Below are 57671 nucleotides of genomic sequence, written 5' to 3'. Positions count from 1 at the left end.
AAGTAGCAATGAGATTTGACGATAAGCAACAGCTTGCTTAGATAAATCATCATATACGATTAAGGCATCTTCACCGCGGTCACGGAAATATTCACCCATAGTACAACCAGCAAATGGTGCTAGGAATTGAAGTGCAGCAGACTCAGATGCAGAAGCAACCACTACGATAGTGTTTTCTAATGCGCCGTGCTCTTCTAATTTACGTACTACGTTTGCAATCGTAGATGCTTTTTGACCAACCGCTACGTACACACATTTAACGCCTGTACCTTTTTGGTTAATGATCGCATCGATTGCTAATGCTGTTTTACCAGTTTGACGGTCACCGATTACTAGCTCACGCTGACCACGACCAACTGGAATCATCGCATCAATAGATTTATAACCAGTTTGCACTGGCTCATCTACAGATTGACGCTCGATTACACCTGGTGCAATTTTTTCTACTGGTTCAAAACCGTCGTTATCTAACGCGCCTTTACCATCGATAGGAGCACCAAGTGTGTTAACAACACGACCTAGTAAGCCACGACCGACTGGCACTTCTAAGATACGACCAGTTGATAATACTTTTTGGCCTTCAGTTAGATCCGCATAAGGACCCATAACTACCGCACCTACTGAGTCGCGCTCAAGGTTTAATGCGATAGCAAAACGGTTGCCTGGAAGCTCAATCATCTCACCTTGCATACAGTCAGCTAGACCGTGAATGCGGATGATACCATCTGTAACAGATACAATTGTACCTTCGTTACGGGCTTCACTTACAACTTCGAACTGTTCAATACGTTGTTTGATCAGATCAGAAATTTCAGTGGAATTAAGTTGCATGCTCTTTCTTCCCAATTACGATTGAAGTGTTACGGCTAGGCGGTTTAATTTACCGCGAATAGAGCCATCAATGACAGTGTCGCCAGCCTTAATAATAAGACCTCCAACAACTGCAGCGTCTACACTACAATTCAGCTTAACTTTGCGTGCGAAACGTTTTTCAAGTGCCGCTACCAATGATTCCTGCTTGCTAGCAGTCAATTCCGTTGCAGAAACGACATTCACGTCAATTTCTTTATCAAAATCTGCTTTAAATTCAGCAAATAATGTAGCAACTTCAGGTAAGGCGACTAAACGTTTGTTCTCAGCCATTACTTTAACAAGGTTTTGGCCATATTCGTTGAGTTGCTCTGCACAAATCTTGATGAATACATCAGCTTGTTCAGAAGCAGTAGGTAAGCCAGCTAGAACAGCAGCTGCTTGCTCATTGCTGGCAACTTGGCCAGCAAAAAACAACATCTCGTTCCAGCTTTCTACAGCACCTTTTTCAACGGCAAGTTCAAAAGCCGCTTTAGCGTATGGGCGAGCGATAGTAGTCAATTCAGACATGCTCAGACCCTCCTAATTAAAGCTCAGCAACAAGTTTTTCAACGATGTCACTGTGAGCGGCTTCATTAATCTCGCGCTCAAGAATTCTTTCAGCGCCTAAAATAGCCAATGTAGAAACTTGCTTACGCAAATCTTCTCTTACACGGTTACGTTCAGCTTCAACTTCAGAATGACCTTGAGCAATGATACTTTCGCGCTCTTCGTGACCACGAGCAGTCTCTTCGTCAACAATTTGCGTCGCACGCTTTTTAGCTTGTTCAATGATATCAGCCGCTTGAGCTTTTGCTTCTTTAAGCTGTTCTGCAGCTTTCTTTTGCGCAAGTTCTAAGTCTTTTTCGGCTCTATCAGAGGCAGCTAAACCATCTTCGATTTTCTTCTGGCGAGCTTCAATTGCACCGTTTAATGGTGGCCATACGTACTTCATACAGAATAATACGAAGACCGTAAACGCAATTAATTCACCGATAAGAGTGGCGTTTAAATTCACAACCGCTCCTCCTTAAATAGTAAGCTGTTCAAAAAATAAAATTAAAGTACGAACAACAATACCATTGCGATACCAACACCAATCATTGCAACAGCATCGATTAGACCAGCAAGGATGAACATCTTAACCTGTAGTGAAGGAGCTAATTCAGGTTGACGAGCACATGCTTCTAGGAATTTACCACCCATGTTACCGAAGCCGATTGCAGTACCGATAGCACCAAAACCGATAAGTAGAGCAACTGCGATAAACTTAATTGCTTCAGGCATTGATAATACTTGTTCCATTTTTTTCTCCAAAGTTTCAATTGTAAATTAAAGTTAAATATTAAAAGTAAAAATTAGTGATTGTCTGAACTAGCCATACTTAGGTAAACAACCGTCAGCATCATAAATACAAATGCTTGAAGAACGATTACTAAGATGTGGAACACAGCCCAAATAAAGTGTAACGGTAGCTGGTATAAACCAACTGCGCCGATTAAGATGAAAATCAACTCACCAGCATATAAGTTACCGAACAAACGCAGCGCTAACGAGAAAGGCTTAGCCACTAGTGCAATTGTTTCTAGTAATAAGTTACAAGGGATTAAGAAAATCATTGCTAATTTATTGTTCGAGCTGAACGGGTGCAATGTAAGTTCTTTAACGAAGCCCATGATTCCTTTGATCTTGATTGAATAACCAATCATCAATAAGAACACACCTAACGCAAGTGCAGCTGTTAAGTTGATATCAGTTGTCGGTACGATTTTCATGTACACGTCATGTGAATCCATACCAAATGCAGTTTCACCAACGAAACCAGCAAATGCAGGTAAGAAATCAACTGGTATCAAGTCCATTAAATTCATTAAGAATACCCAAACGAAAATCGTTAAGGCTAATGGCGCAATCAGACTGCTTTTACCATGGTATGTATCGCGAACGTTGTCACCAACGAACTCTACGATCATTTCAATAAAACACTGAAATTTTCCAGGTACACCTGTTGTTGATTTTGTAGCGGCACTTCGGAAGATCCATAAAAATAAAAGACCTAAACCGATAGACCATGCGAGGGTATCTACATGCCATGTCCAGAATCCACTATCCGCACATGCTTTATTGAAGGCTAGACCGGCGTCGGTCGAGCACATCTTTGCATTCGTCAAGTGGTGCTGAATATGGCTAGATAGAGTAACTTCTTCTGCAGCCATGTTATATCCCAAAAGTTAATGATTAAAAAAAACGGGCGCGAACAATCCGATAAATAACACCAATACATAAGCACTGAAAAAAGGTAATAACATCACCGAGTAAAACTTAAGTACGAATGCAAACATTATGATTGTCAGCAAAAATTTTAATCCGTTGCCTCGTTTCAACGAGGCATACACTTGATTTGCGCGACTTGCACCCACATAACGGAATGCATAGAGCGCAAATACAAAATTAGGGAGTACTGCAACGAGGCCACCTGCACCTGCAGACAGTCCGGCAAGAACTCCCCAACCTAAAAAAACAAATACTGCACAAATTATTGCAACACTACTCTGAAAGGCAATTAATCTTAATGCTGCCATTCTAAATCGGTTTGTTAAATGATTGACCAATTACTAAACCCTGTTTGAATGACAATTAATCGTCAGAGTACAAAAAAACTGGCAAAATTATACCGATTTCTAGCAGTTTTGCAACTTGAGTGATACATAATTGCTGTAAATAAAAATAACTTAAACAGCCGATAAAGCCTGATATTTATTCACTTATCAGTTCAGAATTAATCCGCTCAATAATGCCATCGAGTTCTTCCAAACTGGTGTAACTGATCACCATTTTCCCTTTGCCTTTTTTGTTGTAACTAATCGCTACATTGGCACCTAAGTTGTCAGATAGTTGACGTTCTAGCTGTTCAACATCAGGGTCTTTAACCACTTCAGGTTTTTCTGGCACAGGCTCTAGAGTATTTTTGACCAGTTTTTCAGTTTCACGAACTGTTAACACTTTAGCAACGACAATTCGTGCCGTTTCAGATTGAATATCACCCGAAAGCGCAAGTAAACAACGGGCATGACCCATTTCAATATCGCCATATTCGAGTAATTTTTTGACATCGTCGTTAAGATTATTCAAACGAAGTAAGTTTGTCACTGTGGTACGTGATTTCCCAACAGCATCTGCAACTTGTTGATGTGTTAGTTCAAATTCAGTTAATAAGCGCTCTAATGCGACAGCTTCTTCCATTGCATTGAGATCTTCACGTTGAATATTTTCAATTAATGCAATAGCAACAGCCGCTTCATCAGGCACATCTTTAATCAAACAAGGAACAACTTCTAGCCCAGCTAATTGGGCGGCACGCCAACGTCGTTCACCAGCGATAATTTCAAAATTATTATCGGCAACTGTACGTACAACAATAGGTTGAATAATCCCTTGTGAACGAATAGAAGCAGCGAGTTCTTCAAGCGCTTCTTCCGACATATCTCGGCGAGGTTGATATTTACCAGATTTCAAAAATTCAATGGGTAATTTTTGCAGCTCACTGGTGGGTTGTTCAACAGCAGTATGCGATTGAGCTTGTTCTGACGCGGTTAATTCTTGCTCTGCAGCTGCGGCAGAAGGCGGCTTGGATGACATAAGCAAAGCATCAAGGCCTCTTCCTAGTCCACGTTTTTTTGCTGACATATTAGCATTACCTCTAATTTTTTATGCGACTGCTGATTTTATTTTTTCTTTGCGACGTAACATTTCACCGGCTAACGCTAAATAGGCTTTTGCACCTGAAGAAGAGCGATCATAATACATAGCGGGCGTACCAAAGCTCGGCGCTTCGGCTAAGCGAACATTACGGGGGATCACAGTGCGGTACACTTTCTCGCCAAAATGTTGTTTCAGTTGTTCAGATACATCATTAGCCAAACGATTTCGAGGATCGTACATGGTTCTTAGAATCCCTTCAATTTGTAACTTGGGGTTCACCAGTTTAGCTAATTGAGTAATGGTATCCATTAAGGCTGTGAGACCTTCGAGAGCATAATATTCACACTGCATAGGCACTAATACTGAATCAGCAGCGGCCATCGCATTAACAGTGAGCATGTTTAGTGAAGGAGGGCAATCGATAAAAATAAACTCATAGCGATCTCGAATGAGTTCAAGTGCATTTCTAAGGCGAACTTCTCGAGCAAATAATTCCATCAATTTAACTTCAGCGGCGGTGACGTCACCATTGGCTGCAATTAAATGATATTCACCCGAAGTGTCAGTTTGAATCACTTCATCAAACGGTTTTTCATCAACCAATAAATCATAAACGGTTGCAACATCAGAATATTTATCGACGCCACTCCCCATGGTTGCATTACCTTGAGGATCTAAGTCAATTAATAAGACTTTTCGTTTTGTTGCCGCCATTGAAGCAGCCAAATTAACCGCGGTTGTAGTTTTACCTACACCACCTTTTTGGTTAGCTATTGCGATGACTTTTGCCACAGTATCCCCTGACGCTTAGTCTTTTTTTAGTATTATTAGATGCCTTTCTGCATGTAACTCAGGCACATTGAGTGAGATGTCTTTTTCAAATTTAATTTGATTTGGTAAAGACGCTATCTCATCACTTGGATATTGCCCTTTTAAAGCAATAAACCGTCCTGAATGATCAATCAAGTGTCCACACCAGTCAACCATATCTTGAAGCGATGCAAAAGCTCGACTTAAAACACCATCTAGTTTAACAGGTGCTTGAAACTCTTCCACTCTAGATTGAACAGGAGAAATATTATTCAATCCAAGTTCATGTTTTACTTGAGTAAGAAAACGAACTCGCTTACCTAAACTATCAAGTAAGATAAACTGAGTGTCTGGTAGAGCAATTGCTAAAATCACACCAGGCAAACCAGGCCCAGTGCCAACATCGATATAATGTTTGCCTGATAAATGCGGTGCGACAACTAAACTATCGAGAATGTGTTTCACCATCATTTCATTTGGATCACGAACAGAAGTGAGGTTATATGCTTTGTTCCATTTATTGAGTAACTCAACGTATTTCACTAGCTGCTGTTTTTGCAGTTCTGTTAGCTCAATATCAGTTTGAGCTAACAGTTTATTTAATTTTTCGAGTAACACACTAAGCCTTAACTATTTATGTTATGCAAGTTTGCGGATCAAGCCTTGTTTCTTGAGATACACCAATAATAACGAAATAGCGGCTGGTGTGATACCAGAAATACGCGACGCTTGTCCGATGGTTTGCGGACGAACATCAGTTAATTTAGCGACAACCTCATTAGAAAGACCTGACACTGTTGAGTAATCGTAATCGGCAGGTAAAATCGTTTGTTCATGACGAAGCTGTTTTTCAATCTCTTCTTGCTGGCGACTGATGTAACCAGCATATTTAATTTGAATTTCAACTTGCTCAAGTGCTTGTTGATTATCACTTTGTGAGCTTAAACCTTCGATCTTAGTCAGTTCAGCATAACTTACTTCAGGACGACGGATCAGATCTTCTAAACTCGCTTCGCGGGATAATGGCGATTTTAATAAATTATTAACGGCGTCAATTTGTGGATGATCTTTATGGATCCACACTTCCTTTAAGCGTTGAGATTCTTTTTCTATCTCTTCTAATTTTTCGTTAAACGCAGCCCAGCGCTCATCATTGACTAAGCCCAATTCTCGGCCCTTAGCAGTTAGACGAAGATCGGCGTTATCTTCACGAAGTAATAAACGATATTCAGCACGGCTAGTAAACATTCGGTATGGTTCTTTTGTGCCTAAAGTTGCAAGGTCATCAATTAACACTCCAACGTATGCTTCATCTCTTCGTGGAGTCCATGCTTCTTTTTCTTGCACTTTTAACGCTGCGTTCATACCAGCGATCAAGCCTTGTGCACCGGCTTCTTCATAACCGGTTGTGCCATTTATTTGGCCTGCAAAGAATAACCCTTCAATAAACTTGGTTTCCAATGACTGTTTTAAGTCTCTTGGATCAAAGAAGTCATATTCAATAGCATAACCAGGGCGACAAATATGAGCATTTTCAAAACCTTCAATTGATTGCACTATTTGCAATTGCACATCAAAAGGCAAGCTAGTTGAAATACCATTTGGATATAACTCATGAGTGGTGAGTCCTTCTGGCTCAACAAAAATTTGGTGGCGATCTTTATCTGCAAAACGCATGATCTTATCTTCGATAGACGGGCAGTAGCGTGGGCCAATCCCTTCAATCACACCAGCATACATAGGAGAACGATCTAAATTTTTGCGAATAACATCATGTGTTTTTTCATTGGTATAGGTGATGTAACACGGGATCTGAGTTGGGTGATCACTTTGTTTACCCATAAATGAAAATACTGGCGTGGGTGTATCACCAGGCTGAGTTTGCATTTTAGTAAAATCAACCGTACGAGCATCGATACGTGGAGGAGTGCCTGTTTTTAAACGATCAACTCTAAACGGTAACTCGCGTAAACGATGAGCAAGTGCGATCGATGGTGGATCGCCTGCACGACCGCCACTGAAATTCTCCATGCCAATATGTATTTGACCACCTAAGAAAGTACCAACGGTTAGGACCACTGAACCTGATGAGAAACGCAATCCCATTTGTGTCACGACACCAATAACACGATCGTTTTCGACAACGAGATCATCACATGATTGTTGGAAGATCTTTAAGTTTTCTTGGTTTTGTAAGGTTTGCTGTATCGCTTCTTTGTAAAGTTTGCGATCTGCTTGAGCACGAGTTGCACGAACTGCAGGTCCTTTAGAAGAGTTTAATGTTCTAAATTGGATCCCACCTTTGTCTATTGCTTGGGCCATTGCGCCGCCTAAGGCGTCAATTTCTTTAACTAAATGGCCTTTACCGATCCCACCGATCGCTGGATTACATGACATTTGGCCAAGTGTATCCATGTTGTGAGTAAGCAACAGAGTATTCATTCCCATTCGAGCGGAGGCTAATGCGGCTTCTGTGCCTGCATGTCCACCACCTACTACGATTACATCGAAATGTTCATGAAAAATCATCTATCAGATCCTATTACAAAGTGTCAGCAAATTACGAAAGGGAGCGTATTCTACCTATAAATTTACAGAAGGGAAATGGTTAAATTTTACGCAGGATCTAAAGAAAAGATCTTATATAAAATAAAGGATCTTTTAGAGAGATCTTATTAGATCTTACTACTAGTGATCGCCATTTCTGTAGATAAGTTCTAATTCCTATATTAGATCATAGGTTTAAGTTAGATCTTATCTTGTTAATATGATCGGATCATCCGCTACATAAGCTCTGTTTAAATAGCTGTTTTATGCACAGGCCGATCGAGTGATTTTTTTATCCAGTGGATAGTGCATGTTAAAAATGCAGGATAATCAGTGTTTATACACAATCAGATCTAAAAATCGAATATATTGTGGATAAGCTATATAAAACGATCGTTTTGTTTTTTACCGTTAGAACGCTTCTAACCAAGTAGGTAACCATGCTAAAGCTGCATCTTCAGGTAATAACTCATCAAGTACATTGATTTCTAGCCTTTGGCCAATTCGTTTAGCACCTTGAAGCTGTAATAATTCATCTAGCTTTATAGCTGCATGGTTAAAGGTATCGTAACTACGATCACCTAAACCTATGACTCCATATTGCAAGCCTTCTAAAGATCCTCTTTCACTTAAACTAGTTGCAAATGCTTGGATATTATCAGGTAAGTCACCGGCACCATGTGTAGATGTACAGATTAACCAAATCGCATTTTCTGTAGGGATCGCTTCTGGCTCAGGAAATTCATGTATTTGGCTAGTTAAATTTGCTGCACTAAGGGCTTGGTGGATCTGATCGGCTGTGTACTCTGCCGATCCCATTTGACTACCAACTATGATGTGGATCGTTTTCATTATTATCTAACTTGTTTGCTAATAAGCTGATCATAAACAATTTAGCTTTTAAACAGAAGGTCTTCTGTGAGTATTAATAACTTTGTTTTGTGTATTATATGTACTACTTATAGCTATTTATATTTAAGTTTATGATTATATAGGTTTTATTATTATATTTTTTGATTTCTGATATTGATCAACTTGTGTATAAAGATGGGGAAAGATCTGATTAAAGTGTCATTAATTTGAGTGTAACTCAATAGAGAATGTTATTTAGCTTAGGTTTTACTGTGATTATAGAGCTTTCTATTGATAAAAAAGCCCATATAACAGCGCGCTATTATTCTTGTGGATAGATCCGATCATTACCTGTCATTAGGATCGGCTAATCTGCCTTATTTTTAGATCTAATAAGTAGTGGTTTAGATCTAAATGATATAGATAAAAGATAAATAATCATGATATTGAGGTTTAAAGCAGTGGGGTTGTGCTGTTTTAAGTGGTTTATCCCCGAATCTAATCGTAAAAAATCATTTATTATTTTTATCAATACTACATAATGAGCAAATGTCGTGTTTATTTTGAGTTTTTGTATGAGTGTGATCTTTCATCGGATCAAGGAAGGGGAGTTTATTCGGCTGGTTGAAGCACGTGGTATTGATGATCTTTTCATTCAAGAGTCGCAATTAACGCCCGATAAGTATCACTTACTAGGCATTAATACGCAAACAAAAATTGGCTATGTTGTTCGCCATGGTCGCACCGATACCATGAGAGAGTGGCGATTAGATATCTTAGCAGCTCTAATTAAGCGCTTAGGATTCACCCGTTTTAATGTCAAAATGAATCCATAAGCATTGGGTTTTTGTTTATATTGTTTTATTAAATTAGCTGTAAACTCATTTCTGGATGATCAAATAATGCAGTAAGATCGTTTTCCTTATACATTAAATTGGCTATTTGATGAATAAATGAGATGGTAGCATCAGATAATCCATTACCGATAGAAAGCCTATTTATGCCTAACAATGCAGCTTTTTGATAATTAATTAATGACTTTTGGGCCATTAAGTTGACAGGAATTGAGATAGATTGAATGACTTTTTCTATCACTTTTTCATCGTTCAGACCTGGAAGAAAGATCCCATCAGCTCCTGATAATTGATAGGTTGTGATACGACTTAAAGCATCATCAATACAATAATCATCAACTAAAAACACATCAGATCGAGCGTTAATGAAGAATTCAGAGTAGCCTTCATTTCTTAATACATGTTTTAATTTAGATAAAATTTCCGCTTGATCTTTCATTGAACGCAAAGAGTTACTGCATTTAGAAGAGTCTTCAATATTGATCCCAACAGCTCCTAAGCGCGCTATTTGTAATACATGCTCACAGATTTGTGCATGATCATCGCTGTATCCTGATTCTATATCAACAGTCACTGGTAGCTTTACCGCACTAATAATGCGTCGAGTTTGTTCTAAAAAGGTCTCAAAATCACACTGTTCTGAATCGTTTTGACCTCGTGCATTGGCCATTCCCCAGCTAGTCGTCCCTAATGCTTTAAATCCGACTTGTTCAAGTATAATAGCTGAAAGAGGATCCCAAGCATTGGGTAAAATAAACGGTTTTTCACCTAAGTGTAGATTTTTAAAGAATGTATAGTGATTCATCTGCATATCCAGTTTTAAAAAGAATCACTATACTGAGTTGGGTTTTATTCGGCTGGCCATTAACGGTAGTGAAGGGAAGTGTTTGAGGATGAAGAAACAGGCGCTTAACGCGCCTTGATAGAGATGGTTATTACTTGCCGATACAATAAGTAAAAATTACAATAAAAACAGTAGGTTTATCTTTTGTTAGTGGGTCTGTGGTGGCCCACTTTCGCATTAGAAAATATCTTGCAAGTAAACTAAAGGAAAGTAAGCCCGATCACCAAGTTTAATCATCGATAGTTTATAGATGCTTTCCTGTTAAGAGCTTTTGCTGAATGCTTGATGAAATCACTCAGATCATCACTACTTTCAACCTTATTACTAAACAGCCAGTCATCTAGTTCTAATCGATTAAAAATGATTCTTCTCCCATTGGGTTTTGAATGAGGAATGATCCCTGCGTGAGTAAGTTTATAAATGTAGCTTTTAGCTAACCCCGTATAGATCACGCATTCATCTACGGTAAGGTTAGATACATTACTTAGATAGCTTTTTATCTGTACTTTTTCTAGTAAAGTCATCTTTTCAACATTACTTGGTCTGTCATTATTGCTCACGTTCATGGTCTACTCTCTAAAATTTCTTGGGAAAACGGGAATATTGGGAAAATCAAATTAATTCATCACTTTAAGTTGGGAAATAAACTTGGGAAAGTGTCTCATCTAAAGCTAAATCAGCCACAATTTGTTGTGGTAGCACCTTAAAGTAGCGACCTCCAGGTGGCCCACCTGCGATTACTTTCTTGAATGTTCCTCGACCTTCACGACTTTCCAACCAATGATTTTTACACATTAGTTTAATCGTATGAGAAATATCAGCTTTATAACTAACCTTTAATCCTTTCATAAATGCATCACGAGTTATGAACCAAGCAATCTGGCCATCTTTTTCTATCGCGTAGCCGAAGTTATCACCCAAAAACTTACCTTCAGGTAATAATTTTCGTCGCCAAAGTTTTAATGCAGCTGGTAATTGTTTTATCAACTTGTCATCTTCTGAATCACTAGAAGAGCCACGTATTTCGAGCCAAGCATCAAAAGCTTCTTTTGCGCTTTTTTCAGCAAGGCCTTTAGGCCAAGGCATAAGCCCAGCTGAAGCAGCCAATTCACCACTCACACCATGTAACGCAAATCTTTTTGCTGCTTCAATAACCTGATTGCCATTATTTTCTTTTGTTATTTCCCAATGGGTTAACATCGCTTTGATATTGCGATTTAAAAGAGTAGGGAGATCATCAATAGTGCTTAAGTACTCAACCCATTGTGGCATAACAGTGCCGTGATTTTCGTTAACGGCTTTCCAAATAGATTCAGAAAAGTCATTCATGTTGTTATGACCATAAAGATCGTCATAAGCACCGTGTTGTCTTTGGGCTGGTACTTCTAAAAAGCGGATTTCTTGACCTGCTTTTACGCCTTTATGTATTGATGAAAGTTTTTCTTCAAGTCCCATCTCACCGGTACTTAAAAAGATAAGTCGCCACTTTTTTCGCTGGCTTTGGGAGCCATCTTTATTACTGCGTGATTTTGACATTCCATTAGCTATTGTATAAATGGACTGATCGACGACCTCAGGGTCTACCTGATGCAGTTCATCTAAGCAAAGCAGTAAGTTATTGTGTTCTACCGCTATTGCTTCTAACCCATTAGCAGTGCTTCTCCATGCATAATAGAAGTCAGTACCTGAGTACAAGCTTGCTGCCATGATTAAGATCGTTGTTTTAGATACTTTGGACTTACCAAATAAGTGAACACCACAACTGGGCCAATTTAACCAGTGAAGTAGTGGGGCACATAAGCCTGTGCAAACAGTAAATGCAAGCAATAGATTATTTATACAGAGACTACCAACCTCTTTTTGCCAACTAGATAATGTACCTGCGGAACTTAAAAAATCAGCTTCTTTTGTGCCTGAGTAAATAACTTGCTCTGCTCCATTACTTACGGACCAACTGGGTGTAACAAAGCTATTATTAAGCCAGCCTGTTTGAGTCGAGCTTTTATATCGTTTCTCTGGCCTTGCTTGAATAAGGTAGGAAGTTATTGGGTCCCAAATACCTTTACGGCTTGATAGTGCAAGCCCTGTATCCACAAGCAATTCTTTTAACACCTTACCTTGATCATTAATTATGTGGCGTCGTGGTATCAGCTTACGTATGCAAATACCGTCTAAATTTTTCCACTCAACAAGCAAGCCGTAGTCTCGAGTACTGTTACCTCCTCTTGAAATGCCAAGTACTTGAATTGGGCCACACAAGAACCTTGGTTCTGAGTCGGCTGTTGGGGTGTAAAATAAACCCTTATCTCTAAGCTCAAACATAATAAAGCTCCTTTACTTTGATTTCTTTTAGTTTCGTTTGGAGTTATTTGAGCAGGAAATTTCATAGAATGCTGAGAGAAACTAGGGGGAGTTTCAGTGGGTTTTTCTGGCCTTTAAAAATAAGGCTTCCGGAAAAGTCAAGAGGTAATTTTTCCCGAATTTGGTATGAAAATGCTGCTTTTGAACGTAAAAAATTAGGCATGCCTAATTTTTTGCTTGAAAGATTGGATATCAGTTCGAGTTAATTGAGGGTTTTTCGATTTAAATGGAATAGAACAGCAAAAAATATCACCGTCGCTAGAATTAGGGCACATCCTGTTAGTAAAGGAGCCATAGCTATATTTTCCCCTCTTTAATTGCTTCAAATAAATCATGCTTCAATTTGTCGTAGTGGCGAGTCGCACGAATAGCCAGTACCATTAATACCCACATTTGAAACCATTCATAATCAGTCATAAGTACACCTTAATGTCTTGTATTACCTAAATAGATATTACCTTCCCAATTGCAAAGCTCTAAAATCCAGTTACTAATTTTCAACCGTTTAGTTGGATTAAGGCCTGTGAAAGGAAAGAAAATCTGAGCGCTACGATTTTTAAATGCGGAAAAGGACTCCAGTCGAATATCCCAAATATCGTCATGCTCATTCATTACATTAAATGCAAACGCTTTTTGTGTGGTTAAAGCAATAAACATCTCTTCTTCCGTTTCATTGCGAAGATTAAGCTCTAAACCTAATGGTTCACACTCATCCTCGATACCTGCTAAGCGGATCTTCAGCTCATCATATACAGGCTTAAATGGCCAAAGCTCTTTATTTGTCATTATTTCCCCTTTTAAAATTAGGCATGCCTAATTTACAGATAGGTATCGTAGAGCTCGCCACGAGCTTGAACGTCTTCAGCTTCTGCGCGAGTCATCTCTTCACCATCGGCAATAATGTTACCCATACCATCATCCAATTCATCTAGCTGGTCATTTTCTTCAGAAACTGATAGCAAAACATCAGCAACACCTAGTGCCACCAACCCTGTTACTTTTAACGCTTTTTTCCACATACGAGACTCCTAAAATTAGGCATGCCTAATTCGAACGATAATTGAGCTTACTTTTAGTTAAGTTGAATAGGGGAAGTAAATCAATAAGATATGTCTCACAGTGTAAAGTGGAATAAATAATTCATTGATATTTCAATTGGTTATTTATGTTTTTCATAAAAACAGCTTATTTTTTATATCAATTTAAACTTACTCAGTTTTGTACTAATAGTGTGGGGACGAAGAAACTAAACATAGGAAATATGCTAATTTATAGTATCTTGTTCATTAGCTATAAAAATATAAGGAAAACAAAGCGACATGGAATCTAAAACCGCTAAATATACTTTTTGGGGAGCTGTGATAGCAGCATTTATAACTGGTAGTATTGCTTTGTATGTTCATCTAGATGGCAAGGCTGCTGAAAATAAAGAAGTAAATGTTACTGGTAAGTTAGAAAAACCTAATGACGCTGCAAGACTTGCAATATCAAACGCCTATGTGCCTCCTGTGAATACATCTATTGATTCAGCGTTTTTTGTCGAGGTTATTAACTACTCTCAAATCACCGCTAAAGACGTGAATATAAAAATTAACTTTGGAGAGTCATCAGTTTCAAAATGCGAAACGCTGCCTGAAAATAAGTTTTTTGAAGAAAAAGAGTTAAAAAATAGCATAATCAATATTTCTGTCGAAGAAATTTTAGGCAGTGATAGCTTTTACATCTATTGCCTAATATCGCATCCAGTTTTTGATTCCATATTAGTTACGGGATCAAATTTATACTCAAATGCATTATTTGACTATGGTCAGCAAAAGCCATTAGAGATAGAAAGAACCTCGGGGTTTGTTACTTTCTTTAAAGTAATAGCATCTATTGTAGCACTTATATTTATCGGCTATTTCACCATATTAGTGATTTCGATACTAAACAATAAATTTAAAAAATTTAGCTGATTAATAGAAGCCTGAAAATTATGGCTAATCTTAAAATACAGCTAAGACAATGATTGAGCGATTTGGCATGCCAAATCGCTAGCTACCCAGGTATGCATAGGTTATCTTCAAACGTTCATGACCTAACTCTTGGCTAATTTGCTCACGGACTTTGGTATCGTGCTCATAATTGGTTGGCGACAGCTCTCTTCTATGCGGGCCACCGTCGGCAGGGCATTTCCAATCTGTAAGCTCTAAATAACGCTCCCTTGCGTAATGGTGACGCAATCCGTGATTTTTATTTAATCCAACTCGAATTGTTTCGCGGTCGTACTGTTCCATTTGTGACTTATAGTTCTTGTCAGGTTCGATAAGTGCGCCTTTGGTAACGGCAGCAATATCACGAATGAGCTGTCGTTGAGATTCTTTTAAGATCGGAATTTTGCGGTATTTGCCACCCTTAGCCCATGAGCCTTTTATTTGCAGAGTGTTAGCGTTTATCAAAGCATAGGATAAGCTAAATTTCATACACTCCTCTTTTCTAAGCCCAAATTCTTGCTGCAAACGCAGGGAAAGCTTGATTAATTCACTCTTGATCTTGGCATGCTTATCCATGTCTAACGTTTTTGACTTGCCAATGGGGTTGTTGCGAACTTTTGGAATGCCGTAATCATCATTGCTACGTGAACAGATATTAGGTTTACCTATTTTTACGGCAATCCAACGCAGTGCGGCCATTCTGTTTTTTATTGTTTTTGGTGCTAAACCTTCATCTTGCCAACGCGTTACAAGGTGATTGATATGTTTGGTTTTAAGGCCGGACGGGTCTTTTAATCTATAACCATGGCTAAGTAGCTGTGCTGCTGCAAGGTTTAAAACGTTGCTTCGTGTAGCTCGGGTGCTAAAGCTGCTTTCGCGGTGTGTGTCGTTCACCATTTGGTGAAGTCGATATCCTAATTGGCTCATTTCATGTTCCTCATAAATTTAAAAAGTAATTTTGAAAGTATTGAGAAAAACACCAAACCAAAGACCAGGGGGCGAAACGCCAAAATAGGTAAGTTTTAAAGCCATATGAACGGTGCGTAACCGAGCATATTGTCATAAGACATAAAGGCTAACTGGTCTAAAGCAACAAAGCTGAGCCGTGTGATTTCTGTTGAAATACAGCGCGAACTACTGTGGTTTATATTTGTGTTGTTTATAGGGGGTTGGTCGTATGACCCATAATGCTGCGAGTGCAGCTCCTCAGGAACGTGTTGCGGGCAGTGAATACGCCCTTTTTCTTTGTGCTCATTTCGAGCTAGTTCATAATTAAAATTATCACAGCGATCAGAGATTGCAACATCTTTTTGACGCGCTCAAATCTCCATCCCTCTTCTGGCCCTGCAATTTTTCAAGGCGGATTGGGTGTCGAGGCATCATGAGCAGTGGCCTCGACGGGCGACTCTGCGAGTCGTCCCTACCTCTTTCGAGTAGGGACGACTCAAACAGTAAAATGTAGTTAATTGAATGGGAAGTATGAATTTTTAATCAGATATTACGATGAATAACTGTAAAAAGAGCATCACAAAATATGATGCTCTTAAATTTAAGCAAATAGTCTTTCGGTCACTATTTTGGGAGTGTGTTTATTTTTTATTTCTTGAGAGGTAAAGCCTAAGTGTTCATAAACATTACCACCAATACCAGGAACAACCTCATTAGTTGAGCTATCCCTGATTTCGTCTTTAGCGAAATATTCAAAAATAAACTTTGCAGAAATTTCATCAGGAAATTCAAGTTTAAGCTTTCTCTCAGCATCTTTATGAATAACTGGCGCAACAACAAAAATTGTTTTTGGCTGCATAGATTCAATTAAAGCTGTCAAGTTGGTCTTCACAACACATGAACCAGAAATGATAGACTTTACAACTATCAGATTATCAGATTTTTCCGCACCAGACTCGATGAACTTTTTAATTATCGGCGCAGTACTTGGTGAACCCTTTACAGGAGTGCTGTGATGGTTCCAGAAACAAGCTAGTTTTATGTCCGAAACTTTACCTAATAGATTATCAATTAGACCTTTAGACAAAAAATCTGCATCTTCAGCGGTTGAAGCTACACAGTATGAATTCGAGCTCTTTAACCGAGGGGCGAGATTTTCACCTAAGCTATTGCCGAGTAAATACATCAACTCTTGGTACTTTGATGTAGTCACATCATGAGCAAGCAAGCCCTCTAAGTTTGATACTGCATCAGGGCATGTATTAATTTTATACATTCTATTTTTCATTCTAGTATCCCCAATGAGTATAGTTCCATAAAATTAGTAGGATTTGATTCTAAAATTACCTGGTTGAATGAACTTAATGCATCCTCACCGTCAATACCTACAAATCCCTCTAATCTACCCTTATCAGAAGAATAGACGTAAGTCAATTTATTATCAAGTGTTTGGTACGAAAACCCAGTTATATTATTCAGGATTTCAACTGCGCGCGAGTCTAGCATAATTTGCTTATTAAATGAACGTAAAAATTCAGGCTTGATTGCTCTAACCTCATCTAAAAAGTCGTGGACGTCGCAGTAAGTCCCTTTGTAGTTTTCCCATACACCTTTTACTACCGTATGGAGATGAGTTAATTTATCTATTTCGTCTGAGATACTTATGTTAGAAAGTGCTTCTCTAAGTTCGTGTTGCTCTAATAATGCAGTATTAATATTATCAATGTCTTTAAAAAGAACACAATGTGTATGGGTTCTTATATTTTCTGGAATTTCATTGTTTAAGCTGTTAAAAGTATCCTCGCAACTTAATGTTAAAATTGTTTGCGGATTAGTAATTCCGTTTTTTTCATCCAAGCGAAAATGAAAATGAAAGTCTATTGCAATAGGATGTTTCCCTGTTGTCCAAGATATGTTTGAACTATTTTTTAATTGAAAGCTTTGCTTCTGATTCAATGTTGTGTTGTGAATGACAAAATCATCAACAAAGTTAGGAACTTGGCTACCGAATAAAATTTGCTGTGAAGCTTGGTTATCTAGTATTTCGTGAATAGACTCTGATAGTTTAAATACCGCAAAGTTTGATTCGTAGCGGCTCCCTTTTTCGTTGCTTTTGCCACCACTTAATTTATTTTTAAGATACTTTGCTTCGTTTTCACCGAGTAACTGTTTTGCTTGATCTATAATTTCACTTTCGGTCATCAAATGTCTATCCATGATAATAATTAGTAAATAATTATCCATATAAAAATATGATAATCAATTAAAACAAAGTATTAATAAAATTGATAAAGCAAAACCACTCCTTTCAAACCCTGTAAAGCAATAAATCGGAACCCCGCAAGCGGGGCCCCCTTGCTTCGCAACCCTGCGGGCGATTTCTAGCTTGACTGGCTTTTCTCTGCGTAGTGAAGGTTATCCAAGAGGTATGTGGCGCTCTGAGTGGCAAGCACTCGACGCTTTCTTCATACCTCCTGGATACAACTGGCTTTTCAAATAAAAGCGGGAAAGAGGGAAGGTAAATAAGTTTGTATTTATTTGTTTTTATTGCATTTTCCCAGCTTCCCATATTTCCCAACTTAATATCCTTTATTGAAATAGACTAGGTAGGGTGGTCATCGCCTCTTTTCGCTTGCGATCTATGATGTCTGTATAGATTTGTGTCGTTTTTAACTCTGAATGACCAAGCAATTTTGAAACAGTATAAATATCGACATCATTAGTTAGCATACGCACAGCAAATGTGTGCCTCGCACAGTGAAAGGTAATGTGCTTTGTAATCCCCGCTCTGAGCATCCATTGTGTTAGTGCAACATTTGTATAGGTCGAGTACTTTAAGCCCTTAAAAACACGCTCATGGTCTTCTCCTGGCGTACCTAATAGCATGGTGGCATCAGATGGGAGGTGGAGGTATTGAAGCTGCTTAGTTTTAATGTGCTGAAAAGTTGCTCGTGGATCGATCATTGTGAGTTTGCCCCACGTTAGCTTTTGAATATCGCACCAGCGCATACCTGTGAGGCATCCGAATAAAAATGCTCGCTTCAGTACATCATACCGGCACTCTGTTTTATAAAGTGCAGTTACTTCTTCCTCTTCTAAGTAATTACGAGGGTTTTGTTCTATCTTGATGCTTTTTACTTCGTTTACAGGATTTCGACGAATAATGCCTTCGTGAAATGCTTTGTTTAAAGCCGCTCTCACTTTATTGAAATAGCATGATGTAGTATTTGAAGAAAGTAGCTTATCTGATTTTGTGCGTGCATGTTTTATTAGGTATGTTCTGAACCCAAGTAATACATCAGCATCGAAGTCAGCAAAGGATAAAGGGTTACCCTCACAATATCTCTTTAGATGCATTAACGATGATTCCCATAGCGATACGTTTGATGGGCTATCAGTGTGCTCTTTGTCATTAATTATTTGCTGCATGTAGCTATAAAAGCTTTCTTGCTGTTTTTCTGAGTCTTCAAAGTGATGCTTGTTGTTAGCTAAATCGACAATCGCTTGCGCTCTTATCTTTTCAGAAATATCTAAGGTCTTTTTATTGTGGTCACGTTGGAACTTGTCTTTAGGGTTGGCATAAATGAACAAGTCCATTGATTGTCTTTTACGGCGTTTAACTCGTTTGCCGTTTTCGTTTAGGTAAGAACCATAATTTCTGGTTAACAGTAGTTGTTGGCGGCCTGTGCTATCAGGTGATTTTTTCTCGATGGTTAGTTTCATAATAACTTCCTCTTTGGTGGACCAATAGTGGCCCACATCAAAGAAGTAGGTGGGCCGTTCAAGACCCATATTATGAAACTAAAGGAAACTATTGAAAGATAAGAAAGTTATTAAACGTATGAATAAATTAGGTTTTTTAACTTAAGTTGGATGTTTGTTTCCTTTAGTTTACCTTGTTATTTACCGATACAGAACGAGCTAAATATCTTACCTAATAAATCATCAGAGCTAAATTCACCAGTAATTTCATTAAGGTATTGCTGTGTTAGGCGTAATTCTTCCGCTAAAATTTCTCCTGCAATGTGCATTTCTAGTTGATCTCGACCTGTATGAAGATGGTGGGCAGCTTTATTGAGTGCCTCTAAATGTCGACGCCTTGCCATAAAACCGCCCTCTGTTGCACCTTGGTAACCCATACACTCTTTAAGGTGTTCTTTGACAAGTTCGATACCTTGGTTGTTTTTCGCGCTTAAACTGATGACAGGGTGATGATGCTGTTGTTGAATACCGACTTGCTCACCTGATAAATCAATTTTATTCCTGATCACCGTAATCCCTAAATTATCAGGTAGTTTATCAACAAACTCAGGCCATATTGTCGCAGGATCGGTTTCATGACTTTCTGTGCCATCAAGCATAAACAGCACGCGATCAGCTTGTTTTATTTCATCCCACGCACGTTCAATTCCTATTTGTTCTACCACATCAGGGCTATCTCGCAGCCCTGCAGTATCGATGATATGAAGTGGCATACCATCGATGTGAATATGCTCTCTAAGAACATCACGAGTGGTGCCTGCTATGTCAGTGACAATCGCTGCATCACGTCCAGCTAGCGCATTGAGTAAACTGGATTTACCGGCATTGGGTCGTCCTGCAATCACCACTCTCATACCTTCGCGAATAATGCTGCCTTGTTTTGCTTGGTTAGTGACTTCAGTCAGTTGTGTGATGATGGTATTTAAATCACCAGATACTTTTCCATCTGAAAGAAAATCGATTTCTTCATCTGGAAAATCAATAGCAGCTTCGACATACATACGCAGATGAATCACTTGTTCAACGAGCGTATCAATATGTTTAGAAAATTCGCCTTGTAGTGAATGTAGCGCGCTTTTTGCTGCTTGTTCTGAGGTTGCATTGATTAAGTCAGCAATGGCTTCTGCTTGCGTTAAATCGAGTTTATCGTTCATAAATGCGCGTTCGCTAAACTCACCTGGTTTGGCTAATCGTACGTCACTTATTTTACAAATTTCTTTGAGCAACATGTCCAGAACAATAGGGCCTCCATGACCTTGTAGCTCTAGCACATCTTCACCAGTAAATGAGTTTGGGCCTTCAAAAAACAATGCGATGCCTTGATCTAGCTCCTCGCCCGACAATGCTTTGAACGGGACATATTCGGCATAACGAGTTTTTGGGCATTTGCCGAGTAGTTGCTCTGCGACAGAGCGTGCTAATTTACCTGAGACGCGAATAATTCCCACGCCACCTCGGCCTGGGGCGGTTGCTTGTGCTGCTATTGTTTCTTGATTGATCATGATGTTATTTCAAAGAAGGACATGGCTTTTATTGTATAACAAAGCATTTGGCGCTGCTATTAAGTCACTCTATAGGCATAAAAAAAGGCGACATAATCGCCGCCTTTTCAATGAGAGAGTCGTTAACCTCTCACTTTTATTCCTTTTTTCTCCATTCCGCGGTAGATGATAAGCATCTGAGCGATAGAGATAAGGTTTGATACTAGCCAGTAAAGAACTAGACCAGATGGGAACCATAGGAAGAAAACAGAAAAGATAACAGGCATATACGTCATCATTTTTTGCTGCATCGGATCCGTGACAGTCATTGGCTGAAGTTTTTGCGTTAAGAACATACTCGCACCAAATAGAATTGGTAAAATGTAGTATGGGTCTTTTGCTGATAAATCCATTAACCACAAACCAAACTCAGCGTGGCGAAGCTCTACTGATTCGAGGAATACGTAGAATAAAGCTAAGAAAATAGGCATTTGTAATAACAGAGGGAAACAGCCACCCATAGGGTTTACTTTTTCTTTGCGGTACATTTCCATCATCGCTTGACCAAACTTTTGTTTGTCATCGCCATGCTTTTCTTTTAACGCCATGATTTTTGGCTGTAAGTTACGCATTTTTGCCATTGAGGTGTATTGCGCTTTGGTTAGCGGATATAAAAGCGTTTTCACAATAATAGTGATGGCAATAATGGCTAAACCCCAGTTGCCTAATAGTGCATATAACCATTTCAACAAGTCAAAAAGAGGCTGACTGATAAAAAATAACCAACCGTAATCAACGGTTAAGTCTAAGTCATCATGTAACGCTTTTAATGCTGCTTGATCTTTTGGACCGACATAAAAAGTTGCGCTTAAATGCTCTTGTTGGCCAGCTGCAATTGTTGTTACCGGTCCTTTTACACCCATAATGGCTGAGTTGTCAGAGAGTTTACGGCTATAAATATTGTTTTGTTCGTCTTGTTTAGGCACCCAAGCACTGACAAAGTAGTGTTGAATAAATGAAACATATCCGCCAGCAGTATCGATGCTGATATTTTTATCTTCGATATCAGAGAAAGAATATTTTTCGTATGGCTTTTCAAACGCACCATATGCAAAACCTAGGTAGCTTTGATCAATCATGCTGCCTTTATCTTGAATTGTGCGTTTGATTTGGCTAAATAACTGCACATTCGCGTTATTGGCCGTGCTGTTGTTAATTGTATATTCAACTTCTACCGCATAGTTACCCGCTTTAAAAACATATGTTTTAATGAACTCGATGCCTTTTGCATCAACATATGTCATTGGAACGCGAAGCTCATCACCTGCTAAGGTGTAACTTGGTTGAGTCGTGTTATAAATCGGACGGCCATTAGGGCTAGCATCAGGGCCATCAATACCAATTAAACCACTTTGTGAATAGTATTGATTTCCAGTTAGTTCACCAAGTAGCATAAATGGTTCTTCACCATGTTGCTCTGTTGGGTATTGCAGTAAATTTACTTCTACAATATCACCACCTTTAGTATCTAACTTAACGGTCAATACATCAGTCGTCACTGAAATATAAGATTGACTTGGACGTTGAATTTGACCCGGTACAGAAGAGTCACTCGATGATGGAATGAATGTATCATCAGTTGATTGAGTGGCGTCGTTTACTTGTGTTGAAGCACTTTGTACGGCTTGAGGCTGAGGACCATAATCACTATTCCATTCCTGAAATAATAAAAATGACACTAGCATTAAGCCGATAAATAAAAACGTGCGTTGAGATTCCATAACAGCTCTTATTTCTCGTATTTATGATTAATTGGATTTTTCGTTCCAGGCACAGGATCATCTCCACCTGAATGCAAAGGATGACATTTCAATATGCGTTTTAACGATAACCAACTGCCTTTAATTAAACCATGATAAGTAATAGCTTCAATGGCGTAACTTGAGCAAGTTGGATTAAAGCGACAATGTGGGCCGAGTAATGGACTAATCCACTTCTGATAACCGCGAATCAAAAACAAGAATATCATTTTGGGTATTTTTGTAATTTGATACATGGTTAATGCCTACACAATAGCCTTAGTGTACAAGTGTAAAACAAATACATTTGTATGTTTTGCATCAGGCAAAACGGCATGATTAAAAGGTGAGCTAAAGATACCCTAAATGCCTTACTAATTCTATCGCTATCGCAATAGTTTGTTTTATTTAGTGGGCTTACGTGGGCGTTTTTTAAACGGTGGAGGCTTAGGTGCGCCAGGTTTACAACGCTCATTAAGCTTTAACCAAAGTTTATTAAGCTGTTTAGTTAATAAAGCATTGTCTTGTTTATCACAGCCATCTTTAACCATTAAAACAATGTCTATATTGTCGAGCTTATGTTGGCTTAAACGAAAACTTTCGCGAGCTAGTCGTTTAATGCGATTACGTTGGTTAGCTTGTTTAACGCGTTTTTTTGCAACGGTTAGACCTAAACGTGGTGTGTTTTCTTGATTAGGTTTTGCAAGCAGGGTGAAGTTTTCAGTGGCAGCCCGAACAGGCTCATTGAAGATTCTTGAATAATGCGAGGGAGTTAACAGACGTAACTCCCTGCCAAAGCCAAAGCTTTCCACTATATTAAGCAGAAAGTACTTTACGGCCTTTTGCACGACGACGAGCAATTAATTTGCGGCCGTTTGTAGTTGCCATGCGAGCACGGAAACCGTGACTACGTTTGCGCTTAAGTACGCTTGGTTGAAAAGTTCTTTTCATAACATTTCTCCGATCGGTTAAAGTAAAAACATCCTATGCAGGTCGCGATCCTGGCACAGGTGCCATTGCGAGCGCGAGATGTTATAGATATGACCTATTAAAGTCAACAATAAATGCCTGCCTTTCACGCTTAATTGATACTTTTTATTGCTTATATATAGAGTGGTGCTTTCTGTTAGGATCAAAACGATCCTTTCTATTAACAAAGTTTTCCACAATCTTTTGGCATAAGTTGATCATAAGCTCTGGAAAAGTAGATTTGATCGCGTTTTTTTTGCTAGATCTATCGCTTTATCGCGAATGTATCTTGATCAAGATAGAAAATATATAAATATAAAAAACAGTGGGTTAGGTTGTTTTGTCGCTCAGATCACAAATTAAAAAAAAATCAATATTGAACTTGTGGATAAACTCGATTCATAATGGCATGCTGTATTGCGTTCTCACACGCTATTTTTGGTCTATTTAGATGACCGGGAATAATGTTTTATCACTGGGAGTTAACTGTGTATCTGTCGGTTTGGCAAAGTTGTTTATATGTCCTACAAGATGAACTACCTTCACAACAATTTAGTATGTGGGTTCGTCCTCTTCAGGCGGAAAGTACCGAGGATACCTTGACTATTTATGCACCGAATCGTTTTGTGCTCGATTGGGTCCGTGAAAAGTATTTAAATCGTATCAATGAATTATTGGTCGAAATTTGTGGGAATGAAACGCCAACCCTGCGTTTTGATGTTGGGAGTAAACCGGTTTTAAATAAACCTGCGCCTGTGGCCAATGTTGATGCTCCAGTAAGCAGTAATAAAACACGGGCCGAGGTCACCGCTCCTCAAGTTGTTGAGCCTGCAGTCAAAAATATACATAAATCAAATATCAAAGAAACTTATACATTCGATAGCTTTGTTGAAGGTAAATCGAATCAACTTGCTAAAGCGGCCGCCTCTCAAGTGTCTGATAACCCAGGTACTGCTTTTAACCCTGTTTTTATCTATGGCGGGACAGGTTTAGGTAAGACGCATTTATTACATGCTGTTGGTAATGGTATTTTGGCTAACAAGCCCAATGCCAAAATAGCTTATATGCATTCAGAGCGCTTTGTACAAGATATGGTGCGTGCGCTACAAAACAATGCGATAGAAGAGTTTAAGCGTTATTACCGAAGTGTTGATGCCTTATTGATTGATGACATTCAGTTTTTTGCAAACAAAGAACGTTCTCAAGAAGAATTTTTCCATACCTTTAATGCATTGCTTGAAGGTAATCAGCAGATCATTTTGACATCAGATCGTTACCCTAAAGAGATCGAAGGGGTCGAAGATCGCCTTAAATCGCGATTTGGTTGGGGATTAACGATCGCGATCGAGCCACCTGAATTAGAAACGCGAGTCGCTATTTTGATGAAAAAGGCGCAGCAGAGTAAAATTAAATTACCCGAAGAAGTCGCCTTTTTTATTGCAAAAAGATTGCGTTCAAATGTAAGAGAGCTAGAAGGTGCACTTAATAGGGTGATAGCGAATGCCAACTTCACTGGTCGTCCTATCACAATTGATTTTGTCAAAGAAGCGCTGCGCGACTTATTAGCATTACAAGACAAATTAGTAACGATTGATAATATTCAACGTACTGTTGCTGAGTATTACCGGATCCGTGTTTCAGATCTACTTTCAAAGCGCCGCAGTCGCTCTGTCGCAAGGCCTCGTCAAGTGGCAATGGCTTTATCAAAAGAACTGACTAATCACAGTCTCCCTGAAATTGGGGATGCATTTGGTGGGCGAGATCACACAACGGTTCTGCATGCGTGTCGTAAAATAAAGTCATTACGTGAAGAAACGCACGAAATTAAAGAAGATTATCAAAACCTAATACGTACACTCTCATCTTAGGGTTATCTCAATTATGCAAATAACAATTCCAAGAGACCAATTTCTTAAGCCTCTCATTCAAGTATCGGGAGCGATAGAGCGCAAGCATACCTTACCGATTCTATCGAACGTATTACTTGAAATCGCAGATGGAAAATTATTGATGACCGGAACCGATTTAGAAATTGAATTGGTTGCTAGCGTGGTACTAAATGACTTTGCTGATAATACAAAGCTCACTTTGCCTGCTAAGAAATTACTCGATATTTGTAAGAGCCTTCCAGATGGCTGTGATTTGACTTTTTCAGCTCAAGAGACACAAGTCTTGCTGACATCAGGCAAAAGTCGTTTTTCTTTAGCATGTCTTCCTGCGATTGATTTTCCAAATTTGGAGCAATGGGATGGTGAAGTTGATTTTCAAATAACCCGTAATGAATTGCGCAAACTTTTAGAAAGTACTCATTTTTCTATGGCGAACCAAGATGTTCGTTATTATTTAAATGGTATGTCATTTGAAGTTGATAACTCTGAGATTAAAACAGTTGCTACAGATGGCCACCGTTTAGCATTATCGCAAAAAAAACTAGATTACTCATTGAATACGCAGCGTCAACTGATCATCCCACGTAAAGGTGTTCAAGAGATTATGCGTCTGATGGTGAGTGACGATAGCTTAGTCACTATTCAATTTGGTGCAAATCACTTTCGTATCATAGATCAAGAGTTTACTTTTACGAGTAAATTAGTTGATGGTCGTTTTCCTGATTATCGCCGTGTATTGCCTCGCGGAGGAGATAAAGTTGTCACCGCTAACAGAGAGTGGTTACGCAGTGCTTTTTCTCGTGTATCTATTTTATCTAATGAAAAATTCAGAGGCGTTAGGCTTAATTTTTCTGCTGGTGAGCTAAAGATTACTGCTAACAATCCAGAACAAGAGCAAGCAGAAGAAGTTGTTGAGGTGTCTTATGATGGACCCGATCTTGAAATTGGATTTAATGTTTCTTATGTATTGGATGTACTCAATACATTAAAAACTGAAGATGTGTCATTTACTTTGTCTGATTCAAACAGCAGTGCGCTAGTTGAAGGGACTGGTGATAATGAAGCTATGTATGTTGTCATGCCGATGCGTTTATAAGAAATGAGCCTTGAGCTACTTAACGTTAAACATTTTCGCAATTTAAGTGATTTATCTTTTAAGCCTGTAAATGGTGTGAATATTATTTACGGTGAAAATGGTAGCGGCAAGACCAGTTTGCTTGAAGCGATTTATTATTTGTCTCATGGTAAATCGTTTCGTACCGTAAAATATAAAAATATTATTAATCATCAACAAGAGTGCTTTTTTATCCATGCAAAAAAGCGTGTTGATCAGTTGGTACTCCCTGTTGGTATTAGTAAAAATCAGACTGGTGACACTGAGTTAAAAATCCAAGGTAAAACCTGTCGCCGTATGGCCGAGTTGGCAGAGCTAATACCAGTCCAAGTTATTACGCCAGAAAGTTACTCTCTTTTTTTTGGTGGTCCTAAAGAACGTCGAAAATTTCTAGATTTCGGATTGTTCCACGTGGAACATCAGTTCTTTTCTTTGTGGGTTTCATTTAATAAACTTCTCAAACAACGAAATGCATTATTAAAACAAAAGCCCCGCAACTATCATGAACAGATAAAGTATTGGGATAAAGAGTTTGTTAGACTGGCTATAGAAATAAATACACTGCGTACCGAATATTTAGAGAGGTTTCGTAGCGTTTTTTTTGATAAAATAGCCGCTAATTTAACACTAGTTTCTGACCTTGAAATCAAGTTTAATAGTGGTTGGAAAACAGAAATTGATTTACAGCAGGTCATGGAGCAAAGCTTTGAGCGAGATATTCGCCAAGGCTTTACCAGCTTTGGACCACATAAAGCTGATATCACTTTTGTAGTAAATGACACCATAGTTGAAAATTATTTTTCGCGTGGTCAATTGAAGTTATTACTGTATGCATTAAAAGTGACACAAAATTGTATAATTGAAGCCGAAACAGAAAAGCAGTCAATTTTACTAATAGATGATTTAAGCTCTGAGTTGAGCGTTGATACTCGAACTGAAGTTGGTCATTTACTTGCCAAATGTCAGTCTCAAATTTTTATCACCGCTATTGATTCTGAGAGTGTATCTGCCGTGTTGGAACCTATGACAAGAAAATTAGAAATGTTCCACGTGAAACATGGCAACCTTATAACAAGTTAATTGGAATAAACCATGTCTGAAAATTACGATTCGTCGAGTATAAAAGTACTAAAAGGATTGGATGCAGTACGAAAGCGTCCAGGTATGTACATTGGAGACACGGATGATGGTTCCGGTCTACACCACATGGTCTTCGAAGTTGTCGATAACTCGATTGATGAAGCATTAGCGGGTCATTGTGATGATATCTATATAACCATTCATACAGATGGTTCTGTATCAGTTCGCGATAATGGACGTGGTATCCCGACATCAATCCATGAAGAAGAAGGCGTATCTGCCGCAGAAGTTATTATGACTGTACTTCATGCCGGTGGTAAGTTTGATGATAACTCTTATAAAGTATCTGGTGGTCTGCATGGTGTAGGTGTATCGGTAGTAAATGCACTTTCAGAAAAACTGCGTTTAACTATTCGACGTGAAGGTAAAATTCACGAACAAACCTACACACGCGGTGAGCCTGATGCACCGCTTGCAGCTATAGGTGATTCTGAAACGACAGGAACTGAGATACGATTTTGGCCAAGTGGTGAAACATTCACGAATCTAGATTTTCATTACGACATCTTAGCGAAGCGTTTACGTGAGTTATCATTCTTAAATTCTGGTGTCAGTATTATCTTAACGGATGAGCGTGATGAGCGAACGGATCATTTCAAATATGAAGGGGGCATCAAAGCCTTCGTTGAATATTTAAATAAAAATAAAACCCCAGTTCATCAAAATGTTTTCCATTTTACTTCGACTCGTGAAGAAGACGGCATCAGTGTTGAAGTGGCAATGCAATGGAATGATGGCTTCCAGGAAGGCATATATTGTTTTACTAACAATATTCCACAGCGCGATGGTGGCACACACTTAGCGGGTTTCCGCGGTGCATTAACCCGTACTTTAAACAACTATATGGATAAAGAAGGGTTTAACAAAAAAGAGAAAACAAGTGCATCAGGTGATGATGCTCGTGAAGGATTAACAGCTGTTATCTCTGTAAAAGTGCCAGATCCGAAATTTTCTTCACAAACAAAAGATAAGCTTGTATCTAGTGAAGTAAAATCAGCGGTTGAACAAGCGATGGCTGAAAAACTCAGTGAGTTTTTATTAGAGCATCCAAACGAAGCTAAAATCGTTGTTACAAAAATAGTAGATGCAGCCAGAGCGCGTGAAGCTGCTCGTCGAGCTCGTGATATGACGCGTCGTAAAGGTGCGATGGATTTAGCCGGCTTACCTGGTAAGTTAGCCGATTGCCAAGAAAAAGATCCTGCACTATCTGAACTATATATAGTGGAAGGGGACTCGGCCGGTGGCTCAGCCAAACAAGGTCGAAACCGTAAAAATCAAGCTATCTTGCCATTAAAAGGAAAGATACTGAACGTAGAAAAAGCACGTTTTGATAAAATGCTTTCATCGCAAGAAGTCGCGACATTAATAACTGCGTTAGGTTGTGGCATAGGACGTGATGAATATAAGCCAGAAAAACTACGTTATCACAGCATTATAATCATGACTGATGCGGATGTTGATGGTTCTCACATTCGTACATTACTGTTAACTTTCTTCTATCGTCAAATGCCAGAAATCGTAGAACGAGGGTATATTTATATTGCGCAGCCTCCTTTATATAAAGTGAAAAAAGGCAAGCAAGAACGCTATATTAAAGATGATCCAGCCTTAACTGAGTACCTCACAACGTTAGCGTTAGAGGGAAGTTCTCTGTATGTTAACGAGCAAGCTCCCGCAATTAGCGGTGTTGCTTTAGAGAATATAGTAAAAGATTATCAAGCTACAGAAGCTGTAATTGCGCGTTTAAAGAGAAAGTATCCAGAATCAATCTTAGATGAATTAATTTATCAGCCAGGCTTAGATGAAGCAGATTTAAAAAATGCTGATAAAGTTGCATCGTGGACACAAAACTTAGTGGATGCATTAGTGCGTGATGATGTTGATGCAACACAATTTAAAGCAAACACTCATTTTGATGCCGAGCGTAATATCACCTTGCCTGTTATCACTATTCGTCAGCATGGTATCGATAAAGACCACCTATTAAACTTAGATTTCTTAGCGTCAACAGATTATAAGAAAATAAAGAAAACAGGTGAGTTAATGTCTAACCTTATTGAAGAAGGTGGTTATATTCAACGAGGCGAGAAAACTCAAGTCGTGAGTAACTTTGTTGAAGCCCTTGATTGGTTAATCGCTGAGTCAAAACGTGGTTTATATATCCAACGCTATAAAGGATTAGGCGAGATGAATCCTAGCCAGTTGTGGGAAACGACTATGGATCCAAGTGCCCGCCGTATGTTGCAAGTTACAATTGAAGATGCAATTGCCGCGGATCAACTCTTTGCGACTTTGATGGGTGACCAAGTTGAACCTCGTCGTGAGTTTATTGAGAAGAATGCACTACGCGTAGTTAATCTTGATATATAAAGATTAAAAAACGATTTGAAAAAGGAGGCGCTTAGTCTCCTTTTTTATTTTTGTATCTTAAATAAACTGCTTAAAACCAGCTTCATCACAGGTTATACTGGAGCTAATTTCTGGCTGTCAAAAGCAATAAAAGACTAAAATCAATCATGCAAAAATACGATACTAAGACCTTTCAAGGTTTAATCTTGGCATTACAAGATTATTGGGCGCAGCAAGGCTGTGTCATTGCGCAACCTCTCGATATGGAAGTAGGTGCAGGTACTTTTCACCCATTAACATTTCTTAAATCAATTGGCCCTGAGCCGATGTCGAGTGCTTACGTTCAACCATGTCGTCGACCAACAGATGGACGGTATGGCGAAAATCCAAATCGCTTACAACACTACTACCAATTTCAAGTAGTTTTAAAACCATCACCAGATAATATTCAAGAGCTTTATCTTGGTTCGTTAGCGGCTATGGGGATTGATACATTAACGGATGAAGTTCGTTTTGTTGAAGATAACTGGGAATCACCGACATTAGGTGCCTGGGGTCTTGGTTGGGAAATCTGGCTTAACGGTATGGAAGTGACGCAGTTTACATATTTTCAGCAAGTGGGTGGATTAGAGTGTTCTCCAGTAACTGGCGAAATCACTTATGGTTTAGAGCGCCTTGCGATGTATATACAAGGCGTTGATAGTATCTATGACTTAGTCTGGGCTGATGGTCCAATGGGGAAAGTCACTTATGGTGATGTTTTCCATCAAAATGAAGTTGAGCAATCAACGTATAATTTTGAGCATGCTGATGTCTCAGCTTTATTTGCACAATTTGATCAATGTGAAAAAGAAAGCCAAAAGTTAATTGAAGCGGGCTTACCACTACCAGCTTATGAGCAAGTGATGAAAGCCTCACATGCATTTAACTTATTAGATGCACGTCATGCTATTTCTGTTACAGAACGCCAACGTTATATTCTTCGTGTTAGAGCATTATCAAAAGCATGTGCACAAAGCTATTATGAAGCACGTGAAGCGCTCGGTTTCCCATTGTGTAAGAAGTAAGGTATCGAAATGAAGACAGAAAATTTATTAATTGAAATCGGTACTGAAGAGTTACCTCCAAAATCATTACGTCAATTAGCAGAAGCCTTATTAGCAAATTTTACGGCTGAGCTCTCTACGCTTGAATTAAGTTTTGAAAGTGCATCATGGTATGCATCTCCTCGTAGACTGGGTGTGAAAGTTAATGGGCTAATTGCGGCGCAACAAGATAAAGAAGTTGAAAAAAGAGGACCTGCAATTCAAGCTGCCTTTGATGCTGATGGTAACCCAACTAAAGCTGCAATGGGTTGGGCTCGTGGCTGTGGAATAGAAGTCGCAGATGCACAACGTCTAGAGACAGACAAAGGCGCGTGGTTATTGCACATTGCTAAAGTAGCTGGTCAAGCTGTTGAAGCGCTAATACCGCAAGCATTAACGAATGCGCTTGGTAAACTTCCAATTGCTAAACCGATGCGTTGGGGAGCAAATAAAACCCAATTTATTCGTCCTGTTCACACCGTGACGGTATTTTATGGCAATAAGCTAGTCAATGGGACTGTATTAGATAAAGAGGTCTCTAATCAATTACAGGGCCATCGTTTTCATCACCCTGAACGCGTGACAATTAACCATGCTGATGATGCGTTTAACGTATTAAAATCAGCTTATGTTATTGCTGATTATGAAGAGCGTAAAGCATTAATCAAACAGCAAATAGAACAACAAGCCGCTGCTAATAACGCTGTTGTTGCGATGGACGAAGATTTACTTGAAGAAGTCACATCTTTAGTAGAGTGGCCTGTTACTTTAGTTGCGACATTCGAGGAGTCGTTTTTATCGGTGCCTGCAGAAGCACTGATCTATACGATGAAAGATGACCAAAAGTACTTTCCGTTATTAGATCAAGATGGCAACTTGCTCAATAAGTTTTTATTCGTATCGAATATAGAAAGCAAAAACCCAGCGCAAGTGATTGCCGGTAACGAAAAAGTTGTTCGTCCACGCTTAGCTGATGCGCAGTTCTTTTTTGAAACTGATAAAAAGAAAACACTAGAAAGCCGCTTAACATCGTTAGATACGGTTTTATTTCAAAAGCAGCTTGGTACATTAAAAGACAAATCTGAACGTATTGCAGAACTTTCTGGTTTTATCGCACAGACATTAAATGTAGATGTCGCTGATGCAACGCGCGCAGGTTTGTTAAGTAAAACAGACCTAATGACCGAAATGGTGATGGAGTTTACAGATGTTCAAGGTGTGATGGGGATGCACTATGCTCGCCATGATGGTGAATCCGAAGCGGTCGCTTTAGCACAAAACGAACAATATATGCCTCGTTTTGCAGGTGACAATTTGCCAAGTAGCGCGATTAGTTGCGCCGTTGCACTGGCCGATAAGTTTGACACTTTAGTCGGTATTTTTGGTATTGGCCAAGCACCAAAAGGCGATAAAGATCCATTTGCACTGCGTCGCGCTGCCATTGGTGCATTACGTATTATGGTTGAAAAAGAGCTGGCGTTAGATGTAAATGATATTATTGCAAAATCCATAAGCTTGTTTGGTGACAAATTATCAAATGAAAAAGTGGCTGAAGATGTCTTTGAATTCTTACTTGGTCGCTTTAGATCTTGGTATCAAGATCAAGGTATAGAAGTAGATATCATCCAGGCTGTTCTGGCGCGCCGCCCGAGCCAACCAGTTGATTTCGACCGTCGTGTAAAAGCCGTTAGTCACTTTAGAAGTCTTGAGCAAGCAAGTGCATTAGCCGCCGCAAATAAGCGTGTAGCTAATATCTTAGCTAAAAATGATTTCACTGCAGCTGATAGCATTAATGAATCCCTGTTGATTGAAGATGCAGAAAAAGCCCTTGCTGCAGAAGTAAAACGTTATCAACAAGAACTCACTGAGGCGATTGCCAGTGGTGATTACCAAGCTGTATTGGTGAGCCTTGCAGATATTCGTGAGCCTGTAGATGTGTTTTTTGATAATGTCATGGTGATGGCTGAAGATGAAGCCGTGAAACAAAACCGATTTACTTTACTAAGTGAATTGAGAAGTTTGTTTTTACAAGTTGCCGACATTTCTGTTTTACAGAAGTAATAAAAAAAGCCGACGAAAGTCGGCTTTTTTCTTGTAAAAATAAACTGAATAATAAAGGTAATACACTTGAATGTTGTTGAATTTTTTAACACTATATTCACTACAATCAGAAAGATATCGTCAGGATAATAATAATGAAAAAATTGATTTTACCTTTAACCGCTGCTGTCGTTTTGAGCGCATGCTCAAGCACCGATTCATTTACTTCAGATGAACCAAGTGCAAGTAAAGTAGATCAAACCATGTATCTACGCGGTGACTTTTCTTTATGGGAAAGTCAGCCTGAGTACCAATTAAATGCAATTAGTCGCGATATATTCCAAACTAGAATTAAATTCACCACAGCAGATAAAGCCTACGAATTTAAAATAGCAGATGAAAACTGGTCTGCAGGATTGAACTGCGGTTACAAAAATGAAGATTTAGATAAATTTTTAGAACTGGGCATTCCAGTGCAGGCAAACTGTAACAGTGTTTATAATTACTTTAGCTTTACGCCTTATGAAGCCGGTTGGTATGAGGTCAGTATTAATTTTCGTAACTTAGATAAACCGTTGGTGACGATTAATCAAATATTTGAGTAATAGTAAAACTTTCGTGACTAAGTGAAGTCAGGATGTGTAGAAGAAAAAGGCGTGTAGTTATTACAGGCCTTTTTTAATAACATACTTAAATGGGAGCTCATCAGTTTGCTCAGCAAGTAAGGTGTGATCCATAAAGCGGCAAAAGCTTGGGATATCTCGGGTCGTAGAAGGGTCATCAGCAAGAATTAACACCGTTTGTCCGGCTTCCATTTTTCTGATGGTGCCTCTTACCATCATCACGGGCTCTGGGCACCGTAAACCAATTGCATCTAAAGTGTGATCAGTTGAATCAAATAACGACATAATAATCTCTAAATTAAATTAGGCGCTAGTTTAGGGCTTTCTTTCGTGAGCTTCAAATTTAAATTAATCTACGGCGGTATCGACTTGTTGTGGAATTAAAGTAAAGACTAAAAATGCGAAGTCATGCTTAATTTCATACTGCTCTAATCGACCGATTATTGCATCTGTTAGTGTGGTGCCTTGCGTCAGCACAATGTTGCCATTGGCATATTTGACATCTTGCGCAATGATCATTCCAGGCTTAAGCATATCTGTAGTCAAACAAAATTGAGCATCACTACCTGATGGAATATCTTTAAGCAGGGCAGTAAAGGCTTCAATAATTTTTTTATCATAGATACGATTTGATTGTGCTTTTAGAGCTTGGAGAGCATCTCTTGGGCTGAGTTTTTTTCCAGTAAAATATCCGCTTATATATTTATCATAATCACGAACGACAGCCAAAATACGCGAACCAATGGGGATGTCTTCACCTTGCTTCAGATCTGGAAATCCTTTTCCTGCATAGCGTTCATATTGATAGCGAAGAATATCTGAAACCTCATGCAATGAAGGGATAATATCAATAATATCAGCCCCTTTATTGGCCTGTTTGTGGAGAATTAATAATTCTTCGGCACTCATTTTTGATTCAGGCTTAGTGAGTAATTCTTCAGGCAACGCGATTTTACCAAGTTCATGCAAAGACGCTGCAAGGTATAAATAAGTGAGTTGGCTCTTCTCTAGCTTGAGTTTATGGCCCAGTAACCTACATTGTTTTGCAATGCGAACATCATCGGAATAATGGCTGCCTCGTTGCTCTGCTGCAATTAAAGAGATCATTTCGATAATTTGATGTAACAACTTTCGTTGTTTGCCTGCGGCGGTAGACAGTCTTTGTAGGCTTAAACGAAGTGACTGAGTTTGTTCTTGTACTTTTTTATCAAGGGTCTGATTGAGTTCCTCAAGCGCTTTGTTTTTTTGAATAAGCTGTTTACTTAACTGCTCATTCTTAGCTTCTAAAATGACAGCCTGCACGGAATCCTCGACAACCTCTTTGATACGGTCATTATCCCAAGGTTTTGTAATGTAAGCATGAATACCCCCTTGGTTGATTGCTTCGATAGTGCTGTCCATATCGGAGTAGCCAGAAAGTAAAATACGTTTTGCTTTTGGTTGTATTTGTTTGGTCGCTGCTAAAACTTTTGCACCTGTGATGTTAGGCATGCGCATATCGCTAATGACTAAATGGACTCGAGTGGTGTTTAAAAACTCTATGGCTTGTGCTGGGTCATCAAACGTAAAGGTTTCATAATCACGACGAAAGATACGTTTAAGCGCCATCAACACCTCAGGCTCATCATCAACAAACATGATTTTAGGCTTAAATTTATCTGTCATATTTGAAAATCTCTTTGGTTAGGACTAAAAACTATAGAGTACTCAGTCGAGTGCTAGGATTTTAATTAATTATAGATTACACGATGATAATTGCTGATTTTTTCTATTTTATTAGTCATTTAACTGCCTTTGAGGTTGCTTGTGTCACAAACAGAACAGCAGGATAGTGCATTATTAGCGCTCAAAGCAGAGCTAGAAACAGAAAAGTCAGAACGAGAACATTGTGAGGCTCAGTTAAAAGCAACTAAGCAAGCACTGATTGATACTCAATCAGAGTTAGAGTTTGCTGGGAGTTCAACAGAATCTCGGCAAAACCAATTAGAATTTTTGACTTATTTGGCGACGGTAACGTTTAGCCAAGAAAAGTTAGAGGGCATCATTCAGAGCTTTTTATTGAGATGTGCTAATTTTTTTATGTCCACCAGCGCTTATATCCATGGAGGAGAAGCTAAGAGCACAAAGGTGCCGCTTTTATCAGACAAGGCATCCGCAGGCTCCTTGGCTGAAAACCTATCTGATATTGACTTAACTCAAGTTATCGCTTCTATTCAAGAAGCTGAGAATGAAACCGTATTGATGTCTGGAGAACAATTTTTTTTAAAAAGCCATCCGCTTGTCAAAACCTATCAATATGTTGTTGTCTTGCCGCTATTTTCGATTAAAAGTCATTATCATTTATTGGCTATCTTTTTTAAAGACGACCACATGCTCGATAGTTCTAAGTTACAGACATTGGAGTCTGGGCGTAACTTAGTCAAAATAGCGATCGCAAGAAAGCTAGCGCAAATAAAACTAGATAAAAAATATAATGAGTTGAATGTGGCTTATCATTCATTAGAGCAAGCACAACGACAATTAACTCAAGCAGAAAAGATGGCCTCAATTGGACAGTTAGCTGCGGGTGTCGCACATGAGATAAACAATCCGATTGGCTTTGTGATGAGTAATATTAATTCTCTGCAAGAATATGTGTCCGATCTTAAGGAGTATTTTCAGCAAAGTAACGAAGGTAAACTCGAAGAAGAAGATAAAACAGAGGTCGCATTTTTACTCAATGACAGCGGTGAAATTATCGATTCATGCAAAAGTGGCTTAACTCGAGTGTGTACAATTGTAAAAGACCTGAAAACGTTTTCGCACTCTGGGCAAGAGCAATTTATTGAGTTCAGTGTCAATGAGTGTATTGAGTCAGCACTCAATATTTTAGCGTCTGAATTTAAATATGAAGCGTATGAAATAAAAAAACAATTTTCAGATGTAATCGATGAGGTGACAGGGACTAAAAATCAATTAGAGCAAGTGATTTTGAATATCTTAGTCAATGCTAAACAAGCTATGCCTGATGGCGGTGAAATTAGTATTTCAACCTATATGGATGATGATTTTATCTGTATTTCTATTCAGGACTTTGGGTGTGGAATGGATGAAGCCACGCAGCAAAAATTGTTTGATCCTTTTTTTACCACAAAGCCGGTAGGGATAGGCACGGGCCTTGGGTTATCAATTAGCTTTGGCATCATAGAGGCACATCACGGTACCATTGAAGTAAGTAGTAAAGTGGGTGAAGGCAGTTGTTTTACAATTAAGCTGCCCTCACCGAGTAAGCAAAAAAAAAGCAACACAGAGAGTGTTGCTTAATGCAAAAAAGATACTGCTTATGTGCGTTCGAAAACCGTGGCAATGCCTTGGCCTAGACCAATACACATTGTTGCTAAACCATATTTAGCGTCTTTTTCTTCCATTAAATTAATTAGCGTTGTACTGATACGAGTACCCGAACATCCTAATGGATGACCTAACGAAATCGCGCCACCATTGAGGTTTACTTTTTCATCGACAACATCAGCAAGGCCTAAGTCTTTAAGCACTGGCAATGCCTGTGCTGCAAACGCTTCATTGAGTTCTGCAACACCGATATCTTCAATTGTAATACCCGCGTCTTTTAACGCTTTTTGGCTGGCAGGAACTGGGCCGTAGCCCATAATTGATGGATCACAACCAGCAACAGCCATTGACTTGACTCGAGCTCGGATAGGTAAGCCAAGCTCGATGGCTTTTTCTTCAGACATCATTAACATTGCTGAAGCACCATCTGATAACGCAGATGAAGTGCCCGCTGTCACAGTACCGCTAGCAGGGTTAAATGCTGGGCGTAATTGTGATAACCCTTCAAGGTTTGTTTCTGGGCGAATTACTTCGTCGGTATCAATGCTGATCAGTGTACCGTCTTCATCGTGGCCAAGTGTCGGAAGGATTTCGTTTTTGAAACGCCCTTCAACTGTCGCGGCATAAGCACGTTGATGTGAACGAACAGCGAATTCATCTTGTTGTTGGCGACTAATGCCGTGTAAGGTTGCTAAATACTCAGCGGTTAAGCCCATCATACCTGCAGCTTGTGCGACAGATTTAGACAACCCAGAGTGGAAGTCAACACCATGGCTCATTGGTACATGTCCCATGTGCTCAACACCACCGACAATGTATACATCACCGGCGCCGGTCATGATGGCACGAGCTGCATCATGAATGGCTTGCATTGATGAACCACATAGACGATTCACGGTTACAGCTGGTACTGTGTGTGGGATCCCTGCAAGTAAGGCTGCATTACGTGCAATGTTAAAGCCTTGCTCTAAAGTTTGTTGAACACAACCCCAATAGATATCATCTATTTGTGCAGGTTCTAGTGCTGGATTACGTTCAAGTAAGCCTTTCATTAAATGAGCGCTTAGGTCTTCGGCACGGGTATGTTTGAAAATACCATTACGTGAACGCCCCATAGGTGTACGAATACAATCAACGATTACTGGAGTTTTCATGTTATTGGCCCTCAACCTGATAGAATTTACGTCCTGCTTCTGCCCATTGGCGAGTTTGCTCAGAGACTTGGAAAATAGCACCTAAATGCGCGTACTGATCGGCTTTAGCAACAAAATTAGCTAGGCCAATTTGATCTAGATAGCGGAATGCACCCCCTCTGAATGGAGGGAAACCTAAGCCATAGATAAGCGCCATGTCAGCTTCTTGTGGTGATGCCACGATATTTTCTTGCAAGCACAATAACACTTCATTAAGCATTGGAATCATACAGCGATCGATGATTTCTTCTTTGCTAAATTCTTTTTCGCTTTCACACACAGAGCTAAGCAGAGCAAGAGCCTCAGGATCGGCTTTTTTCTGTGGACGGCCTTTTCTATCCATTACATATTGATAAAAGCCTTTACCATTTTTCTGACCAAAGCGTTGTTGAGTAGCGAGTACTGCTACAGGATCTTTTTCTTGGCGCGCCATGCGAGCAGGGAAGCCTTCAGCCATAACGTCTGTACAGTGATGCGCAGTGTCTAAACCAACAACATCCAGTAAATACGCAGGGCCCATCGGCCAACCAAAGATATTTTCCATAACTTTATCGGCTTTAGCGAAATTCACGCCTTCAGTTACTAATTGTGTAAAACCAGCAAAGTAAGGGAATAAAACACGGTTTACAAAAAATCCAGGACAATCATTAACAACAATGGGTGATTTACCCAATTTCAGGGCGTAATCCACTACTGCATTGATGGTTGCATCTGAAGTTTTGCTGCCGCGAATGATCTCGACTAGCGGCATTCTATGGACTGGATTGAAAAAGTGCATTCCACAGAAGTTTTCTGGTTTTTCTAGTGCACTTGCCAACACATCGATACAAATAGTCGACGTATTTGAAGTCAGCACTGTGCCATCAGGCATATCGGCTTCAAGTTTAGCAAGAACGGTTTGTTTCACTTTTGGATTTTCAACCACAGCTTCTACAACGATGTCTGCAGTTTGCAGATCAGCATCATTTAACGTTGGTTTGATTGCTCCAAGGGTTTTCACCATTTGATCAAGTTTGATACGGCCGCGTTCTAGTTGTTTGCCTAGAATTTTCGATGCTTCATTCATACCCAAGTCCAGTGCGGATTCTTGGATGTCTTTCATGATAATAGGCACGCCTTTATAAGCAGACTGGTATGCAATGCCGCCACCCATAATGCCCGCACCTAAAACCGCAGCTTGCTTGATTTGAGTGTCGCTACCTTTGGCTAACTTGCGTGCTTTTGATTTGATATATTGATCAGCTAAGAAAATACCAACTTGCGCAGCAGCTTCAGGAGTCTTTGCTAATTTGGCGAAATTGGCGTTTTCAATGGCCATTGCTTCAGCTCGGCCGTGGTTCGCTGCTGCTTTGATGGTTTTAACAGCCATCATAGGTGAAGGATAGTGACCTTTTGTTTGGCCAAAAACCATGCCTTCTGCCGTCGCAAAGCTCATGCCTTGCTCAACTCGATTCATTTTAAGCGGTTGTAATTTTTCTTGGCGCTTGGCTTGCCAATCAAGCTTGCCTTCAATTGCTTGCTCAATCATCTTAACAGCACTGGCGACTAATTTGTCTGATGCAACAACACTATCGACAGCACGAACTGCTAATGCTTGTTCAGCACGGTGCTCTTTACCTGTGGTGATCCACGTCATGGCGTTATCTGCACCGATAATTCTCGGTAGACGAACCGTGCCGCCAAATCCAGGCATAATGCCAAGCTTAACTTCTGGAAGCCCTAATTTTAAATCGGTGGCTGCAATGCGGTAATCGGTTGCTAGTACCCACTCACACCCACCACCGAGTGCCATACCATTGATGGCTGAAATAGTTGGAAAAGGTAGGTCTTCTAGTTGGTCAAATACATCAGTGGCATTTTTAATCCACTGAACAAGATCCGCTTCTGGTTTATCAAAGGTCGGTAAAAATTCAAAAATATCTGCGCCAACAATGAAGTGATCTTTATCGCTGGTAAACACCATGCCTTTAATATCTGAGTTGTTTGCTAATTCAGCTAATGCTTGACCACAATCTTGCAGGGTCTGCTGAGATAATTTATTTACGGGGCCGGGTACACAAAATTTAAACTCGGCGATGTTCTCTTTAATGAAAGAAACCTCGAAGGTATCACTCTTAAATAACATTAACTATGTCTCCCTAGTTATCAAACTCAACTGGTACGATGAGTGCGCTTTTTACGCAGGTTGCCTGTTTTAAAAATAAAATGCAATTAAATTTTAGTGAATTTGTTACATCTGGTTAAAAACTGACTCCCAATCCTGCTATAAAGGTAGACTAGTCAGCAGGTTTTTATCGAGATTTGTTGCAAAGCAATGTCGTTCCAAGGCAAGCTAGGAAACCATTCAAATTCAGTCTTTTATACTTTTCTTTTATTTTTTGATTGGCGTAACACAGTAGGGATAACTTTCATGGCTTTTTTCCAACGAGGATTACGTTTAGCTGTACTATGCAGCTCTTTTATTACTGGCACGGCATTGTCGGCAAGTACCATTCATGATGATTTTATCGCTGCCGAAAAGGTGGCTAAAAGCGGTAACAAAAAACGCTATCAACAAACGCTTTCTGAGCTCGAACATCCACTTAAACCTTATGTCGAAATGGCATATCTTGAAAAATACCCATATTTAAATAATGAACCCGATATTAAGCGCTTTTTAGACGTTTACGAGGGGACGCCTTTATCTTGGAAGGTACGAGAATCATGGTTAGAAAATTTGGCTCGCTTGAATAAAAAAGCCAAATTTATAGAGTACTTTAAAGACACATCGAATAGCGAGTTGACCTGTTTAAACCTTCGATATCAGCTTGATTTAGGCGCGCCCTCGGCGGCAGTACTGAAGCAAGTGACACCACTGTGGGTGGTGGAAAAATCACAACCAAAAGCCTGTGATAGCTTGTTTCGTAAATGGCAGAAACAAGGTTACCTGACTCCTGAGCGAGTGTGGCAGCGGCTGACATTAGTGGCTCAAAAAGGTCAGCACAGTCTTATTCCCTATTTAAAAACACAATTACCAAAGCAAGAGCAATACCTGGCTGATTTGTATTATGCGGTCCGAAAAGACCCTTCTGCAGCCGCAGGTTTATATCGCTTTAAACAATATACCGTCAAAGAAAGCGAAATAGTGGTCTATGGCTTAAAACGTTTGATTTGGCGAGACCCTGATTTAGCCTTGCGTGCATGGGATAAACATTTAGAAAAAATGCCGTTTAGTGAGGCGCAAAAAGAGAGTGTTTATTACAGCTTTGCGCTTTCATTAGCCTCTAAGCAACATAAAGAAGCGAAGTTTTGGCTTAATAAAGTACCAAAAGATCAGCATGATAAAAGCCTAAAACAGTGGCAATTAACGAACTTATTACAGCAAAGTGATTGGCCAGGCATTGTGGCTTACTTTATAGACAAAGAGCTCGATAATAGTCAGCAATATTGGCTGGCATACGCATTAAAAGAGCAAGGAAAAGAAGCTGAATCTGAGGCAATGTTTCAAGCTCTGGCGCAAAAGCGCGATTATTATGGTTTTTTAGCTGCTGCGCGATTGCAATTACCGGTCTCGTTGCAAGAGCAACCTATTGTTGTTGATGATGCAGTGAAACAGAGTGTAGCCCAAGCGCCTGGTTACTTAAGAGCGAAAGCATTTTTTGAGCTTGAGCGCTTCACCTCTGCTAGACGTGAGTGGAATTATTTAGTTAATACTTCCACAGAGGAAGAAAAGTTAGCTGCGGCTTTGCTTGCCCACGAAATGGATTGGCATGACAGTGTCATTATTACGTTGGCGCAGATAGAGCGATATCATCATTTAGATTTACGGTTTCCGCTGGCGTATGAGTCGCTATTTGAACGATACAGTAAACGCAGCAACATAGATGTTTCGTGGAGCTATGCTATCGCAAGACGGGAAAGTTCATTTTCTCCAACAGCCAGCTCGTCAGCGGGCGCGTATGGTTTAATGCAATTGTTGCCTTCTACCGCCAGTTATATCAATAAAGGCAGTATTTCGCGACGAAAACTGTACGATCCTAAACTTAATATCCGTTTAGGGACTAATTATCTTAAGTACCTCAAACGTAAAGCGAAAGGCAATGAAGTGGTGGCGACCGCTTCCTACAATGCTGGATATCATCGTGTGGCTAAATGGCTTCCGAAGGAAGGGGTTGATTTTGATTTGTGGGTTGAGGGGATCCCGTACCGGGAGACACGCGATTATGTCAAAAATGTGTATGCCTATCGTCAGGTTTACCATACACGGTTTGGCAAAAACGAGAACTTGTTTACAGATCTGGTCAAGATGAAAATTCAAAAATAGGGGGTTGCTTTAATTGTTGATGCCCTATGATAAGATGCACATAACAGCACATATTGAGAGATGATTGAGTTATGGATAAATTAGCTGCACTTTACGCAGATCATATTGCAACATTGCAAACAAGAACACAGTCGATTTTAGCGCTTGAAGGACTCGAAGGTTTAGTGATTCATTCGGGGCAAGCTAAACGTCAGTTTTTAGACGATATGGATTACCCATTTAAGGTCAACCCTCACTTTAAAGCATGGCTACCTGTTATTGATAATCCACATTGTTGGTTAGTGGTCAATGGGATAGATAAACCAAAATTAATTTTTTATCGCCCTGTTGATTTTTGGCATAAAGTGCCAGATGAACCAAACGATTTTTGGGCAGAATACTTTGATATTGAGCTGCTACTCATTCCTGATCAAGTCGAAAAGCATTTACCTTATGATAAAGCGAAATACGCGTATATAGGTGAGTATTTAGAGGTCGCAAGAGCGCTTGGTTTTAATGAAATCAATCCAGAGCCCGTATTAAATTATTTTCATTATCACCGTGCTTATAAAACACAATACGAGCTAGTGTGTTTAAGAGAGGCAAACCGTTTAGCTGTTTTAGGCCATGAAGCGGCTAAAAAAGCATTTTATGCTGGTGGTGCAGAGTATGATATTCAACATGCGTATTTGTTAGCGACTCGTCATACAGAAAATGAAATGCCTTACGGTAATATTGTGGCATTAAATGAAAACTGCGCGATTTTACATTACACAAAACTTGAAATGAATGCACCACAAACAAGCCGTTCATTTTTGATTGATGCTGGGGCTAGTTTTCATGGTTATGCAGCAGATATTACCCGTACTTATGATTTTAATCAGTCAGGTATGTTTGCAGAGTTAATTGCTGCGGTGAATGAGTTGCAATTAACATTATGTGCAGGGCTAAAACCGGGTTTGAAATACGGTGATTTACACGTGCAATGCCATCAAGGAATCGCACAAATTCTAAGTGATTTCGGTATCGTGAATTTAAGCCCAGAGCAAATAGTTGAGAAGAAAATCACATCAACTTTCTTCCCTCATGGTTTAGGGCATCACCTTGGCTTACAAGTCCATGATATGGGTGGATTTATGGCAGATGAACGCGGAACGCATCAACCGGCTCCTGAAGGTCACCCGTTCTTACGTTGTACCCGAATTGTTGAAGCAAACCAAGTGTTCACCATTGAGCCTGGGTTATATTTTATTGATTCGTTACTTGCTGAGTTGGCTCAAACTGAAAATACCCAATATATCAATTGGGAAAAAGTTGAAGCATTTAAGCCGTTTGGTGGCATTCGTATTGAAGACAATATTATTGTCCATGCCGATCATAATGAAAATATGACACGTGACCTTAATTTAGCGTAAGCGTGTCGAGTAAACTAAAAAGAGCCTTATTTGGCTCTTTTTTTATGCAATGAAGAGAAAACAATGAGTGATGAGTATCGTTATCCTGCAAAGAGTGTGTTCTATCAAGAAGAAATAAAAAAAAGCACGTTTATCGTTCATATTGCCCATACTCCAGATTTAGACAGCGCAAAGCAGTTTATTAAAATGATTGCTGCTAAATATGCTGATGCCAACCATAATTGTTGGGCGCATGTGGCTGGGTGTCCAAGTGGCAGTCATGTGTTGGGTTTTTCTGATGATGGTGAACCTAATGGGACAGCAGGTAAGCCGATGCTCAATGTATTAGTTGGTTCTGGACTAGGCGAAATAACAGCGGTGGTAACCCGCTATTTTGGTGGGGTAAAGCTCGGTACGGGTGGCTTGGTGCGCGCATATGGGGGCAGTTTAAATAATGCCCTTGCGACACTCATAACCTTAAATAAAGTACCTGAGACGATTTTGGTTGGAGTCAGTAATTACCAACAGCAAGGCTTGATTGAGCAGCGTTTAAATACTGAGTACCAAATTTTAGCGATTGATAAACAATTTAGTGATGTGATTACCTGGCAAATTGCACTTGATGCGCGACAAGCAAAAAATGCCATTGCAGATATTTATGAAATCACGCATGGTACAGTTGAGTTAAAAATCAAAGCGTAAGACAATATTGTGATAATAATTAGGGATCAAAAACACACATGCAGTTTCGCACGATAATAAAAATACTCGGTCAGCTGGTGGCTATGTTTAGCATCACGATGATCCCACCTGCGCTGGTGTCTTTAATTTATAAAGATGGCGGAGGGGTGCCATTCGTCTTAGCGTTTATTTTTAGCTTAGTGATTGGCATGATGGCTTATTACCCTAATCGAAAGCAAAACGGTGATTTAAAAGCGCGAGAGGGCTTTTTGATTGTTGTTCTGTTTTGGCTTGTTCTGGGGGCGTTTGCCTCGTTGCCGTTAGTATTTTTAGATGCACCAAAATTATCCCTAGCAGATGCAATATTTGAATCTTTTTCAGGTTTGACAACAACTGGGGCTACAGTATTAACCGGCATCGAGTTTCTCCCCAAAGCAGTGCTATTTTATCGTCAACAATTACAGTGGCTCGGTGGGATGGGGATCATCGTATTAGCGGTTGCCGTTTTGCCTATGTTAGGCGTCGGTGGTATGCAGTTGTATCGTGCAGAAACACCGGGTCCGGTGAAAGATTCAAAAATGACTCCGCGAATTGCCGATACTGCTAAGCACCTTTGGTATATTTATGTTTCTCTGACTGTTGCTTGTTCGACCGCTTATTGGGCGGCAGGAATGAACTGGTTTGATGCAATTTGCCATGCGTTTTCGACCATAGCGATTGGTGGCTTCTCGACCTATGATGCTTCACTTGGTTACTTTGATAGCCCATTGATTAACTTTATTTGTGTGTTCTTTTTGATCATTGCGGCAGTGAACTTTTCTTTGCATTATGCGGCTGTGGCAAGTCGTAATCTAAAAGTTTATATTCGCGACCCTGAGTTTAAAGTTTTTTTGGCCATTCAAGCTGCGCTAATATTGTTGTGTTTTAGCGTTCTGTCATCACAGGAAGTCTATCAAACTGGCGATGAAACCCTCGATCAGGCAATGTTTCAAGCGGTGTCGATGAGCACAACTGCCGGATTTGCTACGGATAATTTTTCTGCTTGGCCATTGTTTTTACCTATCTTACTTATTTTTTCTAGTTTTATCGGGGGCTGTGCGGGTTCTACTGGTGGCGGAATGAAAGTGGTGCGGGTCTTTTTGCTGTATTTACAAGGGATCCGCGAGTTAAATCGTTTAGTTCATCCTCGTGCCATTTATTCAATTAAATTGGGCCGCAAAGCGTTACCTGATAAAGTTATTGAAGCGGTTTGGGGGTTTTTCTCAGCCTATGCGTTGGTCTTTGTTATCATCATGTTACTGCTGATGGGCACTGGGCTTGATAACATTACCGCTTTTTCTGCGACGGCTGCTTGTTTGAATAACTTAGGTCCGGGTCTTGGTGATGTAGCTGCTCATTATGGAGATATCACCGATGGGGCTAAGTGGATTTTAACCATTGCGATGGTCTTTGGTCGCTTAGAGATATTCACATTATTAGTGTTATTTACGCCAACATTCTGGCGTGGGTGAGGACAGACCGAAGCACAGCTTCGCAGCTGTCCGAAGTGGAGTCATGGATGACGACAGGAGAGATGCTTCATGGCTGATTTTCAAACACTTATCTTAAAACAACAATAAAAAGGCGAACTCATGTTCGCCTTTTGCATTTTAATGATCGGGTTACATAAAAATGGCGCTAACCTGAAATAGCTTTTCGACAACATGAATTTGCTTTTTATCGATTAAAAACATGATTACATGGTCGCCAGATTCTATGACGGTACTGTCATGAGCAATCACCACATCGTCATTTCGTACAATTGCGCCTATGGTCGTTCCAACTGGGAGTTTGATATCGACAATGGCTCTACCAACAACTTTTGAGGTGGTTTCATCACCATGAGCAACCGCTTCTATCGCTTCAGCAGCTCCTTTGCGTAAAGAGTACACATTGACAATATCACCACGGCGTACATGTGTGAGCAGAGCTGAAATAGTCGCTTGTTGAGGTGAAATTGCGATGTCGATTTCACCACCTTGCACTAAATCGACGTAGGCTCCACGCTGGATAAGCACCATGGTTTTTTGTGCCCCCATACGCTTGGCGAGCATGGCTGACATAATGTTTGCTTCATCGTCATTAGTGACGGCAATGAAAACATCCACTTGCTCTACGTGCTCTTCAGAGAGTAACTCTTGGTCGGATGCATCACCGGCAAACACTACGGTATTGTGTAACATGCCAGATAGCTGCTCTGCACGGGATAAATTGCGTTCTATCAATTTGACGCTATGGGTTTTTTCAAGTGAATGAGCAAGCCCTGCACCAATGTTACCGCCACCCGCGATCATGATCTTTTTATATGAGCGTTCGAGCTTTTGCAGTTCATTCATGACTGCTCGAATATGCTTAGTCGCCGCGATAAAGAAGATTTCATCATCGGCCTCAATAACGGTTGTGCCCAGAGGTTTAATTGGTTTACCTTGGCGATAGATAGCCGCGACGCGGGTCTCAACATTAGGTATGTGTTCTTTGAGTGCAGAAAGAGCATAACCTACTAATAAGCCACCATAATAGGCTTTGACCGCAACGAGTGATAGCTTACCTTCGGCAAATTGTAAGACCTGCAAGGCTCCAGGGTAATCGATTAAACGACGAATGTATTTCGTCACTAATTGTTCTGGCGCAATATAATGATCAACGGGTAAATCGTGGTTATGAAATAGTTGTTCTTTATAGCGTAAGTATTGCTCAGAGCGGATCCGAGCAATTTTTGTCGGGGTATTAAAAATACTGTAAGCGACTTGGCAAGCAACCATATTGACTTCATCTGAGCTTGTGACGGCGATGATCATATCGGCATCTTCAGCTCCTGCGCGGCGTAATACCTCAGGGTGTGCACTGTGGCCAGAGACGACCTGTAAATCATATTTGTCTTGTAGTTCTCTGAGCTTGTCAGCATTGATATCGACAACTGTGATTTCATTTTTCTCGCCAACTAAGTTTTCTGCAAGTGTTCCGCCTACTTGGCCCGCACCTAATATGATTATCTTCATGTATGACTAAATCGCTTATAGTAGGGTTAACAGCGTTAACCCATTTGTTAGAGTTTTTTGGTGATTTTTGCGTAATAAAAACCGTCATTGAGCTCAGGTAAAAACTGCCAACCAGGCTGTGCTAAAGTGTCATTGTTGTGCAATGGCTGGTGAACTGCATCTTGGTGCTTGGCTAAAAATGCCTTCACTTGATCGCTGTTTTCCTGAGGTAGCACAGAGCATGTAGCATAAATGAGTGTGCCACCGGGTTTTAACAAAGACCAGTTAGTTTCTAAAATACTGGCTTGTAATGTGGCAAGTTGCTCAATATCTGCCGCACGACGAAGCCATTTTATGTCGGGGTGACGACGAATAACGCCTGTTGCGGAGCACGGCACATCTAGCAGAATTTTATCAAAGAGTTGCTTGTCCCACCACGTATCGGGTGTGCTGGCATCTGCGCATTGCAAGGTGGCTGATAAGCCTATTCTGTCCAAGTTTTCTTGCACTCGATTTAAACGGCTTTGATCACAATCAAGAGCGATCACGTCGAGTTTATTTGCAAGCTCAAGAATATGACACGTTTTACCTCCAGGTGCGGCGCACGCATCTAAAATACGTTCACCTTCTTGCGGGTCAAGTAAGCGAGCGGCCATTTGCGCAGCGCCATCTTGCACTGAACATGCACCGTCAGCAAAACCGGGTAGGCTAAATACATCACAAGCTGAATCGAGTAAAATCGCATCAGTAAATCCATCAACTAAACGGGCAGAAATAGATGCACCGTTTAATTTATCTAGATATTGCTGGGTTGTATGATGTTGTTGATTTACTCGCAACCACATTGGTGCTTGTTGCTGGTTTGCTGCCAATATCTGTTGCCACTGTTTTGGGTAGGCAGACTTGATAAGTTTGATAAACCAGCCAGGGTGATTGTATTTACAGACTTCATTTTGCTCAGCAGCTTGTTCTAACTCATCTTGTCGGCGTTGAAAATTGCGAAGCACGGCATTGACTAACCCTTTTAAGCCGGGAGCGTTTAACGCTTGCAAAGCATTAACTGTTTCTGCAACGGCCGCATGAGGTGGGATCCGCATATGTTGTAGTTGGTAAATGCCCACATACAGCAAAAATTGGAAAACACGCTGTTTACCTTTGAGTGGTTTAGCCAATAACTCGCGGCAATAATGCTCTAAGCTAGGTAAGTAACGTAGCACTCCATAGCAAAGTTGTTGAAGTAACGCTTTTTCTTTTGGGTTGACTTTGCTGGCTGCAATTGGGAGCACTTGGTTAAGGGATTGCCCTTGATCGACCACCTGATATAGCACCTCAGCGGCTAAGGCTCTGAGGTTATTCATTGTTTTGACCTGCAAAAGATTGAATCGTTACCCATTCAGAGCGGCCATTTAAGAAGTCTTGTGCTGTCATTGGCTTTTTACCTTGCGGTTGAAGGCTGGTAATTTTTATTGCTTGATCAGACGTTGCTACAACAATGCCATTTTTATCCGCTTGTAATATTTCACCAGCTAGCCCTTGCTGCTTGACCACTTCAGCCTGCCAAATTTTGACGGTCTGGCCTGCAAATTCAGTAAAGCAAATAGGCCAAGGGTTAAATGCACGAATGTTGCGCTCAATTTGCGCGGCATCCATTGTCCAATCAATGTTCGCTTCATCTTTGGAGAGCTTATGGGCGTAATTAGCACGTGTATCATCTTGTTGGGTGCCCATCGCTTTGCCGTTTGCGATATCTGCTACTGTTTTGATAAGTGCATCAGGACCCAGTTGCGCAAGCTTCTCATACAAGGTGGTACTGGTTTCATCAGGTGCAATTGGACAGGTCGCGATAGATAACATATCACCGGTATCAAGTCCTACATCCATTTGCATAATTGTTACACCAGATTCTGCGTCTCCAGCCCAAATAGCGCGTTGAATAGGAGCAGCACCACGCCAGCGAGGTAAAATAGAACCGTGCACATTGATACAGCCATATTTAGGGGTGTTCAATATCGCTAATGGAAGCAACATACCATAGGCGACAACGACCATTAAGTCGGCGTTAAGAGCGGCCATTTCTTGTTGCACGAGTTCGCTTTTAAGGGACTCAGGCTGGAAAACAGGAATATCATGAGTGACAGCAAGTTCTTTTACTTCACATGCTTTGAGTTTTTTACCGCGACCCGCAGGGCGGTCGGGTGGGCTGTAGACAGCAATCACTTGGTGTTCTGAATCAATTAGTGCTTGCAGGTGGCGGGCAGCAAAGTCTGGCGTGCCCGCAAAAATAATGCGTAATGCTTGTGTCACTCGAATATCCAATATCAGGTTAATTATGCTTTAGCAGCGAGTTTTGCTTCTTTTTCAAGCTTGGTACGAATACGTTGACGCTTGAGAGGAGAGAGGTAATCAACAAAGAGTTTACCTTGAAGGTGATCTAATTCATGTTGAATGCAAATCGCTAATAACCCATCGGCATCCAATGAAAACTCCTGCCCGTCAATGTTTGTGGCTTTGACCGTGACAGTCTCGGCACGATCTACTTTTGCATAGCTATGAGGGACAGAAAGGCATCCTTCTTCGCTAACCGTTGACCCGTCTTTTTTTGTGATTTCAGGATTGATAAAGACAAGTTGTTCTTCTTTGTCTTCTGATACATCGATCACCACAATACGTTGGTGAATGTTCACTTGTGTAGCCGCTAAACCGATACCGTTTTCTTGGTACATAGTTTCGAACATGTCAGCAACAATCTTTTTAATAGAATCATCAACTTGAGCTACGGGTTTGGCAACTGTGCGAAGACGTTCATCTGGAAAGCGTAAAACTTCTAAAAAAGCCATATTTACCTTTAAATGTTATGTGTATAGAGTCAGATTGTGTTATGTTTTTATTTTAGCCATTACTGGTCACCTTTTACAGGTTTAGATTAAGAATAATAAAAAACAGCTCAAGGAAGCTAGCATGATTAAAAAGCTTACAGCGACGGTTTTTGCTTTAGCAATGACATTTCCATCCATTGCTGATGTATTAACCATCAAAAAAGATGCTCCACAACAATACGTTGTGCAAAAAGGTGATACTTTGTGGGATATCTCAGAAATTTATCTTGAGCAACCTTGGCTTTGGCCTAAGTTGTGGCGTATGAATCCACAAATTGATAATCCTCATTTAATTTATCCGGGTGATATGCTGACGTTAGTGTATGACGCAGATGGCCAACCTATGTTGGTGATGAATCAAAAATATAAGAAGTTATCACCAGGTGTGCGTAAAACATTGAAAAAGGCGGATGCGATTCCAACTGTACCACTGGAGTTTTTACGTCCTTATTTAACATATGAACAAGCACTCGATGAAGAGACGATTGCAAGTAAACCATATGTCCTCGGTGCTAACGAAGCGGTGAAAAGCCAAGTAACAGATCATATTTTGTATGTGAAAGGGGATTTAGTCCGCAGTCAGTTTTATGGTATTTACCGCAAAGGGGCTGAGTTTATCGATCCTGAGTCGCAAGAAGTTTTGGCACATAAAGCGAAACTTGTTGGTACTGCTCGTGCGTTTCGAAGTGGTGATATAGCAAAAGGTGAGCCGGCTTCTGTTCGAGTGAAAAATGTTAAGCAAGAAGTCAAAGCGGGTGATTTTTTAATGCCTGCAATGGAAGGTCAATCGTTGCCAGCATTTTTCAGTTTAACGCGTCCTTCAACAGATATTAACGGCAGTATTATTGCTTCAACGAATGACTATACAGAGTTTAGCAAATATGAAGTTGTGGTTATTAACCGAGGCACTGATAACGAATTAAAAGCTGGACATATATTGGATATTCGTCGTCCATCACCTAAGGTTATAGATGGGACGGATGGCCCTAAATATTATGAAGATACATCCCGTTACGACAAAATGACGGCTTCAGTGCAAGGCTTATTTAATGAGTCGAATGCTGAAAGTAAGCTTTGGGTTCCCCCTTCAGAAAAGGTGGGAGAACTAATGGTATTTAAAGTTTATAACAACTTAAGTTATGCCATCATTATGGAAACAATGATGCCAATTCGGTTAGGGGATACAGTTAATGTAGATCTGTAAATCGAGAGGCTCTAAGGAGGGAGCATGGAAGAACAGCAAAATAACGAGCTCAAAATGTGGCTCGTTTTTTATTTGTGCAAAGGGTTGGGTCCAAAGAAGCTGGATTTATTAAAGCAACATACAGAATTAACTCATCTTTTAACGTTTAATGAAGCGCAGTTAGCATCGCTTGGTCTCTCAAGTGATATTATCAAACAACTGCTCCATCCGAATTGGTATTATATTGATACTTTAATTGATTATTTATCTCAGAACGCCATTACAGCAATCTATTATTCCCACCCTTGTTACCCTTCACAATTAAAAGAAATCAGCGCTGCACCTTTAATTTTATTCTGTAAAGGGAATATTGATTTGTTGTGCAAATCACAAATAGCAGTTGTTGGTAGTCGAAGCGCTACTCCTAATGGTATTGAAATAGCTTCTGAATTTGCATCTGCAATGAGTCATCAAGGGATCGTCGTGACTTCTGGGCTGGCTGGTGGGATTGATGCTGCAGCTCATAAAGGCGCGTTAGCGGTCAGTGGTGAGACGATCGCAGTCGTTGGTACAGGTGTTGATGTCATTTATCCCAAGAAAAATCGTTTGTTGTTTGAGCAGTTACTATCAAGTGGCTTGATAGTGAGTGAGCTTCTTCCTGGGACGAAAGCGCACGCTAGTCACTTTCCACGACGAAATCGTATTATTGCGGGTTTGTCTTTGGGGGTATTGGTTGTAGAAGCTGAAATAAAAAGTGGTTCGCTGATTACTGCTCGCTATGCAATTGAACAAAACCGGGAAGTTTTTGCAGTCCCTGGATCGCTATTTAATCCTTACTCACATGGTTGTCATTACTTGATTAAGCAAGGGGCTAAATTAACCGAAACGCTTGATGATATTTTTGAAGAGTTAGGTCTTTTAGTTAAAAACGGTCTATATAATAAAGTAGAGGTCGATAATTTAGAGCAAGTAGATCCTGTTTTAACACAGCTCGGATATGAAGCAACTTCAGTTGATGTATTAGCTGAGCGAACTCAGATTCCGGTTGAGCAGCTATTAACCCGATTATTAGATTTAGAGTTAGCAAACCAAGTGGAGCGTGTTCTTGGTGGCTATATCAAACTGAGGAGTTACTAATATGTTTGATATCCTCATGTATTTATTTGAGAATTATATTCATAGCGAATCTGAAGTCTATGTTGAGCAAAGTGAGCTGACAGATGAACTGATCAGAGCGGGCTTTAATCGAGCCGAGATTTACAAAGCTCTTGATTGGTTAGAGCAATTAGCTGATTTACAGCATTGTGATGAATTACCTTACTTAAATGTGAAACCCGTGCAATCAGTGAGAATTTTTACTGATTCTGAATGTGAAAAGCTCGATGTTACATGTAGAGGTTTTTTGTTATTTCTTGAGCAGATTAATGTCATCGACAGTGAAACCCGTGAAATGGTAATAGACAGACTCTTTGCACTTGATAAAGCTTACATAGGTCTTGAAGATCTAAAGTGGGTTGTTTTGATGGTGTTGTTTAACGTACCCGGTAAAGAGCAAGCGTATGCTCAAATGGAGGATTTACTATTTGATGAGCCAACAGGTTTGTTGCACTAGTTATTCATGCTTTCTCCGCATAACTAAAGGGGTTTTTTGCCCCTATTTTATTGGGTTTTACTTGACCCAGCCCATCACTGCATTATATTGAGCGCAAATTGAACGAGTACAGGTTAATAGATGAGTAAAATCGATCATTCTTTATTTGCAGCCCATGAGCATGCCTTAGAAAAAGAATATGAAATTTGTCCTCAATGCGGTTCGGAGCTTGTGATCCGTCATAGTAAGTCAGGACCATTTATTGGGTGTGCTAATTACCCAGCCTGTAGCTACACGAAGCCGCTAGTAGAACATGAAGTTGATGTTCTAAAGGTACTTGATGACTCTCCATGTCCACAATGTAGCCGTCCTTTAGTCGTTAAAAATGGTCGTTATGGTATGTTTATTGGCTGTTCAGGGTTTCCTGATTGCCACTATATTGCATCACAAATAGAGGAAGAAACAGCTAAGCTACCGCAATGCCCTAAATGTCATAAACATCACTTAGTGAAGCGTAGCAACAAATCTGGTAAAAACTTTTATTCGTGCGATGGTTATCCAAGCTGCAAATACATTGTTAACTTCTTACCGGTTGATCAAGCTTGTCCTCTGTGTGGTTGGGGCATTATGCTTGAAAAGCACACGAGTTCATCTGTGACACTTTTGTGTCCTCAAAAAGCATGTGGCTTTAAGTTAAAACAGTAGTTGCTCTATCTCACTATTCAGTGAAAGATATTTGGCTCTGAAAGTAATCTGCGATATGCCTAGTTGATTAGATGTTAATAACGGTTGTTTATTTAGGGCTTGGGAAGTGCGACAAAGCTAAGTAAAATCATAAAAAGTAAAATTATATCTTTATTAGAGAGTAACAATGTCAAAGGTAAATATAGAAACAGTAAAAGCATTTTTACTCGAACTACAAGATACGATCTGCTCAGGACTTGAGCTGGCAGATGGGCAAGCAACGTTTGTTGAGGATTCATGGCAGCGCGCAGAAGGTGGTGGCGGTCGTACTCGAGTTATCACTGACGGCGCTATCATCGAACAAGGTGGGGTGAACTATTCCCATGTATTTGGCGCTTCAATGCCTGCCTCTGCAACCGCTCATCGCCCGGAACTTGCTGGTCGCAGCTTTCATGCGTGTGGAGTCTCGTTGGTTATTCATCCAAAAAACCCTCATATTCCAACCAGTCATGCCAATGTTCGATTTTTCATTGCTGAAAAAGAAGGGGAGGCACCTATTTGGTGGTTTGGAGGGGGTTTTGATTTAACTCCATTTTATCCTGAACTAGAAGATGTGAAGCACTGGCATCAAGTTGCCAAAGATCTATGTGACCCGTTTGGAGACACAGTTTACGATGATTACAAAAAGTGGTGTGATGAGTATTTTTATTTAAAACATCGCGATGAAACTCGTGGTGTTGGCGGGTTGTTTTTTGATGATTTAAACCAATGGGGTTTTGAGAAAAGCTTTGAATTTATGCAAGCAGTCGGTCATGGATTCCTAGATGCCTATTTACCTATTATAGAAAAACGCAAAGCGACTCCTGTTACAGCTGCTCAGCGAGATTTTCAGTTATACAGGCGTGGCCGATATGTTGAGTTTAATCTAGTGTGGGACAGAGGGACTTTATTCGGTTTACAAACAGGGGGCCGAACAGAGTCTATTTTAATGTCTATGCCACCATTGGCGCGTTGGGAATACAACTATACGCCGGAGGCTGAGACGGCTGAGGCCGTGTTGTATAACGATTACCTCAAACCAAGAGATTGGCTTCATTTATAATTGAAAAACTTCAAGGCGCATAGAGTTGCGCCTTTTTAATACATGCAAATTAGTTCTTGTTGATCATATGGCTGGCTAGTTGTGCTAAGGATTGGCGCAATCCCTCTCTTAGGAGGGGGTTATCAATTTCCAAATCTAAAGCTTTATTCATACAAAACATCCACTGATCTCGTAAATCTTGATCGATAGGAAATGGCATATGTCGTTTTCGTAACATTGGATGGCCATGTTTTTCTACAAATAAGTCTGGACCGCCTAACCAACCGGATAGAAACTCAAAAAACACCTCTCGTATGCGATCTAATGGCTGTGGGTGCATATCATATAAAGGTTTAGTGTAAGTTTCTTCAGCCATTATGTCGTAGAATCTATTTGCTAATGCCCGAGTGCCTTGCTCTGATCCAATTAATTCATACGGTGTTTTTTCTGGAGAGGGGGCTTCATTGGGCTTGTTTTCAGTGCCTTGTTTAGTAAATATGCGTTGTATTAATTGTTTCATAACAAAAATTCAAATTTTAGCTGAGGGTTTAAATGGACAAATATGCAGTTTTTGGTAATCCGATCAAGCATTCAAAGTCACCTGCAATTCATCATAAATTTGCAGAGCTTCTTAATGAACCTGTGCACTATGAAGCGATTCTAGCACCGCTTGATGGTTTTTCAGCAGCAGTTAACGACTTTTTTGTGTCTGGAGGGCTAGGTGCAAACGTGACTATGCCTTTCAAAGAGCAAGCATTTGAACTGTGTGATCAGTTAAGTGACAGAGCTCAAAGTGCTGGAGCGGTCAATACACTAAAAAAGCTGAAAAGTGGTGAACTCTACGGAGATAACACTGACGGCGCAGGTTTAGTGAATGACTTACTCAACAACAACATCACTCTCAAAGGTCAGCATATTTTATTAATGGGCGCAGGTGGTGCAGCCCGAGGAGTCTTACTGCCTCTAATTGAACAACAGCCCGCGAGCATTACTCTTGTTAATAGAACCAAAAATAAAGCGCAACAGTTGGCTGAGTTATTTTCTCAATATATTGATATTGCAGTATATGATTTTCATGAGTTACCTATTGCAAATTACGACGTTGTCATCAATTCAACATCATCAAGCATAGAAGGGGTATTACCGAATATCACGGCTGAACATATTCAATCAGCGAGTGCCGTTTATGACATGGTATATAGTGATAAAGAAACAATCTTTATTGCTTGGGCAAAATCACACAATAAAAATGCGGTAATGCTTGATGGTATCGGGATGCTGATTGGCCAAGCGGCTGAAGCATATAATGTATGGCGGGATACATTCCCACCAGTTGAGCAAGTCATTAGACTCGCTAAAGATAAGGCTTTATAAATGAATCAAGCAATTATATTCAACGATGATGCACAGTATTTATCAAATGAAAATGCACTCCAATTTAGTGCTATGGCCGCAGGCTCTACAGTTATATGTATTGTTAACATGGAATGCTTTTCAGAGCTCAGCGAAGAAACTCCGCTGAGCTACTTTAATAAATTCAAATTTGATTATGAAGACCTTGCCGAGCAGCTAATTGAGGAGGAGTGCTTCAACAACGAAGGGCAAATCATTATTACAACTCAATTCTTTTAATCCTCCAGTAAATATTCGTCTTTGAGTTTTACATAGTTGTTCGCTGACACAAGAAGAAAATCTATTTCATCTTGTGTCAGTGCTCTAGCTTGCTTCACCGGACTGCCAACGTATAAAAAACCTGACTTAAGGGTTTTGCCTGGTGGCACTAAACTTCCACCGCCAATAATGACATCATCTTCGACAGTTACGTTATCCATAATGATGGCGCTCATACCTACTAGAATTCGATTACCTAAATGGCAACCGTGCAACATAGCCTGATGACCAATGGTGACATCATCACCAATGATTAATGGGTAACCGGCACTATTATCGGGTGTCGGGCGGGTTACATGTAATATTGCTCCATCTTGTACATTTGTGCGATCACCAATCTTGATATAATTAACATCACCCCTTGCAGCCACTAATGGCCAAATACTCGAATCATGACCAATACTAATATCACCAATTAAAACAGCTGATTCGTCTACATATGTATTAATACAAACTTTAGGTAAATGACCTTTATAAGAACGCAATGTCATAGGTAAGCCTTAAAAATAAAAAATCTACAAGTAAGAGTAAGTAAATAGGAAGGGGTCGTCTACTAAATGTATATAAATTGAATTAAGAGATTAACTAAATGTAAGTTTTTAAAGCTTATCGCTCTTTATTTGAACGAAAGCCATGTTTTTTACATTTTTATTAAAATAACCCTTGCCAAAAAAGTTCGCCGCTCTATAATGCGACC

The 57671-nt window shown here is 39.9% G+C and carries 56 protein-coding genes (1 of these 56 running past the window's edge); 21 read left to right on the top strand and 35 right to left on the bottom strand.

Translation table 11 applies throughout. The annotated features are described in order from the left end of the window. From atpA to PULV_RS13840, 11 genes are all read right to left on the bottom strand, one after another. Positions 1-831 carry the 5' portion of a F0F1 ATP synthase subunit alpha gene (atpA, locus tag PULV_RS13890; protein WP_086745792.1) on the bottom strand. The gene continues 711 nt to the left of window position 1, outside the view, so only the first 831 of its 1542 coding nucleotides appear in the window; the start codon lies at positions 829-831; its stop codon lies beyond the left edge, outside the window. A gap of 15 nt (positions 832-846) precedes the next feature. Continuing rightward, on the bottom strand, positions 847-1380 hold the full coding sequence (atpH, locus tag PULV_RS13885; protein ID WP_086745793.1) for a F0F1 ATP synthase subunit delta: 534 nt from the start codon (positions 1378-1380) through the stop codon (positions 847-849). 16 nt (positions 1381-1396) lie between these two features. After that, positions 1397-1867 carry a F0F1 ATP synthase subunit B gene (gene atpF / locus PULV_RS13880; RefSeq protein ID WP_086745794.1) on the bottom strand — a complete coding sequence of 157 codons (471 nt, stop codon included), beginning with the start codon at positions 1865-1867 and terminating at the stop codon, positions 1397-1399. Positions 1868-1908: 41 nt separating this feature from the next. Beyond that, positions 1909-2154 (bottom strand): F0F1 ATP synthase subunit C, encoded by a 246-nt coding sequence (gene atpE / locus PULV_RS13875; protein WP_054206604.1) that lies wholly within the window; start codon positions 2152-2154, stop codon positions 1909-1911. 53 nt (positions 2155-2207) lie between these two features. After that, positions 2208-3065, bottom strand: a complete 858-nt coding sequence (atpB, locus tag PULV_RS13870) for a F0F1 ATP synthase subunit A (protein ID WP_086745795.1) — start codon at positions 3063-3065, stop codon at positions 2208-2210. 15 nt (positions 3066-3080) lie between these two features. Next, a complete protein-coding gene (locus PULV_RS13865; protein ID WP_176365253.1) occupies positions 3081-3461 on the bottom strand; it encodes an ATP synthase subunit I in 381 nt (126 codons plus the stop codon). Positions 3462-3606: 145 nt separating this feature from the next. Next, positions 3607-4536 carry a ParB/RepB/Spo0J family partition protein gene (locus tag PULV_RS13860; protein WP_086745797.1) on the bottom strand — a complete coding sequence of 310 codons (930 nt, stop codon included), beginning with the start codon at positions 4534-4536 and terminating at the stop codon, positions 3607-3609. 21 nt (positions 4537-4557) lie between these two features. After that, positions 4558-5343 (bottom strand): ParA family protein, encoded by a 786-nt coding sequence (locus PULV_RS13855; protein WP_086745798.1) that lies wholly within the window; start codon positions 5341-5343, stop codon positions 4558-4560. A gap of 15 nt (positions 5344-5358) precedes the next feature. After that, on the bottom strand, positions 5359-5979 hold the full coding sequence (gene rsmG / locus PULV_RS13850) for a 16S rRNA (guanine(527)-N(7))-methyltransferase RsmG (RefSeq protein ID WP_086745799.1): 621 nt from the start codon (positions 5977-5979) through the stop codon (positions 5359-5361). A 21-nt stretch (positions 5980-6000) separates the two neighbouring features. Beyond that, positions 6001-7890 (bottom strand): tRNA uridine-5-carboxymethylaminomethyl(34) synthesis enzyme MnmG, encoded by a 1890-nt coding sequence (gene mnmG, locus PULV_RS13845; protein ID WP_086745800.1) that lies wholly within the window; start codon positions 7888-7890, stop codon positions 6001-6003. 429 nt (positions 7891-8319) lie between these two features. After that, positions 8320-8760, bottom strand: a complete 441-nt coding sequence (locus tag PULV_RS13840) for a flavodoxin domain-containing protein (RefSeq protein WP_086745801.1) — start codon at positions 8758-8760, stop codon at positions 8320-8322. Between the two features lie 575 nt (positions 8761-9335). On the opposite strand from PULV_RS13840, the gene PULV_RS13835 reads away from it, so the two are divergent. Continuing rightward, positions 9336-9596, top strand: a complete 261-nt coding sequence (locus PULV_RS13835; RefSeq protein ID WP_193332025.1) for a hypothetical protein — start codon at positions 9336-9338, stop codon at positions 9594-9596. A gap of 28 nt (positions 9597-9624) precedes the next feature. Here the strand turns inward: PULV_RS13835 and PULV_RS13830 are convergent, their stop codons facing one another. The 5 genes from PULV_RS13830 to PULV_RS13810 form a co-directional block, all read right to left on the bottom strand. After that, entirely contained in the window at positions 9625-10419 is a 795-nt protein-coding gene (locus PULV_RS13830; RefSeq protein ID WP_193332024.1) for an isocitrate lyase/PEP mutase family protein, read from the bottom strand. 272 nt (positions 10420-10691) lie between these two features. After that, positions 10692-11024, bottom strand: a complete 333-nt coding sequence (locus PULV_RS13825; protein ID WP_193332023.1) for an excisionase family DNA-binding protein — start codon at positions 11022-11024, stop codon at positions 10692-10694. Between the two features lie 64 nt (positions 11025-11088). Then, positions 11089-12780 carry a DUF927 domain-containing protein gene (locus PULV_RS13820; protein WP_193332022.1) on the bottom strand — a complete coding sequence of 564 codons (1692 nt, stop codon included), beginning with the start codon at positions 12778-12780 and terminating at the stop codon, positions 11089-11091. Between the two features lie 465 nt (positions 12781-13245). Then, positions 13246-13605: a hypothetical protein gene (locus PULV_RS13815; protein WP_193332021.1), complete on the bottom strand. Its 360-nt coding sequence runs from the start codon at positions 13603-13605 to the stop codon at positions 13246-13248. Between the two features lie 32 nt (positions 13606-13637). Then, positions 13638-13838: a hypothetical protein gene (locus PULV_RS13810; protein WP_193332020.1), complete on the bottom strand. Its 201-nt coding sequence runs from the start codon at positions 13836-13838 to the stop codon at positions 13638-13640. A 300-nt stretch (positions 13839-14138) separates the two neighbouring features. Here PULV_RS13810 and PULV_RS13805 point away from each other — a divergent pair, with 300 nt between their 5' ends. Next, entirely contained in the window at positions 14139-14774 is a 636-nt protein-coding gene (locus tag PULV_RS13805) for a hypothetical protein (protein ID WP_193332019.1), read from the top strand. Positions 14775-14852: 78 nt separating this feature from the next. Here PULV_RS13805 and PULV_RS13800 read toward each other — a convergent pair whose 3' ends face one another. The 9 genes from PULV_RS13800 to rpmH all read right to left on the bottom strand — a co-directional run bounded on the left by PULV_RS13800 (position 14853) and on the right by rpmH (position 23733). Next, positions 14853-15719 (bottom strand): phage integrase N-terminal domain-containing protein, encoded by an 867-nt coding sequence (locus PULV_RS13800; RefSeq protein WP_193332018.1) that lies wholly within the window; start codon positions 15717-15719, stop codon positions 14853-14855. Between the two features lie 622 nt (positions 15720-16341). Then, entirely contained in the window at positions 16342-17028 is a 687-nt protein-coding gene (locus PULV_RS13795; protein WP_193332017.1) for a hypothetical protein, read from the bottom strand. Next, entirely contained in the window at positions 17025-17942 is a 918-nt protein-coding gene (locus tag PULV_RS13790) for a hypothetical protein (protein ID WP_193332016.1), read from the bottom strand. The genes PULV_RS13795 and PULV_RS13790 overlap by 4 nt, the downstream gene beginning before the upstream one ends. Before the next feature lie 387 nt (positions 17943-18329). Beyond that, positions 18330-19463: a site-specific integrase gene (locus PULV_RS13785; RefSeq protein ID WP_193332015.1), complete on the bottom strand. Its 1134-nt coding sequence runs from the start codon at positions 19461-19463 to the stop codon at positions 18330-18332. 176 nt (positions 19464-19639) lie between these two features. Next, the gene (gene mnmE / locus PULV_RS13780) at positions 19640-21004 is read right to left on the bottom strand and encodes a tRNA uridine-5-carboxymethylaminomethyl(34) synthesis GTPase MnmE (protein ID WP_193332014.1); all 1365 of its coding nucleotides are present in this window, start codon (positions 21002-21004) and stop codon (positions 19640-19642) included. A 122-nt stretch (positions 21005-21126) separates the two neighbouring features. Continuing rightward, on the bottom strand, positions 21127-22764 hold the full coding sequence (gene yidC, locus PULV_RS13775; RefSeq protein ID WP_086745805.1) for a membrane protein insertase YidC: 1638 nt from the start codon (positions 22762-22764) through the stop codon (positions 21127-21129). Between the two features lie 8 nt (positions 22765-22772). Continuing rightward, positions 22773-23039 (bottom strand): membrane protein insertion efficiency factor YidD, encoded by a 267-nt coding sequence (gene yidD / locus PULV_RS13770; protein ID WP_193332013.1) that lies wholly within the window; start codon positions 23037-23039, stop codon positions 22773-22775. 147 nt (positions 23040-23186) lie between these two features. Continuing rightward, entirely contained in the window at positions 23187-23594 is a 408-nt protein-coding gene (gene rnpA / locus PULV_RS13765) for a ribonuclease P protein component (RefSeq protein WP_086745807.1), read from the bottom strand. Positions 23595-23598: 4 nt separating this feature from the next. Next, complete coding sequence (gene rpmH, locus PULV_RS13760) at positions 23599-23733, bottom strand: 50S ribosomal protein L34 (RefSeq protein WP_086745808.1); 135 nt, start codon at positions 23731-23733, stop codon at positions 23599-23601. Between the two features lie 506 nt (positions 23734-24239). Here rpmH and dnaA point away from each other — a divergent pair. The 7 genes from dnaA to PULV_RS13725 all read left to right on the top strand — a co-directional run bounded on the left by dnaA (position 24240) and on the right by PULV_RS13725 (position 33973). Next, a complete protein-coding gene (gene dnaA, locus PULV_RS13755; RefSeq protein ID WP_086745851.1) occupies positions 24240-25619 on the top strand; it encodes a chromosomal replication initiator protein DnaA in 1380 nt (459 codons plus the stop codon). A 13-nt stretch (positions 25620-25632) separates the two neighbouring features. Beyond that, the gene (dnaN, locus tag PULV_RS13750) at positions 25633-26736 is read left to right on the top strand and encodes a DNA polymerase III subunit beta (protein ID WP_086745809.1); all 1104 of its coding nucleotides are present in this window, start codon (positions 25633-25635) and stop codon (positions 26734-26736) included. 3 nt (positions 26737-26739) lie between these two features. Beyond that, complete coding sequence (recF, locus tag PULV_RS13745; RefSeq protein WP_193332012.1) at positions 26740-27834, top strand: DNA replication/repair protein RecF; 1095 nt, start codon at positions 26740-26742, stop codon at positions 27832-27834. Between the two features lie 12 nt (positions 27835-27846). Next, positions 27847-30264, top strand: a complete 2418-nt coding sequence (gene gyrB, locus PULV_RS13740) for a DNA topoisomerase (ATP-hydrolyzing) subunit B (RefSeq protein WP_193332011.1) — start codon at positions 27847-27849, stop codon at positions 30262-30264. Between the two features lie 146 nt (positions 30265-30410). After that, positions 30411-31310, top strand: a complete 900-nt coding sequence (gene glyQ, locus PULV_RS13735; protein WP_086745812.1) for a glycine--tRNA ligase subunit alpha — start codon at positions 30411-30413, stop codon at positions 31308-31310. A 9-nt stretch (positions 31311-31319) separates the two neighbouring features. Next, complete coding sequence (gene glyS / locus PULV_RS13730) at positions 31320-33389, top strand: glycine--tRNA ligase subunit beta (protein WP_193332010.1); 2070 nt, start codon at positions 31320-31322, stop codon at positions 33387-33389. Positions 33390-33523: 134 nt separating this feature from the next. Then, a complete protein-coding gene (locus tag PULV_RS13725; protein ID WP_086745814.1) occupies positions 33524-33973 on the top strand; it encodes a lipoprotein in 450 nt (149 codons plus the stop codon). A 60-nt stretch (positions 33974-34033) separates the two neighbouring features. Here the strand turns inward: PULV_RS13725 and tusA are convergent, their stop codons facing one another. Continuing rightward, positions 34034-34276: a sulfurtransferase TusA gene (gene tusA, locus PULV_RS13720; protein ID WP_086745815.1), complete on the bottom strand. Its 243-nt coding sequence runs from the start codon at positions 34274-34276 to the stop codon at positions 34034-34036. Between the two features lie 63 nt (positions 34277-34339). Next, a complete protein-coding gene (locus PULV_RS13715) occupies positions 34340-35656 on the bottom strand; it encodes an HD domain-containing phosphohydrolase (protein ID WP_086745816.1) in 1317 nt (438 codons plus the stop codon). Between the two features lie 141 nt (positions 35657-35797). Between PULV_RS13715 and PULV_RS13710 the strand changes: the two genes are divergently transcribed. Then, the gene (locus PULV_RS13710) at positions 35798-37294 is read left to right on the top strand and encodes a sensor histidine kinase (RefSeq protein ID WP_193332009.1); all 1497 of its coding nucleotides are present in this window, start codon (positions 35798-35800) and stop codon (positions 37292-37294) included. A gap of 17 nt (positions 37295-37311) precedes the next feature. Here the strand turns inward: PULV_RS13710 and fadA are convergent, their stop codons facing one another. Together fadA and fadB are read right to left on the bottom strand one after the other, a co-directional pair. Next, positions 37312-38475, bottom strand: a complete 1164-nt coding sequence (gene fadA / locus PULV_RS13705) for an acetyl-CoA C-acyltransferase FadA (protein ID WP_086745818.1) — start codon at positions 38473-38475, stop codon at positions 37312-37314. 1 nt (position 38476) lies between these two features. After that, complete coding sequence (gene fadB / locus PULV_RS13700) at positions 38477-40639, bottom strand: fatty acid oxidation complex subunit alpha FadB (protein WP_086745819.1); 2163 nt, start codon at positions 40637-40639, stop codon at positions 38477-38479. Between the two features lie 285 nt (positions 40640-40924). Here fadB and PULV_RS13695 point away from each other — a divergent pair, with 285 nt between their 5' ends. From PULV_RS13695 to PULV_RS13680, 4 genes are all read left to right on the top strand, one after another. Next, positions 40925-42817 carry a transglycosylase SLT domain-containing protein gene (locus PULV_RS13695; RefSeq protein ID WP_086745820.1) on the top strand — a complete coding sequence of 631 codons (1893 nt, stop codon included), beginning with the start codon at positions 40925-40927 and terminating at the stop codon, positions 42815-42817. Between the two features lie 71 nt (positions 42818-42888). After that, positions 42889-44211, top strand: a complete 1323-nt coding sequence (gene pepQ, locus PULV_RS13690; protein WP_193332008.1) for a Xaa-Pro dipeptidase — start codon at positions 42889-42891, stop codon at positions 44209-44211. Between the two features lie 63 nt (positions 44212-44274). Continuing rightward, entirely contained in the window at positions 44275-44892 is a 618-nt protein-coding gene (locus tag PULV_RS13685; RefSeq protein WP_086745822.1) for a YigZ family protein, read from the top strand. A gap of 38 nt (positions 44893-44930) precedes the next feature. Next, positions 44931-46382: a TrkH family potassium uptake protein gene (locus PULV_RS13680; protein WP_086745823.1), complete on the top strand. Its 1452-nt coding sequence runs from the start codon at positions 44931-44933 to the stop codon at positions 46380-46382. A gap of 150 nt (positions 46383-46532) precedes the next feature. On the opposite strand, the gene trkA is transcribed toward PULV_RS13680, so the two are convergent. Genes trkA through def form a run of 4 tightly spaced genes read right to left on the bottom strand, consistent with a single transcriptional unit; the run spans position 46533 to position 50725 of the window. Beyond that, complete coding sequence (trkA, locus tag PULV_RS13675; RefSeq protein ID WP_086745824.1) at positions 46533-47909, bottom strand: Trk system potassium transporter TrkA; 1377 nt, start codon at positions 47907-47909, stop codon at positions 46533-46535. A gap of 47 nt (positions 47910-47956) precedes the next feature. Then, positions 47957-49246: a 16S rRNA (cytosine(967)-C(5))-methyltransferase RsmB gene (gene rsmB, locus PULV_RS13670; protein ID WP_193332007.1), complete on the bottom strand. Its 1290-nt coding sequence runs from the start codon at positions 49244-49246 to the stop codon at positions 47957-47959. Next, on the bottom strand, positions 49239-50192 hold the full coding sequence (gene fmt, locus PULV_RS13665) for a methionyl-tRNA formyltransferase (RefSeq protein WP_086745826.1): 954 nt from the start codon (positions 50190-50192) through the stop codon (positions 49239-49241). The genes rsmB and fmt overlap by 8 nt, the downstream gene beginning before the upstream one ends. A 23-nt stretch (positions 50193-50215) precedes the next feature. Then, positions 50216-50725, bottom strand: coding sequence for a peptide deformylase (def, locus tag PULV_RS13660; protein WP_086745827.1), 510 nt, complete (start codon positions 50723-50725; stop codon positions 50216-50218). 121 nt (positions 50726-50846) lie between these two features. Here def and PULV_RS13655 point away from each other — a divergent pair, with 121 nt between their 5' ends. From PULV_RS13655 to hemF, 5 genes are all read left to right on the top strand, one after another. After that, on the top strand, positions 50847-51968 hold the full coding sequence (locus tag PULV_RS13655) for a LysM peptidoglycan-binding domain-containing protein (protein ID WP_193332006.1): 1122 nt from the start codon (positions 50847-50849) through the stop codon (positions 51966-51968). A 24-nt stretch (positions 51969-51992) separates the two neighbouring features. Continuing rightward, positions 51993-53084, top strand: coding sequence for a DNA-processing protein DprA (dprA, locus tag PULV_RS13650; RefSeq protein ID WP_193332005.1), 1092 nt, complete (start codon positions 51993-51995; stop codon positions 53082-53084). A 1-nt stretch (position 53085) separates the two neighbouring features. Then, on the top strand, positions 53086-53559 hold the full coding sequence (locus tag PULV_RS13645) for a DUF494 family protein (RefSeq protein ID WP_086745830.1): 474 nt from the start codon (positions 53086-53088) through the stop codon (positions 53557-53559). A gap of 120 nt (positions 53560-53679) precedes the next feature. Then, positions 53680-54243 carry a DNA topoisomerase family protein gene (locus tag PULV_RS13640; RefSeq protein WP_086745831.1) on the top strand — a complete coding sequence of 188 codons (564 nt, stop codon included), beginning with the start codon at positions 53680-53682 and terminating at the stop codon, positions 54241-54243. Positions 54244-54409: 166 nt separating this feature from the next. After that, a complete protein-coding gene (gene hemF, locus PULV_RS13635) occupies positions 54410-55324 on the top strand; it encodes an oxygen-dependent coproporphyrinogen oxidase (protein WP_086745832.1) in 915 nt (304 codons plus the stop codon). A gap of 49 nt (positions 55325-55373) precedes the next feature. Here hemF and PULV_RS13630 read toward each other — a convergent pair whose 3' ends face one another. Next, entirely contained in the window at positions 55374-55823 is a 450-nt protein-coding gene (locus tag PULV_RS13630; RefSeq protein ID WP_086745833.1) for a group II truncated hemoglobin, read from the bottom strand. A gap of 32 nt (positions 55824-55855) precedes the next feature. Between PULV_RS13630 and aroE the strand changes: the two genes are divergently transcribed. Both aroE and PULV_RS13620 read left to right on the top strand, forming a co-directional pair. Further along, positions 55856-56677 carry a shikimate dehydrogenase gene (gene aroE / locus PULV_RS13625; protein ID WP_086745834.1) on the top strand — a complete coding sequence of 274 codons (822 nt, stop codon included), beginning with the start codon at positions 55856-55858 and terminating at the stop codon, positions 56675-56677. Then, positions 56678-56935 (top strand): DUF1488 family protein, encoded by a 258-nt coding sequence (locus tag PULV_RS13620; protein WP_086745835.1) that lies wholly within the window; start codon positions 56678-56680, stop codon positions 56933-56935. Here PULV_RS13620 and PULV_RS13615 read toward each other — a convergent pair. Next, complete coding sequence (locus tag PULV_RS13615; protein WP_086745836.1) at positions 56932-57465, bottom strand: gamma carbonic anhydrase family protein; 534 nt, start codon at positions 57463-57465, stop codon at positions 56932-56934. The two genes, PULV_RS13620 and PULV_RS13615, sit on opposite strands and share 4 nt — an antisense overlap. Positions 57466-57671 lie beyond the last annotated feature (206 nt).

The organism is Pseudoalteromonas ulvae UL12 (assembly GCF_014925405.1).
GTDB lineage: Bacteria > Pseudomonadota > Gammaproteobacteria > Enterobacterales > Alteromonadaceae > Pseudoalteromonas > Pseudoalteromonas ulvae.
Note: the sequence above shows the minus strand (reverse complement) of the source record. Positions and strands in the feature narration are given on the sequence as shown.

Coding starts and splice junctions, on each gene's coding strand:
- atpH (WP_086745793.1), bottom strand. CDS start 1,380: ATGTCTGAATTGACTACTATCGCTCGCCCATACGCTAAAGCGGCTTTT.
- atpE (WP_054206604.1), bottom strand. CDS start 2,154: ATGGAACAAGTATTATCAATGCCTGAAGCAATTAAGTTTATCGCAGTT.
- atpB (WP_086745795.1), bottom strand. CDS start 3,065: ATGGCTGCAGAAGAAGTTACTCTATCTAGCCATATTCAGCACCACTTG.
- PULV_RS13860 (WP_086745797.1), bottom strand. CDS start 4,536: ATGTCAGCAAAAAAACGTGGACTAGGAAGAGGCCTTGATGCTTTGCTT.
- mnmG (WP_086745800.1), bottom strand. CDS start 7,890: ATGATTTTTCATGAACATTTCGATGTAATCGTAGTAGGTGGTGGACAT.
- PULV_RS13840 (WP_086745801.1), bottom strand. CDS start 8,760: ATGAAAACGATCCACATCATAGTTGGTAGTCAAATGGGATCGGCAGAG.
- PULV_RS13835 (WP_193332025.1), top strand. CDS start 9,336: ATGAGTGTGATCTTTCATCGGATCAAGGAAGGGGAGTTTATTCGGCTG.
- PULV_RS13830 (WP_193332024.1), bottom strand. CDS start 10,419: ATGAATCACTATACATTCTTTAAAAATCTACACTTAGGTGAAAAACCG.
- PULV_RS13825 (WP_193332023.1), bottom strand. CDS start 11,024: ATGAACGTGAGCAATAATGACAGACCAAGTAATGTTGAAAAGATGACT.
- PULV_RS13820 (WP_193332022.1), bottom strand. CDS start 12,780: ATGTTTGAGCTTAGAGATAAGGGTTTATTTTACACCCCAACAGCCGAC.
- PULV_RS13815 (WP_193332021.1), bottom strand. CDS start 13,605: ATGACAAATAAAGAGCTTTGGCCATTTAAGCCTGTATATGATGAGCTG.
- PULV_RS13810 (WP_193332020.1), bottom strand. CDS start 13,838: ATGTGGAAAAAAGCGTTAAAAGTAACAGGGTTGGTGGCACTAGGTGTT.
- PULV_RS13805 (WP_193332019.1), top strand. CDS start 14,139: ATGGAATCTAAAACCGCTAAATATACTTTTTGGGGAGCTGTGATAGCA.
- PULV_RS13800 (WP_193332018.1), bottom strand. CDS start 15,719: ATGAGCCAATTAGGATATCGACTTCACCAAATGGTGAACGACACACAC.
- PULV_RS13795 (WP_193332017.1), bottom strand. CDS start 17,028: ATGAAAAATAGAATGTATAAAATTAATACATGCCCTGATGCAGTATCA.
- PULV_RS13790 (WP_193332016.1), bottom strand. CDS start 17,942: ATGACCGAAAGTGAAATTATAGATCAAGCAAAACAGTTACTCGGTGAA.
- PULV_RS13785 (WP_193332015.1), bottom strand. CDS start 19,463: ATGAAACTAACCATCGAGAAAAAATCACCTGATAGCACAGGCCGCCAA.
- mnmE (WP_193332014.1), bottom strand. CDS start 21,004: ATGATCAATCAAGAAACAATAGCAGCACAAGCAACCGCCCCAGGCCGA.
- yidC (WP_086745805.1), bottom strand. CDS start 22,764: ATGGAATCTCAACGCACGTTTTTATTTATCGGCTTAATGCTAGTGTCA.
- yidD (WP_193332013.1), bottom strand. CDS start 23,039: ATGTATCAAATTACAAAAATACCCAAAATGATATTCTTGTTTTTGATT.
- rpmH (WP_086745808.1), bottom strand. CDS start 23,733: ATGAAAAGAACTTTTCAACCAAGCGTACTTAAGCGCAAACGTAGTCAC.
- dnaN (WP_086745809.1), top strand. CDS start 25,633: ATGCAAATAACAATTCCAAGAGACCAATTTCTTAAGCCTCTCATTCAA.
- recF (WP_193332012.1), top strand. CDS start 26,740: ATGAGCCTTGAGCTACTTAACGTTAAACATTTTCGCAATTTAAGTGAT.
- gyrB (WP_193332011.1), top strand. CDS start 27,847: ATGTCTGAAAATTACGATTCGTCGAGTATAAAAGTACTAAAAGGATTG.
- glyQ (WP_086745812.1), top strand. CDS start 30,411: ATGCAAAAATACGATACTAAGACCTTTCAAGGTTTAATCTTGGCATTA.
- glyS (WP_193332010.1), top strand. CDS start 31,320: ATGAAGACAGAAAATTTATTAATTGAAATCGGTACTGAAGAGTTACCT.
- PULV_RS13725 (WP_086745814.1), top strand. CDS start 33,524: ATGAAAAAATTGATTTTACCTTTAACCGCTGCTGTCGTTTTGAGCGCA.
- tusA (WP_086745815.1), bottom strand. CDS start 34,276: ATGTCGTTATTTGATTCAACTGATCACACTTTAGATGCAATTGGTTTA.
- PULV_RS13715 (WP_086745816.1), bottom strand. CDS start 35,656: ATGACAGATAAATTTAAGCCTAAAATCATGTTTGTTGATGATGAGCCT.
- fadA (WP_086745818.1), bottom strand. CDS start 38,475: ATGAAAACTCCAGTAATCGTTGATTGTATTCGTACACCTATGGGGCGT.
- fadB (WP_086745819.1), bottom strand. CDS start 40,639: ATGTTATTTAAGAGTGATACCTTCGAGGTTTCTTTCATTAAAGAGAAC.
- PULV_RS13695 (WP_086745820.1), top strand. CDS start 40,925: ATGGCTTTTTTCCAACGAGGATTACGTTTAGCTGTACTATGCAGCTCT.
- pepQ (WP_193332008.1), top strand. CDS start 42,889: ATGGATAAATTAGCTGCACTTTACGCAGATCATATTGCAACATTGCAA.
- PULV_RS13685 (WP_086745822.1), top strand. CDS start 44,275: ATGAGTGATGAGTATCGTTATCCTGCAAAGAGTGTGTTCTATCAAGAA.
- PULV_RS13680 (WP_086745823.1), top strand. CDS start 44,931: ATGCAGTTTCGCACGATAATAAAAATACTCGGTCAGCTGGTGGCTATG.
- trkA (WP_086745824.1), bottom strand. CDS start 47,909: ATGAAGATAATCATATTAGGTGCGGGCCAAGTAGGCGGAACACTTGCA.
- rsmB (WP_193332007.1), bottom strand. CDS start 49,246: ATGAATAACCTCAGAGCCTTAGCCGCTGAGGTGCTATATCAGGTGGTC.
- def (WP_086745827.1), bottom strand. CDS start 50,725: ATGGCTTTTTTAGAAGTTTTACGCTTTCCAGATGAACGTCTTCGCACA.
- PULV_RS13655 (WP_193332006.1), top strand. CDS start 50,847: ATGATTAAAAAGCTTACAGCGACGGTTTTTGCTTTAGCAATGACATTT.
- dprA (WP_193332005.1), top strand. CDS start 51,993: ATGGAAGAACAGCAAAATAACGAGCTCAAAATGTGGCTCGTTTTTTAT.
- PULV_RS13645 (WP_086745830.1), top strand. CDS start 53,086: ATGTTTGATATCCTCATGTATTTATTTGAGAATTATATTCATAGCGAA.
- PULV_RS13640 (WP_086745831.1), top strand. CDS start 53,680: ATGAGTAAAATCGATCATTCTTTATTTGCAGCCCATGAGCATGCCTTA.
- hemF (WP_086745832.1), top strand. CDS start 54,410: ATGTCAAAGGTAAATATAGAAACAGTAAAAGCATTTTTACTCGAACTA.
- PULV_RS13630 (WP_086745833.1), bottom strand. CDS start 55,823: ATGAAACAATTAATACAACGCATATTTACTAAACAAGGCACTGAAAAC.
- aroE (WP_086745834.1), top strand. CDS start 55,856: ATGGACAAATATGCAGTTTTTGGTAATCCGATCAAGCATTCAAAGTCA.
- PULV_RS13620 (WP_086745835.1), top strand. CDS start 56,678: ATGAATCAAGCAATTATATTCAACGATGATGCACAGTATTTATCAAAT.
- PULV_RS13615 (WP_086745836.1), bottom strand. CDS start 57,465: ATGACATTGCGTTCTTATAAAGGTCATTTACCTAAAGTTTGTATTAAT.